At 52.8% G+C, this 46,386-nt stretch carries 42 protein-coding genes (1 of these 42 running past the window's edge); 26 read left to right on the top strand and 16 right to left on the bottom strand.

Annotation, left to right across the window (positions count from 1 at the left end; translation table 11 throughout):
• Positions 1–533 precede the first annotated feature (533 nt).
• Positions 534–1,223, top strand: coding sequence for a FadR/GntR family transcriptional regulator (locus ACFX4U_RS09055; RefSeq protein WP_017458027.1), 690 nt, complete (start codon positions 534–536; stop codon positions 1,221–1,223).
• Between the two features lie 11 nt (positions 1,224–1,234).
• The gene (gene mdtD, locus ACFX4U_RS09050) at positions 1,235–2,638 is read left to right on the top strand and encodes a multidrug transporter subunit MdtD (protein WP_313510333.1); all 1,404 of its coding nucleotides are present in this window, start codon (positions 1,235–1,237) and stop codon (positions 2,636–2,638) included.
• On the opposite strand, the gene rbsR is transcribed toward mdtD, so the two are convergent.
• From rbsR to kup, 7 genes are all read right to left on the bottom strand, one after another.
• The gene (gene rbsR, locus ACFX4U_RS09045) at positions 2,630–3,622 is read right to left on the bottom strand and encodes a ribose operon transcriptional repressor RbsR (protein ID WP_313510330.1); all 993 of its coding nucleotides are present in this window, start codon (positions 3,620–3,622) and stop codon (positions 2,630–2,632) included. The genes mdtD and rbsR overlap by 9 nt on opposite strands.
• Before the next feature lie 3 nt (positions 3,623–3,625).
• Entirely contained in the window at positions 3,626–4,555 is a 930-nt protein-coding gene (gene rbsK / locus ACFX4U_RS09040; protein ID WP_313510328.1) for a ribokinase, read from the bottom strand.
• A 108-nt stretch (positions 4,556–4,663) separates the two neighbouring features.
• On the bottom strand, positions 4,664–5,554 hold the full coding sequence (gene rbsB, locus ACFX4U_RS09035; protein WP_131412971.1) for a ribose ABC transporter substrate-binding protein RbsB: 891 nt from the start codon (positions 5,552–5,554) through the stop codon (positions 4,664–4,666).
• Between the two features lie 26 nt (positions 5,555–5,580).
• Positions 5,581–6,546, bottom strand: coding sequence for a ribose ABC transporter permease (rbsC, locus tag ACFX4U_RS09030; protein ID WP_017458032.1), 966 nt, complete (start codon positions 6,544–6,546; stop codon positions 5,581–5,583).
• A 5-nt stretch (positions 6,547–6,551) separates the two neighbouring features.
• Complete coding sequence (gene rbsA / locus ACFX4U_RS09025) at positions 6,552–8,057, bottom strand: ribose ABC transporter ATP-binding protein RbsA (protein ID WP_313510325.1); 1,506 nt, start codon at positions 8,055–8,057, stop codon at positions 6,552–6,554.
• Between the two features lie 7 nt (positions 8,058–8,064).
• A complete protein-coding gene (rbsD, locus tag ACFX4U_RS09020) occupies positions 8,065–8,484 on the bottom strand; it encodes a D-ribose pyranase (RefSeq protein ID WP_313510322.1) in 420 nt (139 codons plus the stop codon).
• A gap of 204 nt (positions 8,485–8,688) precedes the next feature.
• Entirely contained in the window at positions 8,689–10,557 is a 1,869-nt protein-coding gene (gene kup, locus ACFX4U_RS09015) for a low affinity potassium transporter Kup (RefSeq protein ID WP_200551087.1), read from the bottom strand.
• A gap of 223 nt (positions 10,558–10,780) precedes the next feature.
• On the opposite strand from kup, the gene ravA reads away from it, so the two are divergent.
• Complete coding sequence (gene ravA, locus ACFX4U_RS09010; RefSeq protein ID WP_313510319.1) at positions 10,781–12,280, top strand: ATPase RavA; 1,500 nt, start codon at positions 10,781–10,783, stop codon at positions 12,278–12,280.
• Positions 12,274–13,725: an ATPase RavA stimulator ViaA gene (gene viaA / locus ACFX4U_RS09005; RefSeq protein ID WP_313510316.1), complete on the top strand. Its 1,452-nt coding sequence runs from the start codon at positions 12,274–12,276 to the stop codon at positions 13,723–13,725. Before ravA ends, viaA begins: the two co-directional genes overlap by 7 nt.
• Here the strand turns inward: viaA and asnA are convergent.
• The gene (gene asnA / locus ACFX4U_RS09000) at positions 13,722–14,714 is read right to left on the bottom strand and encodes an aspartate--ammonia ligase (protein WP_313510313.1); all 993 of its coding nucleotides are present in this window, start codon (positions 14,712–14,714) and stop codon (positions 13,722–13,724) included. The genes viaA and asnA overlap by 4 nt on opposite strands.
• Positions 14,715–14,864: 150 nt before the next feature.
• On the opposite strand from asnA, the gene asnC reads away from it, so the two are divergent.
• From asnC to ACFX4U_RS08935, 13 genes are all read left to right on the top strand, one after another.
• Entirely contained in the window at positions 14,865–15,323 is a 459-nt protein-coding gene (gene asnC / locus ACFX4U_RS08995) for a transcriptional regulator AsnC (RefSeq protein WP_007369362.1), read from the top strand.
• Positions 15,324–15,441: 118 nt separating this feature from the next.
• Positions 15,442–15,891 carry an FMN-binding protein MioC gene (gene mioC / locus ACFX4U_RS08990; protein ID WP_305737529.1) on the top strand — a complete coding sequence of 150 codons (450 nt, stop codon included), beginning with the start codon at positions 15,442–15,444 and terminating at the stop codon, positions 15,889–15,891.
• 372 nt (positions 15,892–16,263) lie between these two features.
• Positions 16,264–18,153: a tRNA uridine-5-carboxymethylaminomethyl(34) synthesis enzyme MnmG gene (gene mnmG / locus ACFX4U_RS08985; protein ID WP_313510308.1), complete on the top strand. Its 1,890-nt coding sequence runs from the start codon at positions 16,264–16,266 to the stop codon at positions 18,151–18,153.
• Between the two features lie 54 nt (positions 18,154–18,207).
• Positions 18,208–18,831 (top strand): 16S rRNA (guanine(527)-N(7))-methyltransferase RsmG, encoded by a 624-nt coding sequence (gene rsmG / locus ACFX4U_RS08980; protein ID WP_305737531.1) that lies wholly within the window; start codon positions 18,208–18,210, stop codon positions 18,829–18,831.
• 617 nt (positions 18,832–19,448) lie between these two features.
• Positions 19,449–19,829: a F0F1 ATP synthase subunit I gene (atpI, locus tag ACFX4U_RS08975; protein ID WP_017458042.1), complete on the top strand. Its 381-nt coding sequence runs from the start codon at positions 19,449–19,451 to the stop codon at positions 19,827–19,829.
• Between the two features lie 8 nt (positions 19,830–19,837).
• Positions 19,838–20,656, top strand: coding sequence for a F0F1 ATP synthase subunit A (atpB, locus tag ACFX4U_RS08970; protein ID WP_017458043.1), 819 nt, complete (start codon positions 19,838–19,840; stop codon positions 20,654–20,656).
• A 48-nt stretch (positions 20,657–20,704) separates the two neighbouring features.
• Positions 20,705–20,944 (top strand): F0F1 ATP synthase subunit C, encoded by a 240-nt coding sequence (gene atpE / locus ACFX4U_RS08965; RefSeq protein ID WP_007369368.1) that lies wholly within the window; start codon positions 20,705–20,707, stop codon positions 20,942–20,944.
• Between the two features lie 58 nt (positions 20,945–21,002).
• A complete protein-coding gene (gene atpF, locus ACFX4U_RS08960; protein ID WP_017458044.1) occupies positions 21,003–21,473 on the top strand; it encodes a F0F1 ATP synthase subunit B in 471 nt (156 codons plus the stop codon).
• Positions 21,474–21,486: 13 nt separating this feature from the next.
• Positions 21,487–22,020 carry a F0F1 ATP synthase subunit delta gene (gene atpH / locus ACFX4U_RS08955; protein ID WP_017458045.1) on the top strand — a complete coding sequence of 178 codons (534 nt, stop codon included), beginning with the start codon at positions 21,487–21,489 and terminating at the stop codon, positions 22,018–22,020.
• A gap of 12 nt (positions 22,021–22,032) precedes the next feature.
• Complete coding sequence (gene atpA, locus ACFX4U_RS08950) at positions 22,033–23,574, top strand: F0F1 ATP synthase subunit alpha (RefSeq protein ID WP_131412997.1); 1,542 nt, start codon at positions 22,033–22,035, stop codon at positions 23,572–23,574.
• A 50-nt stretch (positions 23,575–23,624) separates the two neighbouring features.
• Positions 23,625–24,488 (top strand): F0F1 ATP synthase subunit gamma, encoded by an 864-nt coding sequence (atpG, locus tag ACFX4U_RS08945; protein WP_017458047.1) that lies wholly within the window; start codon positions 23,625–23,627, stop codon positions 24,486–24,488.
• A 26-nt stretch (positions 24,489–24,514) separates the two neighbouring features.
• Positions 24,515–25,897, top strand: coding sequence for a F0F1 ATP synthase subunit beta (atpD, locus tag ACFX4U_RS08940; RefSeq protein WP_017458048.1), 1,383 nt, complete (start codon positions 24,515–24,517; stop codon positions 25,895–25,897).
• Between the two features lie 20 nt (positions 25,898–25,917).
• Entirely contained in the window at positions 25,918–26,337 is a 420-nt protein-coding gene (locus tag ACFX4U_RS08935) for a F0F1 ATP synthase subunit epsilon (RefSeq protein ID WP_017458049.1), read from the top strand.
• A gap of 335 nt (positions 26,338–26,672) precedes the next feature.
• Here the strand turns inward: ACFX4U_RS08935 and ACFX4U_RS08930 are convergent, their stop codons facing one another.
• Positions 26,673–28,790, bottom strand: coding sequence for a right-handed parallel beta-helix repeat-containing protein (locus tag ACFX4U_RS08930; RefSeq protein ID WP_313510807.1), 2,118 nt, complete (start codon positions 28,788–28,790; stop codon positions 26,673–26,675).
• Positions 28,791–29,133: 343 nt separating this feature from the next.
• Here ACFX4U_RS08930 and glmU point away from each other — a divergent pair, with 343 nt between their 5' ends.
• From glmU to phoU, 8 genes are all read left to right on the top strand, one after another.
• The gene (gene glmU, locus ACFX4U_RS08925) at positions 29,134–30,504 is read left to right on the top strand and encodes a bifunctional UDP-N-acetylglucosamine diphosphorylase/glucosamine-1-phosphate N-acetyltransferase GlmU (RefSeq protein ID WP_313510805.1); all 1,371 of its coding nucleotides are present in this window, start codon (positions 29,134–29,136) and stop codon (positions 30,502–30,504) included.
• A gap of 207 nt (positions 30,505–30,711) precedes the next feature.
• Positions 30,712–32,541 (top strand): glutamine--fructose-6-phosphate transaminase (isomerizing), encoded by a 1,830-nt coding sequence (gene glmS / locus ACFX4U_RS08920; protein ID WP_305737534.1) that lies wholly within the window; start codon positions 30,712–30,714, stop codon positions 32,539–32,541.
• Between the two features lie 66 nt (positions 32,542–32,607).
• The gene (locus tag ACFX4U_RS08915) at positions 32,608–33,186 is read left to right on the top strand and encodes a hypothetical protein (RefSeq protein WP_305737535.1); all 579 of its coding nucleotides are present in this window, start codon (positions 32,608–32,610) and stop codon (positions 33,184–33,186) included.
• Between the two features lie 272 nt (positions 33,187–33,458).
• The gene (gene pstS, locus ACFX4U_RS08910; RefSeq protein ID WP_305737536.1) at positions 33,459–34,499 is read left to right on the top strand and encodes a phosphate ABC transporter substrate-binding protein PstS; all 1,041 of its coding nucleotides are present in this window, start codon (positions 33,459–33,461) and stop codon (positions 34,497–34,499) included.
• 123 nt (positions 34,500–34,622) lie between these two features.
• The gene (pstC, locus tag ACFX4U_RS08905; RefSeq protein ID WP_017458058.1) at positions 34,623–35,582 is read left to right on the top strand and encodes a phosphate ABC transporter permease PstC; all 960 of its coding nucleotides are present in this window, start codon (positions 34,623–34,625) and stop codon (positions 35,580–35,582) included.
• Entirely contained in the window at positions 35,582–36,472 is an 891-nt protein-coding gene (pstA, locus tag ACFX4U_RS08900; RefSeq protein ID WP_200551099.1) for a phosphate ABC transporter permease PstA, read from the top strand. The genes pstC and pstA overlap by 1 nt, the downstream gene beginning before the upstream one ends.
• Positions 36,473–36,518: 46 nt before the next feature.
• Complete coding sequence (gene pstB, locus ACFX4U_RS08895) at positions 36,519–37,292, top strand: phosphate ABC transporter ATP-binding protein PstB (RefSeq protein WP_017458060.1); 774 nt, start codon at positions 36,519–36,521, stop codon at positions 37,290–37,292.
• Positions 37,293–37,361: 69 nt separating this feature from the next.
• A complete protein-coding gene (gene phoU / locus ACFX4U_RS08890) occupies positions 37,362–38,087 on the top strand; it encodes a phosphate signaling complex protein PhoU (RefSeq protein ID WP_017458061.1) in 726 nt (241 codons plus the stop codon).
• Positions 38,088–38,121: 34 nt separating this feature from the next.
• On the opposite strand, the gene ACFX4U_RS08885 is transcribed toward phoU, so the two are convergent.
• From ACFX4U_RS08885 to yieH, 3 genes are read right to left on the bottom strand one after another with little or no spacing between them, the layout of a single operon-like run.
• Positions 38,122–39,024, bottom strand: coding sequence for an ADP-ribosylglycohydrolase family protein (locus ACFX4U_RS08885; RefSeq protein ID WP_313509747.1), 903 nt, complete (start codon positions 39,022–39,024; stop codon positions 38,122–38,124).
• A 24-nt stretch (positions 39,025–39,048) separates the two neighbouring features.
• Positions 39,049–39,636 carry a PF03691 family colicin E2 tolerance protein CbrC gene (cbrC, locus tag ACFX4U_RS08880; protein ID WP_017458063.1) on the bottom strand — a complete coding sequence of 196 codons (588 nt, stop codon included), beginning with the start codon at positions 39,634–39,636 and terminating at the stop codon, positions 39,049–39,051.
• A gap of 26 nt (positions 39,637–39,662) precedes the next feature.
• Positions 39,663–40,328: a 6-phosphogluconate phosphatase gene (gene yieH, locus ACFX4U_RS08875; RefSeq protein WP_305737538.1), complete on the bottom strand. Its 666-nt coding sequence runs from the start codon at positions 40,326–40,328 to the stop codon at positions 39,663–39,665.
• Positions 40,329–40,497: 169 nt separating this feature from the next.
• On the opposite strand from yieH, the gene ACFX4U_RS08870 reads away from it, so the two are divergent.
• Positions 40,498–41,835: an NCS2 family permease gene (locus tag ACFX4U_RS08870; protein WP_313509741.1), complete on the top strand. Its 1,338-nt coding sequence runs from the start codon at positions 40,498–40,500 to the stop codon at positions 41,833–41,835.
• Between the two features lie 37 nt (positions 41,836–41,872).
• Here ACFX4U_RS08870 and ACFX4U_RS08865 read toward each other — a convergent pair whose 3' ends face one another.
• From ACFX4U_RS08865 to yidC, 4 genes are all read right to left on the bottom strand, one after another.
• A complete protein-coding gene (locus tag ACFX4U_RS08865; protein WP_020455851.1) occupies positions 41,873–42,439 on the bottom strand; it encodes an NADPH-dependent FMN reductase in 567 nt (188 codons plus the stop codon).
• Between the two features lie 19 nt (positions 42,440–42,458).
• Positions 42,459–43,202, bottom strand: a complete 744-nt coding sequence (locus tag ACFX4U_RS08860) for a hypothetical protein (RefSeq protein ID WP_313509736.1) — start codon at positions 43,200–43,202, stop codon at positions 42,459–42,461.
• 197 nt (positions 43,203–43,399) lie between these two features.
• Entirely contained in the window at positions 43,400–44,764 is a 1,365-nt protein-coding gene (gene mnmE / locus ACFX4U_RS08855) for a tRNA uridine-5-carboxymethylaminomethyl(34) synthesis GTPase MnmE (RefSeq protein WP_065369725.1), read from the bottom strand.
• 72 nt (positions 44,765–44,836) lie between these two features.
• Positions 44,837–46,386, bottom strand: the 3' portion of a protein-coding gene (yidC, locus tag ACFX4U_RS08850) for a membrane protein insertase YidC (protein WP_065369724.1). The gene runs 97 nt beyond the window's last position; 1,550 of the gene's 1,647 nt are visible here — the last part of the coding sequence; its start codon lies beyond the right edge, outside the window; it ends in the stop codon at positions 44,837–44,839.

Here is a 46,386-nt window from a genome sequence, read left to right as displayed (position 1 = left end):
GCATGTGTTAGGCCTGCCGCCAGCGTTCAATCTGAGCCATGATCAAACTCTTCAATTTAAAAGTTTGATGCTCAATGTTTCTTTATTTCTAAAGAAAAGAACGTCGTAATGAATTACGTGTTCACTCGTTGAGACTTGGTATTCATTTTTCGTCCGAGGACGTTAAGAATCCAGTCACCCTGAGTGCCCACACAGATTGTCTGATAAATTGTTAAAGAGCAGTGCCGCCTCGCTTTTTGCTGCGGCGCGGGTTGCGTATATTACGTTTTCCCGCCGTGAAGTCAACTGTTTATTTTCAGATTTCTTCACCTGACAGGCCGGTGTGTTTGCCGTTGTGCCGTGTCAGTGGAGGCGCATTATAGGGAGTTAATTCCCGCTGACAACCCCTAATTTCAAAAAACTTTTCAACCGTCTCTTTTTTCAACAAAGCGTGGTAAAAAGCGGCATGAATTGCCGATTTCGCTGTTTTTACCACCACTGAAAGGTATCGAATGGCATACTAGCCAGTGAAATAAAGAAATAAGGAAGTAAAAATGCCGCTAAACGCACAACAACTTGCCGCGCAGAAAAACATCTCCTGGGTTCTGGCTGAGAAACTGGCGCAACAAATCCTGAAAGGTGAATATGCCCCAGGAAGTATTCTGCCGGGGGAGATGGAACTGGGTGAGAAGTTTGGCGTAAGCCGCACCGCTGTCAGAGAAGCGGTAAAGACATTAACCGCAAAAGGGATGGTGCTCCCCCGCCCACGTATCGGTACTCGCGTTATGCCGCGCGGAAACTGGAACTTCCTTGATAAGGAGTTGCTCTCCTGGTGGATGCATGAGGATAATTTCCAGGACGTTGTTCAACACTTTCTCATTATGCGTAGCAGCCTTGAGCCTCAGGCGTGTCTGCTCGCCGCCACGCTGGGTAGCGCGGAACAAAAAGCGTATCTCAATACATTAATGGAAGAGATGGTGTTCCTGAAAAAGAACTTCAACCGCGAACGCTGGGTAGAAGTCGATATGGCATGGCATGAACATATCTATGCGATGAGCGATAACCCGTTTCTTATTTCGTTCTCCACACTGTTTCATTCTATCTATCACACCTACTTTACCTCTATTACACAAAATGAAGTGATCAAGCTCGACCTTCACCAGGCGATTGTGGACGCCATCCAGGAGAGTGATGGCGACAGCGCGCTCCGGGCGTGCCAGCTGTTACTGAATACGCCGAATTAACAGGACAAGGTATGACAGAGAAGAAAGCACGCAGTATGGCCGGCCTGCCGTGGATTGCGGCAATGGCTTTTTTTATGCAGGCACTGGATGCCACGATCCTTAACACCGCACTCCCTGCAATAGCACAAAGCCTTGGTCGTTCCCCTTTAGCGATGCAATCGGCGATTATCAGCTACACACTCACAGTCGCCATGCTTATCCCCATGAGCGGCTGGCTGGCCGATCGCTTCGGTACCCGGCGCGTCTTTATGCTGGCAGTCAGCCTGTTTACTCTTGGTTCGCTGGCCTGCGCGCTTTCTAATTCATTATCGATGCTGGTCGTGTTCCGCGTGATTCAGGGGATCGGTGGCGCAATGATGATGCCGGTCGCACGCCTGGCATTGCTTCGGGCTTATCCGCGTAGCGAATTGCTGCCGGTACTGAACTTCGTCACCATGCCAGGGCTGGTCGGGCCGATTCTGGGGCCGGTAATGGGCGGCGTACTGGTTACCTGGGCGAGCTGGCACTGGATCTTCTTAATTAATATCCCGATTGGCCTCGCCGGTCTGTTTTATGCACGTAAATACATGCCGAACTTCACCACGCCACGGCGCAGTTTCGATATGGGCGGTTTTTTCCTGTTCGGTTTGAGCCTGGTGCTGTTCTCAAGCGGTATGGAGTTATTCGGTGAGAAGCTGGTCGCCAGTTGGATCGCTTTTACTATCATTCTGAGCGGCATTTTGCTGTTACTGGCCTACATCCGCCACGCGCGCCGCCATCCAACGCCGTTGATATCGCTCAACCTGTTTAACACCCGCACCTTCTCCGTTGGCGTTGCCGGGAATATTGCTTCGCGGTTGGGTACCGGCTGTGTGCCCTTTTTAATGCCGCTAATGTTACAGGTTGGGTTCGGTTATCCGGCATTGATCGCCGGTTGCATGATGGCGCCCACCGCGCTGGGTTCTATTCTCGCAAAATCGATGGTAACCCAGATATTGCGCCGGCTTGGCTACCGTAAAACGTTGGTGGGTATCACACTGTTTATTGGTTTGATGATTGCCCAGTTCGCCTTACAAACACCGGCGATGGCAATATGGATGCTGGTATTACCGTTGTTCATCCTCGGGATGGCAATGTCCACGCAGTTCACCGCAATGAACACCATTACGCTTGCAGACTTAACCGACGATAACGCCAGCAGCGGCAATAGTGTGCTGGCAGTAACACAGCAACTGTCGATTAGCCTCGGCGTGGCGGTTAGTGCAGCAGTGCTGCGTTTCTATGAAGGATTTGACGGCACAAACACGGTGGAGCAATTCCACTACACCTTTATAACCATGGGTGCGATCACGCTGGTTTCCGCGTTAGTGTTTATGTTGTTAAAAGCAAAAGATGGCCGCAACCTGATTAAAGAACGGCACAAAAAGTCAGGCTGAGCCGCGTTCCATTAATATTGGCGTGAGCTGCAAACGCTGCTGTTGCAAGCCAGGCTCCGCAATCCGGTGGATAAGCACATCAATCGCCAGCTCACCCAGTTCATCTTTTGGCTGATGAATAGTGGTGAGCGGCGGCGTCATATAACGCGCCAGTTCAATATCGTCATAACCCACTATCGCCATATCCTCCGGGATTTTCAGCCCCGCCTGGTACAGCGCCTGATACGCGCCAACGGCCATCGCATCATTACCAATAAATACCGCCTGCGGGCGTTCGCTCATTGCCAGCAATGCCTGCATCGCGTCGAAACCGCCGCCAAACTCAAAATCGCTCTCGATCTCATCCCCTTCACGGATCACCAACCCGGCGCGAGCCATCGCTTCGCGATACCCTTCCAGGCGCAAACGTGCAGGCGTTTTATCCAGCGGACCCGTAATGCAGGCGATACGCGTATGCCCTTTGCCAATCAGATATTGTGTCGCCATATCGCCGCCGAGCAACGAGTTGTCCTGAATCAGATCGCTGTCGCCGTCGAAGGGTGCCCAGTCCATCATTACTGTGGGAATTGAAGGGTAGCGCTGCATAATCTCTTGCGAAGGCTGGTGCGTTTCGGTACACAGCAACAGCAACCCATCGACGCGTTTTTGCATCAATGTTTCCAGGTTGCGGTTCATCCGCTGCTCGTCACCCTCGGTGTTGCACAACACCAGGCTGTAACCCCGCTCGAAGCAGCTGCGCTCCACGCCGCGTACCAGCTCCGAGTAAAAGGGATTAGTACTGGCGGTGATCAGCATGCCAATCGTACGCGTCTGGTTGATCTTCAGACTGCGCGCAATCGCTGAAGGCGCGTAATTCAGCGTCTTGATCGCCGTTTCCACTTTTTCGCGGATAGCCTCACTGACAAAGCGATCTTTGTTAATCACATGGGAAACGGTTGAAGTGGAAACGCCCGCCAGGCGGGCAACATCCTTCATGGTCGCCAAGCGTCACCCCTGCGAAGAGAGAAAATCGTCAATCTCATTGCGCCACGGCACAGACGGTTGCGCACCCTTACGCGTGACGGCAATCGCCGCCGCCGCATGAGCAAAACGAATCGCCTCATCCAGAGGTTTATCTTCCAGTAACGCGGTCAGCAACGCACCGTTAAACGTGTCACCCGCCGCAATGGTGTCGATGGCTTTCACTTTAAAGCCCGGTACGCGTTTGCCTTCGCCACTAACGCTGGCCCAGACACCACGACTCCCGAGGGTAATAATCACCGTTTTAATACCTTTGGCGTGAAGCGCCTGTGCAGCCTGCGCGGCATCTTCGTCGCTGGATACCTTAATTCCGGTGAGTTTTTCCGCTTCGGTCTCATTTGGCGTGATGATATCCACCAGCGCCAGCAGTTCATCGGAAAGCTCGCGCGCCGGCGCCGGATTCAACGCCACGAGGGTATTGTTCTGACGCGCAATACGTGCCGCAGCCAGTACGCTCTCAACCGGTGATTCCAGTTGCATTAACAGAGCAGAAGCTTGTGCAATCAGGTCATGCTGCGCGTTGACGCGATCAACTGAGAGCGCCGCATTCGCTCCCGCATGAATACCGATAACATTCTCACCTTCAGCGTTGACGAAAATCAGCGCAACACCGGTGGATTCACCCACAACAACGCTCACCGGCGCAACATCAATATTGTCGCTCTCAAGCTGTTTACGCACGCGCGCACCGGTATCGTCATCACCGGTACAGGCGATAAACGCAATATCCGCACCGCTGCGCCCGGCGGCTACCGCCTGGTTTGCCCCTTTACCGCCAAAAGCCACCTGATACTGGCTGCCCGTCACGGTTTCGCCCGGAGCAGGGAAAGATTCAAGGTTAAGAATGTGATCGGCATTGATACTGCCAAGGACAACGAGTTTGCCTGCGGTTTTCATGATGAGCTTGTCCGTAAAATGCGCCACCTTTCGGTGGCGCGTGCCATGCTTTTCTTTTTTGCATTGTCCCTCAGGCGAAAGGTTTTTGCCCTCCACCAGAATGACCAATTACTGCTTGATAACCAGTTTCAGATCAACCGGGTTTTTGGCGTAGACTTTTTCACCTTTCAGCACTTTGTCTGCGGTATCCACGCCTTTCGCGCCGATCTGCTCCGGCAACTGAGCGATAGTCGCCGCCAGTTTACCGTCGTTAACCGCTTTCACGCCGTCTGGCGTACCGTCAAAGCCCACCACCATCACGTCGGATTTACCGGCCGTTTGCAGTGCGCGCAGCGCACCCAGCGCCATTTCATCGTTCTGTGCGAAAACAGCCTGCACATCCGGATGCGCGGTCAGCAGGTTCTGCATCACGTTCAGGCCTTTAGTGCGGTCGAAGTCTGCCGGCTGGCTGGCCAGTACATTGAATTTGTGCGCAGCAACTGCCTGCTGGAAGCCTTCGCCACGTTCACGCGCAGCGGAAGTCCCGGCAATACCCGCCAGTTCGATAACTTTCGCGCCTTCACCCGCTTTTCTGGCAATGTAATCGCCGGCAATTTTGCCGCCGAGCACGTTATCAGAAGCAATATGGCTTACCACTTCACCGCTGGACGCTACGCGGTCGAGGGTGATCACCGGGATTTTCGCCTGGTTTGCCATTTTCACAGCGTTACCTACAGCGTCGGAATCGGTCGGGTTGATCAGCAGCAATTTGGTGCCGCGCACGGTCAGGTCCTGCACGTTCGCCAGCTCTTTCGCCGGGTTGTTTTGCGAGTCCAGCACCACCAGGTCATAACCCAGTTTGTCCGCTTCTTTCTGCGCGCCATCCTTCAGGGAAACGAAGAACGGGTTGTTCAGCGTGGAAATCACCAGAGCAATAGAGTCCTTCGCCATCGCGTTCGCGCTTACGGTGGCGCTCAGTGCAACAGCAGAAACCAGAGTGGCCAGTTTTTTCATGTTCATTTTCATGAGTCCTGTTGTGTAGGTAATTACTGCTTTTTGTTGTCTACCAGCACCGCGAGCAGAATAACCACTGCTTTAACGATCATCTGGTAATAGGAGGAAACGCTCAACAAATTCAATCCATTATTGAGGAAGCCAAGGATCAGCGCGCCGATTAATGTGCCGACAATACGTCCTTTGCCACCTGCGAGACTGGTCCCACCCAAAACAACCGCAGCGATAGCATCCAGCTCATAACCCGCTCCCGCAGTAGGTTGCGCCGAGGAAAGACGCGCCACTTCAATAATGCCCGCCAGCGAAGCCAGAAGGCCGCACAGGGAGTAAACGATAACTTTGACTTTATCAACGCTGATACCGGATAAGCGTGTCGCCGCTTCGTTACCGCCTAATGCATAGATATAGCGGCCCAAACGGGTGTGATGCAACAGATACCACGCCGCGATAAAGACGACGGCCATCAGCCACACCGGCGTCGGAATACCGAACGGACGACCAATACCGAACCAGCCAAACACATCCGCGTTATCAGTAAAACCGGTATTCACCGGGCTACCGTTGGTATAAACCAGCGTCACACCACGCAGCAGCAGCATCATCACCAGCGTAGCGATAAACGCCTGTACGCGGCCTTTCGCGACAATCGTACCGGTCAGCGCGCCAACAGCCGCGCCGAGCGCCAGCGCGCCGACAACCGCCACCAGCGCGTTAACTTCCATGCCCACCAGCGAGGCGGCAACCGCGCCGGTGAGCGCTAACAGAGAACCGACGGACAGATCGATTCCCGACGTTAAAATAACCAGCGTCATACCGACCGCCATAATGGCGTTCACCGAGGTCTGTTGCAGGATATTTAACAAGTTATTGACGGTAAAAAAGTTCGGGCTCATGGTCGAGACAATCGCAATCAGCACCAGCAGGGCAATCAACGATTTTTGTTCCATCAACCATGCTTTGGTGAAATAACGGCGACCAGAAACAGCCTGGGTAGTCATCTTTTTTACTCCTGATTCACACGATTAAGCTTGCCCACAGCGGCAGCCATCAACACTTCCTGAGTGGCCTGCTCGCGCGTGAATTCCCCGCCGAGATGCCCTTCATGCATCACCATTATGCGATCGCTCATGCCCAACACTTCCGGCATTTCGGAGGAGACAAGAATGATGCTCAGGCCATCGGCCTTAAACTGGTTAATTAACTGATAAATCTCTTTCTTCGCCCCAACGTCAACACCACGCGTTGGCTCGTCGAGGATCAACACTTTCGGCCGGGTCATCAAACCGCGGGCAATCGCCACTTTTTGCTGATTCCCGCCGGAGAGCAAACCAATGGCCTGCTCCATAGAAGGCGTTTTCACATTAAACAAACGAATAAAATCACTTACCGCCTGCTGCTCATCTTTGTGTTTCAGCGTACCGCCCGCATGGCTGAAGTAACGCAGCGCGGTCAGCGACATGTTCTCTTTAACCGACATGCCGAGCACCAGCCCGTCGCGCTTGCGGTCTTCCGAAATATAAACAATGCCGTTTGCCAGCCCGTCCTGCGGTGAGCGGGTGATCACTTCATGACCGTCGAGCGTCACATAACCGCTGGTGCGCGGCAGTGCGCCATACAGCACTTTCATCAGCTCGGTGCGCCCGGCGCCCATCAATCCGGCTACGCCAAGAATTTCGCCTTTACGCAGCGTGAAACTGACATTTTCCACGCCCGGCCCGCACAGGTTATCGACGGAAAGGCGAATCTCGCCCGGCGCTTTATCCAACCGCGGATATTGATCTTCCAGTTTGCGGCCCACCATCATTTCAATCAGCGTATCTTCGGTCAGCGTGGCCACTTCGCGCTCGGCAATAAATTGCCCGTCACGGAAGACGGTCACGTCATCGCAAATCTCGAAGATTTCTTTCATGCGGTGAGAAATATAGACGATGCCGCGCCCCTGCGATTTCAACTCGCGAATGACGCGAAACAGCGATTCGGTTTCGGTATCCGTCAGGGCATCGGTTGGCTCATCCATAATGATGACCTGCGATTCGTAGCTCATCACTTTGGCGATTTCGACCATCTGCTGATCGCCAATCGACAGTTCGCCGACCAGCCGCTCGCTTTTAAAGCGCAGATTCAGCTTCGCCAGCAGTTTGTCGGCTTCGGCAAACATCTTTTTCCAGTCGATTTTGCCAAAGCGATTCACAAACTCACGACCGAGGAAGATGTTTTCGGCAATGGTGAGTTGCGGGATCAGGTTCAGTTCCTGGTGGATGATGCCAATACCGGCTTCCTGAGAGGATTTCGGCCCGGTGAAAGTGGTTTCTTTGCCTAACCACAGCAGCGAACCGGCATCTCGGGCGTAGATGCCCGTCAGCACTTTCATCATTGTTGATTTGCCAGCGCCGTTTTCACCCACCAGCGCCATCACGCGGCCAGAATAAACATTTAGCGCCGCGCCGGAGAGGGCTTTTACGCCGGGAAAGGCTTTGTCGATGCCTTTGAGTTGTAGTAACGCGTCCATGATGGCCTCAGAAGGTCACGCCAGCACAGAGAATGATATTCGCAAACGGGGAACACTCCCCGCTGCGAATCACCGCATGACTGTCCGCGGTGTGTTTTTTAAATTGCTCGTGCGTAACGTACCGCACGTCGATGTTATTTCCCTGGTGTTGCTGCAGCTGCTCAATATGGTTGAGCAACGTTTCATGGAGCTGCGGATTATGCTGCTTAATCTCCGAGGCGATAATCGCGGACTCAACCTGCATTTCCGCCGTCACCACTTCCAGTACTTGCATAAAGGAAGGCACGCCCTGCGTTAATGCCATATCAATACGTTGCGTGTTACGCGGCACCGGCAACCCGGCATCACACACCACCAGCGAATCAGTATGACCAAGACGAGAGATGACTGACGAGATGTCAGCGTTCAGCACACGACCTTTTTTCATTTTTTATGCTCCATCAGCGAAACGTTTCGCTGTATGCAGTGTAGTACGAAGAATGTGCAGAAAACTATCTTGCCGTTACAGAAGTGTGATCGATATCGAAACGTTTCGCTTGTCGAATTGATGAAAAAAACAGCTTTCCTGTTTTAAGTAAAATAGCCAGCAATTAATAGCAAAAACCCCTCATGAAGAGGGGTTTTATTAGCATTAAATTTCGACCTGTGTTCCCAGTTCTATCACCCGGTTTGGCGGGATCTCAAACTGGTCTGGCGCGCGCAGCGCGTTGCGCTGCAGCACCAGATAGAGCTTACCGCGCAGACGCAGATACCACGGCCGTTTGCCCAGAATCAACGACTCATGCGACATAAAGAACGAGGTCTCCATCATGCGGCAGTTCAGCCCTTCCAGCCCGCAACGGTGGAACACTTCTTCCACGTTCGGCGTTTCACGCCAGCCGTAGCTCGCCACCACACGCCAGAAAGTCGGCGACAATTGCTCAATTTGCACGCGACGCACATTGTGCACATACGGCGCATCTTCAGTACGCAGCGTCAGCAGGATCACGCGCTCATGCAGCACCTTGTTGTGCTTCAGGTTATGCATCATCGCGAACGGAATAACGTTCAATGCACGCGACATATAAACCGCCGTGCCCGGCACGCGCACCGGCGGTGATTTCTCCAGCGAGGCGATCATCGCCTCCAGAGAGTTACCGTGTTCATGCATACGGCGCAGCAGGCGGAAACGCTCGCTCTTCCAGGTGGTCATCACCATGAACATCACCAGCCCCAGGGTTAATGGCAACCAACCGCCGGAGACGATTTTATCGAGGTTCGCCGAGAACAGCGGCACATCGATAGAGAGGAATAAGAGCAGAAGCAACCCCACCAGCACTTTGTTCCAGTGCCAGTTTTTACGCGCCACCGTGGTAGAAAGAATCGAGGTCAGCACCATGGTGCCCGTTACGGCGATACCGTACGCTGCCGCCAGGTTACTGGAGTGCTCAAAGCTGACAATAACCAGCACCACCGCAAAGTAGAGCAGCCAGTTAATGAACGGGATATAGATCTGCCCGGATTCCATCTCCGAGGTATGGATGATGCGCATCGGTGCCAGATAACCCAGACGCACGGCCTGGCGCGTCAGCGAGAACACGCCGGAAATCACCGCCTGCGAGGCGATAACTGTCGCCAGCGTGGCGATAATCAGCATGGGGATCAGCGCCCATTCTGGCGCGAGCAGGAAGAAGGGGTTTTTAATCGCTTCCGGCGTTTTCAGCAGCAACGCGCCCTGGCCAAAGTAGTTCAGCACCAGCGATGGCAGCACAACGATAAACCACGCCACGCGGATCGGCAGCTTACCGAAGTGGCCCATATCCGCATACAGCGCTTCCACCCCGGTGATAGACAGCACCACCGCGCCCAGCGCCACAAAGGAGATAGCTTTATATTGCAGGAAGAAGTTCACCGCCCACATCGGGTTCAGCGCCTGCAACACCTCAGGATTATCAATAATGCTGCGCGCACCAAGCACCGCGAGAATCAAAAACCACGCCAGCATAATGGGCGCAAACAGCTTCCCCACAAGGCCAGTACCGTGTTTCTGAATCGCGAACAGCAGGGTTAGCACCACAATCGACAGCGGCACAATCCAGGCGTCGAGCGAAGGCGCGATAATTTCCAGCCCCTCTATCGCCGACATCACCGAGATGGCGGGCGTGATGACCACTTCACCATAGAAGAAGCTGCCGCCAATCAGCCCCATGATCACCAGCACTGAGGTCATCCTTGCGGAGGTATTGCGCCCGGCCAGCGACATCAGGGTTAAGATCCCGCCTTCACCGGCGTTATCCGCCCGCATGACGAATGTCAGGTACTTAATGGAGACAACAAAAATCAGCAGCCAGAAGATGAGCGACAAAAAGCCGAACACGGCATCGCGCTCAACGCCAAAACCAAACTGACCAGACAAACATTCACGAAGTGTATAAAGTGGGCTGGTGCCGATATCACCGTAGACAACCCCAATCGCCGCAAGCGTAACCGCAGGTAATGATTGCTTATTCTCAGTGCTCATAGACTAATCTTTTGATTGAATGCCAAAATGTGTGCTTAGTCCCTTGGCCCACAAAAAGCGCACAGTATGCACGATTATTTATGAAATCGTACCCCTAAATGCGGCCACATTAATCTGGCGCAAAGAAAATAAAGCCGTTCTTCAGTCTATTACAAGCCCTTTCAGGAACGTCTATACTCGCTTTTGCAAGCCGGATAACACGGCGAAAGGACGCAAATCTATTATGGCTCACTCACATTTATTAGCAGAAAGAATTTCCCGCTTAAGCAGCGCGCTAGAAAAAGGACTCTTTGAGCGCAGCCACGCCATTCGCCTGTGTTTGCTGGCGGCGCTAAGCGGTGAGAGTGTGTTTCTTCTTGGTCCACCGGGCATCGCCAAAAGCCTGATTGCTCGCCGTCTGAAGTTTGCCTTCAAACATGCCCGCGCCTTCGAATATTTGATGACCCGTTTCTCAACGCCGGAAGAGGTGTTTGGCCCGCTTTCTATCCAGGCACTGAAAGATGAAGGACGCTACGAGCGCTTAACCAGCGGCTATTTACCGGAAGCTGAAATTGTCTTTCTGGATGAGATCTGGAAAGCCGGTCCGGCCATTCTCAACACGCTGCTGACGGCGATTAACGAGCGGCGTTTTCGCAATGGCGCCAGCGAAGAGAAAATCCCCATGCGTCTGCTGGTGGCCGCCTCTAACGAGCTGCCGGAAGCGGATAGCAGCCTTGAAGCGCTGTATGACCGCATGTTGATTCGTCTGTGGCTCGACAAAGTGCAGGAGAAGGGCAATTTCCGCTCGATGCTGATTAGCCAACAGGATGAGAACGACAACCCGGTACCCGCTGAGTTGCAAATCACCGATGAAGAGTACGCAAGCTGGCAACAGGAAATCAGCAAGGTCAAACTGCCGGATAATGTCTTTGAGCTTATTTATACGTTGCGCCAGCAGCTTGATGCGTTGCCGAGCGCGCCGTATGTTTCCGATCGTCGCTGGAAAAAGGCTATCCGCCTGTTACAGGCCAGCGCCTTTTTTAGCGGTCGCGATGCGGTTGCGCCGATTGATTTAATCTTGCTGAAAGATTGCCTGTGGCACGACGCGGAAGGCATGCGTCTGCTGGAGCAGCAACTGGAAGTATTGATGACCGGGCACGCCTGGCAGCAACAATCGATGATTGCGCAGCTCACCACGATTTCGCAGCGCCACTTGCAACTTCAGCAGCAACAAAGCGACAAGACGGCGCTCAAAGTAAGCCGTCAGGGCGGGATGTTCAGCCGTAAGCCGCATTATGAGTTACCCGCCGGTTTAACCGAACCGGTGTTGACACTCCTCCTGCAACAGCCGTTAAAACTGCATGATTTGCAGGTTATTCACGTCACCATTGAACGCGGTGCGCTGGAGCAGTGGCTGGCGAAAGGCGGTGAGATCCGCGGCAAACTCAACGGCATTGGTTTTGCGCAAGTGCTGAATCTGGAAGTGGATACCAGCCTGCATCTGTTGATCCGCGACGTCAGCCTGCAAGGATCGCGTCTTGCTCTGCCCGGCGGCAGTGCCACTGAAAATGTGCCAGAAGAGATCAAGCAACAACTGGAAGCACTGGATAACACCTGGCACCAGCAGCACACCCGTTTTAGCGAGCAGCAAAAATGCCTGTTTATCGCCGCCGACTGGTTAGGTCGTATTGAAGCCAGCCTGCAGGATGTCAGAGCGCAGATCCAACAGGCGCGACAATGCTAACGCTGGAAACACTGAATGTAATGCTCACCATCAGTGAGGAGGCGTTGGTTGAAGAACTTATCGTCCTCCTGCTGGCTTCACCGCAACTGGCGCTATTTTTCGAAAAATTCCCCAAACTCAAACATGCGATCACTGAAGATGTGCCGCGCTGGCGCGAGGCACTGAAAAAGCATCTGAAAGAGGCGGAAGTGCCGCCGGAACTGGCGCAAGAAGTACTGAGCTATCAGCAAAGCCAGCTGCTTTCAACCTCGCAATTTACCATTCAGCTTCCGCAAATCCTGGATTTACTGGATAAGCTGCGATCCCCTTTCGCCACCCAGGCGCGGCAAATGGTTGCCGATAACCCGGTCTTCACGCCCGCGCTGCATACCCTGTTTTTGCAACGCTGGCGGCTGAGTCTGGTGGTGCAAACCACCGCATTCAATCAGCAGTTACTGGAAGAGGAGCGCGAGCAACTGCTCAGCGAAGTGCAGGAACGCATGACGCTCAGCGGCCAGCTGGAGCCGGTCCTGATCGAAAATGAAAATGCCGCAGGCAGGCTATGGGATATGAGCGCCGGGCAGCTCAAACGCGGTGATTATCAACTGATCGTTAAGTACGGTGATTTTCTCAAAGAGCAACCGGAACTCCAGCAACTGGCGGAACAGCTTGGCCGCTCACGGGAAGCCAGGTCGGTGCCGCGTAAAGATGCGCCGATGGAAACTTTCCGCACCATGGTGCGCGAACCGGCAATCGTACCGGAGCAGGTTGACGGGCTGCATCAGAGCGACGATATCCTGCGCTTATTGCCGCCAGAGCTGGCAACGCTGGGTATCACCGAACTGGAGTATGAGTTTTACCGGCGGCTGGTGGAAAAACAGTTGCTGACTTACCGCCTGCATGGCGATGCCTGGCGGGAAAAAGTGACGGAACGCCCGGTCGTTCACCAGGATTTTGACCAGCAGCCGCGCGGCCCTTTCATTGTCTGTGTCGATACCTCCGGTTCTATGGGCGGTTTCAACGAACAGTGCGCTAAAGCGTTCTGCCTGGCACTGATGCGCGTGGCGCTGGCGGACAAACGACGCTGTTTTATTATGCTGTTTTCCAGCGAAGTGGTGCGCTATGAACTTACCAGTGCTCAGGGGCTGGAGCAGGCGATCCGCTTTCTTAGTCAGCGCTTTCGCGGTGGCACCGATCTGGCAAGCTGTTTTCGCGCGATCATAGAACGGATGCAGGGCGGAGAGTGGTATGACGCGGATGCGGTGGTGATTTCTGATTTCATCGCCCAGCGCCTGCCGGACGATGTTGTCAGTAAAGTAAAAGAACTTCAGCACATTCATCAACATCGCTTTCACGCGGTGGCGATGTCGTCGCACGGCAAGCCCGGCATCATGCGTATCTTCGACCATATCTGGCGCTTCGATACCGGGATGCGCAGCCGCCTGTTACGACGCTGGCGGCGTTAAAGCAGGCCGGAAACCTGCTCGCGAACTTGCGCAGGCCATACGCCGCACTGCACTTGCCCGATGTGCGGTAATTGCAGCAGCAGCATGGTAAGGCGCGATTGACCGATACCGCCGCCGATGGTTTGTGGCATCTCACCGCGCAGCAGCGCCTGGTGCCACTCCAGCTGTAAGCGATCTTCATCGCCGGTCAGCTTCAACTGGCGCTTTAAGGCCTCGGCATCGACGCGAATGCCCATCGACGATAGTTCCAGTGCGTCTTCCAGTACCGGGTTCCACACCAGAATATCGCCATTCAGACCGCTGAAACCGGCTTCCACCGCCGTGCTCCAGTCATCATAATCCGGTGCACGCACATCGTGGCGCTTGCCGTCGCTAAGCTTGCCGCCAATGCCCATCAGGAACACTGCGCCCAGCTCTTTCGCGATCGCTCTCTCGCGCCCTTTGGCATCGAGATCCGGGAAACGGCTCAGCAAGGTTTCGCTGTGAACAAAGTGGATCTGTTCTGGCAGGAACGCTGCCAGGCCAAATCGTTCGCTCACGGCGGCTTCGGTCTCTTTGATTCCTGACCAAATCGCCTCAACGGTGCTTTTTAAGGTTGCCAGCTGACGCTGATCGTCGCCCAACACGCGTTCCCAGTCCCACTGATCCACATAAACGGAGTGAATAGAAGAAAGGCGATCTTCATCCGGGCGCAGGGCTTTCATGTGCGTGTAGAGCCCTTCGCCGGCGCTGAAGTCGTGCTGGCCCAGCGTCTGACGTTTCCATTTAGCCAGTGAATGCACCACTTCGAAACGGGCATCCGGCAGCGTTTTCACATTAACCTGGACCGCTTTTTCGCACCCCGACAAGTTATCTTGCGTGCCATCACCAACGCGGCTAAGGATCGGCGCCTGAACTTCAATCAGACCCAGTTTCTCCTCCAGCTGGCGAGAGAAAAAAGATTTCACGAAAGCAATCTGCCGTTGTTTTGCGATGTAAGCGATTTTCATTATGTTACTCCTGTGTCCTGTTGCTGTTCATTAAGCAATAAAACATCACAGCAACTCAATAATCTGCAATTAAAAAGCCGGTAACGCTTTTGATTCGTCAAAACAGCAAGCTAAAATAGAAAGAATCATTATTCTTCATAAGAAAATACTATGGAAAATTATCAGATCGACAATCTGGACCGCGGCATCCTCGACGCGTTAATGGCAAATGCGCGTACTGCATACGCCGAGCTGGCCAAACAGTTCGGCGTCAGCCCCGGTACCATTCACGTTCGCGTAGAGAAAATGAAGCAGGCAGGGATCATTACCGGTGCGCGCATTGACGTAAGTCCGAAACAATTGGGTTATGACGTCTGCTGCTTTATCGGCATCATTTTGAAAAGCGCGAAAGATTACCCCTCCGCGCTGGCGAAGCTGGAAAGTCTGGAGGAGGTGACCGAGGCTTATTACACCACCGGCCACTACAGCATCTTTATTAAGGTGATGTGTCGATCCATCGACGCCTTGCAGCAGGTACTTATCAACAAGATCCAAACAATTGATGAAATTCAGTCCACGGAGACGCTAATCTCCCTGCAAAACCCGATCATGCGTACGATCCGCCCTTAACCGGGCGTTTTCATCCTCAAATAATACCCGCATTGTCCACAGGTAGATCCCAGCCCATTCACAGCGTACAATGCCCCCCTATTTATCGCCGAATGGCGAGTAAAACGGAGCGGGCTTCATGGCAGACATCACTCTTATTAGCGGCAGTACCCTTGGCGGCGCGGAATACGTGGCGGAACATCTGGCAGAAAAGCTGGAAGACGCGGGTTTCAGTACCGAGACGCTGCACGGCCCGCTTTTAGAGGATCTCGCTTTGCAGGGTACCTGGCTGGTGGTCAGTTCCACCCATGGTGCGGGCGATCTGCCCGAGAACCTGCAACCGCTTTTAGACGATTTGAATGAGCAAAAGCCGGATCTGTCCCACGTACGTTTTGGCGCTATCGGTATCGGTAGCCGCGAATATGACACCTTCTGTCAGGCAATCGAAAAACTGGAAGCTTCATTAAAGGCGTGCGGAGCAAAACAGATCGGCGAAACGCTGAAGATCAACATCCTTGATCACGATATTCCGGAAGATCCAGCGGAAGAATGGCTGGGATCCTGGAAAAATTTACTCAATAACGATTAAAGATCGTGCGATCAGATGTGGATAACTATGCTTAAAAGCACTGATCAACCGGTAGTTATCCCATTAACAACTGCAGTTCAGTTTTTGACTTGTGTATAACTAGCCATTCTGATCCCAGCTTATACGGTCCAGGATCACCGATCATTCACAGCTAATGATCCTGCCTAATGAATTGATCTTAAAGTGATGATCCGGGTTATCCACAGCACCTGTCGATCCTAATAAGAGATCACAATAGAACAGATCTCTACATATAAAAGATCTTCTTTTTAATAGCCGGGATCCGATCCTTTCTCACTGGACTAAAGTTGAGTAGAATCCACGGCCCAGGCTTCAATCCAATTTCTAACCGCTCAGGCGAGGCATACCACCATGTTTTATCCGGATCCTTTTGACGTCATTATCATTGGCGGGGGTCATGCAGGCACTGAGGCCGCGATGGCCGCAGCGCGTATGGGTCAGCAGACTCTGCTGTTGACACACAATATCGACACGCTGGGGCAGATGAGCTGCAACCCGGCGATCGGCGGTATTGGGAAAGGACACCTGGTAAAAGAAGTGGATGCGCTCGGCGGGCTGATGGCGAAGGCGATCGATCAGGCGGGCATCCAGTTTAGGATACTAAACGCCAGCAAAGGCCCGGCAGTGCGCGCGACACGTGCGCAGGCCGACCGCGTGCTTTACCGTCAGGCAGTGCGTACGGCGCTTGAAAACCAACCGAACCTGATGATCTTCCAGCAGGCGGTTGAAGATCTGATCGTCGAAAACGATCGTGTTGTTGGCGCAGTGACCCAGATGGGGCTCAAATTCCGTGCTAAAGCGGTGGTGCTGACAGTAGGGACATTCCTCGACGGTAAAATCCATATTGGTCTTGATAACTACAGCGGTGGTCGTGCGGGCGATCCGCCATCGATTCCGCTGTCGCGTCGTCTGCGCGAACTGCCGCTGCGCGTCAGCCGCCTGAAAACCGGTACACCGCCGCGTATTGACGCACGCACCATCGATTTCAGCGTCCTGGCTCAGCAACATGGCGATAACCCGATGCCGGTGTTCTCGTTTATGGGCAACGCAGCGCAGCATCCGCGTCAGGTGCCGTGCTACGTCACGCATACCAATGAAAAAACCCACGATGTGATCCGCAATAACCTCGATCGCAGCCCGATGTACGCCGGTGTTATCGAAGGGATCGGCCCGCGTTACTGCCCGTCGATCGAAGATAAAGTCATGCGCTTTGCCGATCGCAATCAGCATCAGATCTTCCTTGAGCCAGAAGGACTGACCTCAAACGAAATTTACCCGAACGGTATCTCCACCAGCCTGCCGTTTGATGTGCAGATGCAAATTGTTCGCTCTATGCAGGGGATGGAAAACGCGAAGATTGTTCGCCCTGGCTACGCCATTGAGTACGACTTCTTCGATCCGCGCGATCTCAAACCAACGCTTGAAAGCAAATTTATTCAGGGTCTGTTCTTTGCCGGACAGATTAACGGCACAACTGGGTATGAAGAAGCTGCGGCCCAGGGGCTGCTGGCGGGGCTTAACGCTGCGCGCTTCTCTGCCGAGAAAGAGGGTTGGGCCCCGCGTCGTGACCAGGCTTATCTCGGCGTACTGGTGGATGATCTCTGTACCCTGGGGACGAAAGAGCCGTACCGCATGTTTACATCTCGCGCGGAATACCGCCTGATGTTGCGCGAAGACAATGCCGATCTGCGCCTGACGGAAGCGGGTCGTGAACTGGGTCTGGTGGATGACGCGCGTTGGGAGCGTTTCAACGAGAAACTGGAGACTATCGAGCGTGAACGTCAGCGCCTGAAATCTCAGTGGGTATCGCCAGCCTCTGAACATGCGCCAGCGGTCAATGAACATCTGACCGCACCGCTCTCGCGCGAAGCCAGCGGAGAAGATCTGCTGCGTCGTCCGGAGATGACCTACGAGCAACTGGTTCAGTTGGCTCCGTTCGCTCCGGGCCTGGACGATCAACAAGCTGCCGAGCAGGTAGAAATTCAGGTGAAATACGAGGGTTACATCGCGCGTCAGCAGGATGAGATCGAAAAACAGCAGCGAAATGAGAATACGCTGTTGCCCGCAACGCTGGATTACCGCCAGGTTAACGGGCTGTCCAACGAAGTGATCGCCAAACTTAACGATCATAAGCCGTCGTCCATTGGCCAGGCATCACGTATCTCCGGGATCACCCCGGCGGCTATCTCCATTCTGCTGGTGTGGCTGAAAAAACAAGGTATGCTGCGCCGCAGCGCCTAATCTTACTTATCTGCCCGGTTTTTACCGGGTATTTTAATTCCACAGGTAACAACCGTGCTTAACAAACTCTCTCGTCTGCTCGATGAAGCAGGTATTTCGTTGTCCGATCACCAGCAACAGCAACTGGTGGCTTACGTCGAAATGCTGCACAAATGGAACAAAGCGTACAACCTGACTTCCGTACGCGATCCCAACGAGATGTTGATCCGCCATATCCTCGACAGCGTTGTGGTTGCCCCTTATCTGCAAGGCTCACGCTTTATTGACGTCGGGACCGGCCCCGGATTGCCAGGCATTCCGTTGTCTATCGTACGCCCTGAATCGCACTTCACTTTGCTTGATAGCCTTGGTAAACGGGTGCGGTTTTTACGCCAGGTTCAGCATGAGTTAAAACTGAGCAATATCGAACCGGTGCAGAGCCGTGTAGAAGATTTTCCGGCAGAACCTCCATTTGACGGCGTTATTAGCCGCGCTTTTGCTTCGCTGAACGACATGGTGAGCTGGTGCCGACATTTGCCTGGCGCAGAAGGGCGTTTCTATGCGCTTAAAGGTTTAGTGCCGGAAGAGGAAATCGCGCTGTTACCCGCTGATTTGTGTGTAGAAACTATTGTTAAACTGCATGTTCCGCACCTGGATGGCGAGCGTCATTTGGTCGTCGTTAAAGCAAATAAAGTTTAATTTTTATCAAAAAATGTATCATTCGTGCGGTTGCCGCGATGTTAAAAAATGACATTAAAAACGATGATACGTTCGGTTACATTTAACCGTATTTTTACCAGGATTTTTCTGACATTTAACGATGAGAATTTTATTAACGCTTAAAATAATCAACTGTGAAAATATCAGCCCGCTAAAAATCGGCCTCGATAACGAAATATTGATGTTAAATAATTATTAAAAATGTCAATAAATCGTTTTCATAGTAGATGTGAGTGTTTTAAAAAGAGTTGTGATAAATCGGCTTAAATATCAGAAAGATGAAAAGTATCAAATTCCTGCCGCGATAAATGTGGCAGGTGCATAAATGTTTATTTTGTGACCGAGTGCACGCTTTGCCATCAGGAATTTCGCGTTATTTGCACTTTTGTCTGAAGGTTCACAGTTTCTGCAAAAGTTTAAAAATAGCCCTTGGGAAAAATATTTAAACATTTATTCACCTTTTCGCTACTTATTGTTTGAAATCACGAGGCCGCACCGTATAATTTGACCGCTTTTTGATGCTTGACTCCGGGCTCCAAAGAACGTTTTATACGACACGCGGCATACCTCAAAGGGAGCAGGAGTTAAGAAACGCAATGTCTGTGTCGCTCTATAGTCGAAACGTTGCTCGCAGGCTTCTGCTTATTCAGTTTCTGGCAGTAATGGCAAGTGGATTGCTGTTTAGCCTCAAAGACCCCTTCTGGGGCATTTCCGCCGTGTGCGGAGGTATGGCAGTCTTACTGCCGAATATGTTGTTTATGATTTTTGCCTGGCGTCATCAGGCGCATACACCCGCTAAAGGCCGCGTGGCCTGGACCTTCGCCTTCGGTGAAGCGCTCAAGGTGTTGATGACATTCGTGTTACTGGTGGTGGCGCTGGCGGTTTTCAAGGTGGCTTTTTTGCCGCTGATAGTCACGTGGGTTTCGGTGCTGGTAGTTCAGATACTGGCACCTGCTGTAATTAACAACAAAGGGTAAGAGGCATCATGTCTGCAGGAGAATACTCAACACCGCAGGAGTACATCGGTCACCATCTGAATAACCTTCAGATTGACCTGCGTACCTTCTCACTGGTGGATCCGCATAACCCCCCGGCCACTTTCTGGACGCTGAATATCGACTCCATGTTTTTCTCAGTGGTTCTGGGTCTGTTGTTCCTGGTGATGTTCCGTAGCGTAGCGAAAAAAGCCACCAGCGGTGTCCCGGGGAAATTCCAGACGGCGATTGAGCTGGTGATTGGTTTTGTTCATGGTAGCGTCAAAGACATGTACCACGGCAAAAGCAAGCTTATCGCACCACTGGCCCTGACGATTTTCGTCTGGGTATTCCTGATGAACCTGATGGATCTTTTGCCTATCGACTTCCTTCCGTGGATTGGCGAGCACGTCCTGGGTCTGCCTGCACTGCGCGTGGTGCCGTCTGCTGACGTGAACATCACCCTGTCGATGGCGCTGGGCGTATTTATCCTGATTCTGTTCTACAGCATCAAAATGAAGGGTATTGGCGGTTTCGCTAAAGAGCTGACTCTCCAGCCGTTCAACCATCCGGTATTTATTCCGGTAAACCTTATCCTTGAGGGCGTGAGCCTGCTGTCCAAACCGGTTTCACTCGGTCTGCGACTGTTCGGCAACATGTACGCGGGTGAGTTGATTTTCATTCTGATCGCGGGTCTTCTGCCGTGGTGGTCACAGTGGATTCTGAATGTGCCCTGGGCCATTTTCCACATCCTGATTATTACGCTGCAAGCCTTTATCTTCATGGTTCTGACGATTGTCTATCTGTCGATGGCATCCGAAGAGCATTGATTTTTAACAACACTACTACGTTTTAACTGAAACAAACTGGAGACTGTCATGGAAAACCTGAATATGGATCTGCTGTACTTGGCTGCCGCTGTGATGATGGGTCTGGCGGCAATCGGTGCTGCGATCGGTATCGGCATCCTCGGGGGTAAATTTCTGGAAGGCGCAGCGCGTCAGCCGGATCTGATTCCTCTGCTGCGTACTCAGTTCTTTATCGTAATGGGTCTGGTGGATGCTATCCCGATGATCGCTGTGGGTCTGGGTCTGTACGTGATGTTTGCTGTCGCGTAGTAAGGGTTGCTTTTCAAGCAATTGTTTAGAACGTTAACCAGATAAGAGGCATTGTGCTGTGAATCTAAACGCAACAATCCTCGGCCAGGCCATCGCGTTTGTCCTGTTCGTTCTGTTCTGCATGAAGTACGTATGGCCGCCGTTAATGGCTGCCATCGAAAAACGTCAGAAAGAAATTGCTGACGGTCTTGCTTCCGCAGAACGAGCTAAAAAGGACCTTGACCTTGCACAGGCCAATGCGACCGACCAGCTGAAAAAAGCGAAAGCTGAAGCTCAGGTAATCATTGAACAGGCGAACAAACGTCGTTCTCAGATCCTGGACGAAGCAAAAGCAGAAGCCGAGCAGGAACGTACCAAAATCGTGGCGCAGGCGCAGGCGGAAATTGACGCTGAACGCAAACGCGCCCGCGAAGAGCTGCGTAAGCAAGTGGCTCTGCTGGCAGTAGCCGGCGCCGAGAAAATCATCGAGCGTTCCGTGGATGAAGCTGCTAACAGCGACATCGTGAATAAACTGGTCGCTGAACTGTAAGGAGGAGGGGCTGATGTCTGAATTTGTAACGGTAGCTCGCCCCTACGCCAAAGCAGCTTTTGACTTTGCCGTCGAAACTCAGAGCGTTGACCGCTGGCAGGACATGCTGGCGTTCGCCGCCGAGGTGACGAAAAATGAAGACATGGCAGAGCTTATTTCCGGCGCGTTAGCACCGGAAACGCTCGCTAAGTCGTTTATCGCAGTTTGTGGGGAGCAACTTGACGACAAAGGTCAGAACCTGATCCGGGTGATGGCTGAAAATGGTCGAATCAAAGTGCTTCCTGATGTTCTTGAGCAGTTTATTCAGTTACGCGCAGCCAGCGAGGCTATCGCAGAAGTCGAAGTGACTTCCGCGTCCGCACTGAGTGAAGAACAGCTTTCGAAGATCCGCGCCGCGATGGAAAAACGTCTGTCACGCAAAGTGAAGCTGAATTGCAATATCGATAAGTCTGTAATGGCAGGCGTAATCATCCGTGCGGGTGATATGGTCATTGATGGCAGCGTACGCGGCCGTCTTGAACGCCTTGCAGACGTCTTGCAGTCTTAAGGGGACTGGAGCATGCAACTGAATTCCACCGAAATCAGCGAACTGATCAAGCAGCGCATTGCTCAGTTCAGTGTTGTGAGCGAGGCTCACAACGAAGGTACTATTGTTTCTGTAAGCGACGGTGTTATCCGCATCCACGGCCTGGCCGACTGTATGCAGGGCGAGATGATTTCTCTGCCGGGTAACCGTTACGCTATCGCACTGAACCTCGAGCGCGACTCCGTAGGTGCGGTTGTGATGGGTCCGTACGCTGACCTCGCCGAAGGCATGAAGGTTAAGTGTACTGGCCGTATTCTGGAAGTTCCGGTTGGCCGTGGCCTGCTTGGCCGTGTGGTCAACACCCTGGGCGCGCCGATCGACGGTAAAGGTCCGGTTGATAACGATGGCTTCTCGCCAATCGAAGTTATCGCCCCGGGCGTTATCGATCGTCAGTCCGTCGATCAGCCGGTACAGACGGGTTATAAATCCGTTGACGCCATGATCCCAATCGGCCGTGGTCAGCGTGAATTGATCATCGGTGACCGTCAGACCGGTAAAACCGCGATGGCAATCGATGCGATCATCAACCAGCGCGATTCCGGCATCAAATGCGTATACGTCGCTATCGGCCAGAAAGCCTCTACCATTTCTAACGTGGTACGTAAGCTGGAAGAGCACGGCGCACTGTCCAACACTATCGTTGTTGTGGCAACCGCTTCTGAATCTGCTGCACTGCAATACCTGGCGCCGTATGCCGGTTGCGCAATGGGCGAATACTTCCGCGACCGCGGTGAAGATGCGCTGATCGTATACGATGACCTGTCTAAACAGGCAGTCGCTTACCGTCAGGTTTCCCTGCTGCTCCGTCGTCCGCCAGGACGTGAAGCATTCCCGGGCGACGTATTCTATCTCCACTCTCGTCTGCTGGAGCGCGCATCCCGCGTTAATGCTGAATACGTTGAAAACTTCACCAAAGGTGAAGTGAAAGGTAAAACCGGTTCTCTGACCGCGCTGCCGATCATCGAAACCCAGGCGGGTGACGTTTCTGCGTTCGTTCCGACCAACGTAATTTCTATTACCGATGGTCAGATCTTCCTGGAAACCAACCTGTTTAACTCCGGTATTCGTCCGGCGGTTAACCCGGGTATCTCCGTATCTCGTGTGGGTGGTGCAGCTCAGACCAAGATCATCAAGAAACTGTCCGGTGGTATTCGTACCGCACTGGCGCAGTATCGTGAACTGGCGGCGTTCTCTCAGTTCGCTTCCGATCTGGATGAAGCGACCCGTAAACAGCTGAGCCACGGTCAGAAAGTGACTGAGCTGCTGAAACAGAAACAGTATGCCCCTATGTCTGTTGCACAGCAGGGCCTGGTGCTGTTCGCGGCTGAGCGCGGTTACCTCGAAGATGTGGAACTGGCGAAAATCGGTAGCTTCGAAGCCGCTCTGTTGGCTTTCGCTGACCGTGATCACGCTCCGCTGATGCAAGAGATCAACCAGTCCGGTGGCTATAACGACGAAATCGAAGGCAAGCTGAAAGGCCTCCTCGATTCCTTCAAAGCAACCCAATCCTGGTAACGTCTGGCGGCTTGTCTTAGGGCAGGCCGCAAGGCATTGAGGAGAAGCTCATGGCCGGCGCAAAAGAGATACGTAGTAAGATCGCAAGCGTCCAGAACACGCAGAAGATCACTAAAGCGATGGAGATGGTCGCCGCTTCCAAAATGCGTAAATCGCAGGATCGCATGGCGTCCAGCCGTCCTTATGCAGATACCATGCGCAAAGTGATTGGTCACCTTGCAAACGGTAATCTGGAATATAAGCACCCATACCTGGAAGAACGCGACGTTAAACGCGTGGGCTACCTGGTGGTGTCGACCGACCGTGGTCTGTGCGGTGGTTTGAACATTAACCTGTTCAAAAAACTGCTGGCGGATATGAAAGCATGGTCCGATAAAGGCGTTCAGAGCGAACTCGCGATGATCGGCTCTAAAGGCGTCTCTTTCTTTAATTCCGTAGGTGGCAACGTTGTCGCTCAGGTGACAGGTATGGGTGATAACCCGTCCTTGTCAGAACTGATCGGCCCGGTAAAAGTGATGTTGCAAGCCTACGACGAAGGTCGTCTCGACAAGCTTTATATTGTTAGCAACAAATTTATCAACACTATGTCTCAGGTTCCGACCATCACTCAACTGCTGCCGTTACCGGCTGCAGAAGATGAAGAGTTGAAGCGTAAATCCTGGGATTATCTGTATGAACCTGATCCAAAAGCGCTGCTGGATACTCTCCTGCGTCGTTATGTTGAATCTCAGGTTTACCAGGGTGTTGTGGAAAACCTGGCCAGCGAGCAGGCCGCACGTATGGTGGCGATGAAAGCCGCGACCGACAATGGCGGCAGCCTGATTAAAGAGCTGCAGTTGGTATACAACAAAGCTCGTCAGGCCAGCATTACTCAGGAACTCACCGAAATCGTCGGTGGTGCATCCGCGGTATAACCAGGTTAATTCGTAGAGGATTCATGATGGCTACTGGAAAAATTGTCCAGGTAATCGGCGCCGTAGTTGACGTCGAATTCCCTCAGGATGCCGTACCGCGCGTGTACGATGCTCTTGAGGTTAAAAATGGTAACGAGACGCTGGTGCTGGAAGTTCAGCAGCAGCTCGGCGGCGGTATCGTACGTACCATCGCCATGGGTTCTTCCGACGGTCTGCGTCGTGGTCTGGAAGTTAATGACCTTGCGCACCCGATCGAAGTCCCGGTAGGTAAAGCAACACTGGGTCGTATCATGAACGTGCTCGGTCAGCCGATCGACATGAAAGGCGACATCGGTGAAGAAGAGCGTTGGGCGATTCACCGCGCGGCACCTTCCTATGAAGAGCTCTCCAGCTCTCAGGAACTGCTGGAAACCGGCATCAAAGTTATCGACCTGATGTGTCCGTTCGCTAAGGGCGGTAAAGTCGGTCTGTTCGGTGGTGCGGGCGTAGGTAAAACCGTAAACATGATGGAGCTGATCCGTAACATCGCGATCGAGCACTCCGGTTACTCTGTGTTTGCTGGCGTGGGTGAACGTACTCGTGAGGGTAACGACTTCTACCACGAAATGACCGACTCCAACGTTCTGGATAAAGTATCGCTGGTTTACGGCCAGATGAACGAGCCGCCGGGAAACCGTCTGCGCGTTGCGCTGACCGGCCTGACCATGGCTGAGAAGTTCCGTGACGAAGGTCGTGATGTTCTGTTGTTCGTCGACAACATCTACCGTTATACCCTCGCCGGTACTGAAGTATCCGCACTGCTGGGCCGTATGCCTTCAGCGGTAGGTTACCAGCCGACGCTGGCGGAAGAGATGGGCGTTCTGCAGGAACGTATCACCTCCACCAAAACCGGTTCTATCACCTCCGTTCAGGCGGTATACGTACCTGCGGATGACTTGACTGACCCGTCACCAGCCACCACCTTTGCGCACCTTGACGCAACCGTGGTACTGAGCCGTCAGATCGCGTCTCTGGGTATCTACCCGGCCGTTGACCCGCTGGATTCCACCAGCCGTCAGTTGGATCCGCTGGTTGTTGGTCAGGAACACTACGACACCGCGCGTGGCGTACAGTCTCTGCTGCAACGTTATCAGGAACTGAAAGACATCATCGCCATCCTGGGTATGGATGAGCTGTCTGAAGAAGACAAACTGGTGGTAGCTCGCGCACGTAAGATCCAGCGCTTCCTGTCCCAGCCGTTCTTCGTAGCGGAAGTATTTACCGGTTCTCCGGGCAAATACGTTTCCCTGAAAGACACCATCCGTGGCTTTAAAGGCATTATGGAAGGCGAATACGATCACCTGCCGGAGCAGGCGTTCTACATGGTTGGTTCCATCGAAGAAGCAGTGGAAAAAGCCAAAAAACTTTAACGCCTTAATCGGAGGGTGATATGGCAATGACTTACCACCTGGACGTCGTCAGCGCAGAGCAACAAATGTTCTCTGGTCTGGTCGAAAAAATCCAGGTAACGGGTAGTGAAGGTGAACTGGGTATTTTCCCGGGTCACGCACCGCTGCTCACCGCCATTAAGCCTGGTATGATCCGCATCGTAAAACAGTTCGGTCATGAAGAGTTTATCTATCTGTCCGGCGGCATTCTTGAAGTGCAACCGAGCAGCGTGACCGTTCTGGCTGATACCGCTATTCGTGGCCAGGATCTCGACGAAGCGCGAGCCCTGGAATCGAAGCGTAAAGCAGAAGAGCACATTAATAGCTCTCACGGTGACGTGGATTACGCTCAGGCGTCTGCGGAGCTGGCGAAAGCCATCGCGAAACTGCGTGTTATCGAGTTGACCAAAAAAGCGATGTAACACCGGCTTGAACGTTAAAAAGCCAGTCTGGTTTCCAGGCTGGCTTTTTTTATGGCTGCGTTCCAGTAAATATGAAACTGAAAGTGTGTTTTATTATTTTGTGATGTAAGTCACAAAATGTTGATCGGTTAAAAAATGAGGCGTAGACTCTTTTTTGTGAAGTTCATCACATAAAATAACCTTCAGTCAAAGCAGGAAACCATTATGAAACTGATCAACAAAATCATCGCTCTCTTCAGCAACATGAACATCTCTTTCGGTACGTTCAATCATTAATTGCTGATATGCCGAGTGGCGCCACGCTTACCGTTGTGTGATAAGCGAGCGCCATCTGGCTACATCTTCAGTTCCGCCAGCACTGCCCCGCTATCCAGCACTTTTCCTTCGTTGTTCACGCTCTGCCCTTTCTCAATAAAATAATTCGTTTCATCAATATTTCCGACTACCGCATCGTCATAGCGACCCGGCGCACTGCGCACGGATCTGTTGTTGGTGAACTTCCCTTGAGCAGACGCATCACCGTAGGGGCTTGGGCGGAAAATAAAGTTAAACCGTTGATTATCCGCAGCGATATTGTTCTCTACCACCAGCGCGCCAGGGTTAAAGTTGTCGGTGAAACCGTCCAGATGGTTAGCAATCGCTTTACTGTTCCGCACCTGATGTGCGACTGGCTGCCCTTCTCCCCCCAGTTTGAAACCGTTGCTGGTATTGTTGCTGGCAATAGAATTCTCGATCACCACAACACCGTTCCCGCCGTCCTCAATCTTGTTAAACAAATCAAAACCGTCATCGATATTGTCATGTGAGTAGCATCTCTCCAGGCGGTTCCCGTCACCGACGCGCATCTTCACCGCGAAACCGTCAGCGTTAATTTTGCCTGGATCTTCATTCCCCCATGACTCAGCATCGATCACGCGGTTATGGCTCGCCCACAACGCGCGACCAATGTTTTCCGGTGAGGAGATTTGAATGCCGGTATCATCATTACGCCAGGCGACCACTTTTTCGATCACGTTATGACTACCCTGCACGCGCAGGCTCTTGTCGGTAACTTCAATGCTTTTGATATGCCAGTAGCTGGCATCAACCAGTAAACCGTGGATCACCGCTTTGCCATCGGCTTGCAGCGTTTTTGGTTTATCACGTAAGCCGCTGGCAGTGAGTGGGATTTCTGCCCGGGCATAATCTCCGGCTTTCAGGTTAATTGTCCCGCCTGGCGGCAGCAGAGAGATTGCTGTCGGCAAATCCAGAGGCGATGCAGCGGTGCCTTCACCATCCGCTTTACCATCGGCTGCGGCATACAGAGTAGAAGCCATCGTTCCGGCAACCCTTTCGACAGTGAATGTCTGCGAGATGGGAGTGGTGTCTTTGCCGCTTGTCGGCGTAAAGGTCAGTGCAAAGGTGTTCTCTGTCGACAGGCGGGTTGGCAGAGTATACATTTCACCCGCTTTCACCGGTTTTTCATTGCCGATCACCACTTCGTTCTGCCGAACGCTAAACAAGCCATCATAATTAGCGCGTGCCTGCACCGTGTAGGCTTCGCCAATGCTTTGTGTGGGCGAGGCCATTTGTACGACAACCGGCAACGGCTTAGCCTGCCAGGGCTTCGAGTCGATGGTCTGGGCTTTGCTGGTGGTCAATGTGGCATCGCTGACCACGATTTTGGCGTTACGTGAGGCAAAAAAACCCACGTAATAGTGATCCTTATTCTGCACCGAAATCAAATTGGCGCGCGGCACGCTGCGGCTGACCCATTGATCACTGCCCTGCGGTGCCCATGCGCTGATAAAACCGTCATTGGTACGTTCTAATTTCAGGCGGAAGGTTGGCGTCTGGCGAAGATCAACCTCTTCCTGATAACTCTGTTTCGAGATCGTGGCGCCGGCGTTCCCCCACGGTTGGCTGATCCCCTCGCGGGTAATCACTTGCATCTTCACGCGGAAATTATCTTTTTTATCCTGCGTCATAATGGCGTTCATCACCATATTCGATGCCGCCGGAAACTCTTCATAACCCTCTTTCAGCGGCTGCTGGCGCGGAGCACCTATCACGTCTCGTACCAGCAAACCTGCACCTTCCTGCGCGGCGGGTTTTGCGCCGTTTTCCGGACCGAACTGTTCGACAGTAATGGTCGCCTGTAAGACAAAATTTTCGTTACTGGGAAGCTGTGTATAAAAAAACGTCAGCCCGTCGTGGGAATTGGCAATTTTGCCGCCACGGCTTTCAAGAGTGATCGGATTGGTTAACGTTGCCTCATCCGCGACAGAGAGCTTTTTACCGGCGATGGTGACATCATTGACACCTATTTTTTCCGGTAACACATTCGATGAGAAATTCACGTCGGTAGATTGCCCGAAAGCAATAGCTTTCCAGACAGGGGCTGTTGCAGCCAACGCAGGAACGGAAATAAGTGAACTGCAAACTGTTAGGGCCAGAGGTATTTTATAATTCATTCTATTCTCCTGATTGATAATTACCCGCCATTATCATCAAGATGAAACGCTGTTTCTTTTTTGTTCGTCACACTCTTTGATGATTAAAACACTGTTTTGTTTTTGTGCGATCTTTATTCAGGATGAAAATAATGGCTAACCCATTGTATGAATTAGCACCATCAGGATAGGGCGCTATTTTTCAGCGGCAAACTGATTTACTCTGCGCACCAAATAGCCTTTAAATGGCCTATAACAGCGGAACTTGAGCGTTTCGTCGGCAACCCATTTCATGCTACAAAATATGTAGAATTTTCAACGCGAAAGAGGTTTACTTCTTTCCCAAAATAGAGTCAGGACGCATATGTTGAACACAAAAATGAGTGTGGTGATCCTTGCTGCGGGCAAAGGCACACGCATGTATTCCGATCTTCCCAAAGTGCTGCATACGCTTGCAGGGAAAGCGATGGTTCAGCATGTCATTGATACTGCAACTTTTCTTGGCGCGAACCACGTTCATCTGGTGTATGGCCACGGCGGCGATCTGCTCAAAAAACGCCTTTCTGACGATAAACTCAATTGGGTTTTACAAGCTGAACAGCTGGGGACTGGCCATGCGATGCAGCAGGCTGCACCGTTCTTTGCGGATGACGAAGATATTCTTATGCTCTACGGTGATGTGCCGCTAATTTCGGTGGAAACACTGGAACGTCTGCGTGCTGCAAAACCGCAAGGCGGGATCGGTTTGTTAACTGTGGTTCTGGATGACCCTTCTGGATATGGCCGCATCACGCGCGAAAACGGCGTCGTGACGGGTATTGTTGAGCAGAAAGATGCCAGTCAAGAGCAGCGTAAGATTAATGAAATCAACACCGGTATTTTGATCGCTAATGGTGGCGATATGAAACGCTGGCTTAGTAAGCTCACCACCAACAATGCCCAGGGTGAATACTACATCACCGATATCATTGCGCTGGCTTATCAGGAAGGGCGTGAAATCGTCGCAGTGCACCCGCAGCGCCTGAGCGAAGTGGAAGGCGTTAATAATCGTCTTCAGTTGTCACGCCTGGAACGCGCTTACCAGTCTGAACAAGCCGAAAAATTGCTGCTGGCAGGTGTTATGCTGCGCGATCCTGCGCGTTTCGACCTGCGCGGTACGCTGGAGCACGGGCGGGATGTTGAGATCGATGCTAACGTCATCATTGAAGGTCACGTTAAGCTTGGTGATCGCGTGAAGATCGGTGCCGGTTGCATTCTGAAAAACAGCGAAATTGGCGACGATTGCGAAATCAGCCCGTATAGCGTTGTGGAAGATGCTCGTCTGGAAGCGGAATGTACCATCGGGCCTTTTGCGCGTTTGCGCCCGGGTGCTGAATTGCTGGTTGGCGCGCATGTCGGCAACTTTGTGGAAATGAAAAAAGCGCGTCTGGGAAAAGGCTCGAAAGCCGGGCATCTGAGCTATCTGGGCGATGCGGAGATTGGCGACAACGTGAACGTCGGCGCAGGCGTTATCACCTGTAACTATGACGGCGCGAACAAGCATAAAACCACCATTGGTGACGATGTGTTTGTTGGTTCTGATACGCAGTTGGTGGCACCTGTCACGGTCGGTAAAGGTGCGACGATTGCCGCCGGTACGACGGTAACGCGCAACGTTAACGAAAATGAACTGGTTTTAAGCCGCGTGCCGCAGGTGCAAAAACAGGGCTGGCAGCGTCCGGTGAAGAAGAAGTAACGATTTCAGGGACGAGGGGAAAGATTATTCCCCCGCCCAAATGCAGTACCTATAAAAATAACCCCACTCTCTACAAGGCTCGGGGAGTCCGGTAATCGGACACTTACACTCAATAATTCGCGTTGTACAAAGGCAGCGTCGAAGAATGACGTGTAAACAGGTTGACCGACAACAAAAGGCATAATGCCAAAATCGGAATCAAAAAATATGTGTGGAATTGTTGGCGCAGTCGCGCAACGTGATGTAGCTGAAATCCTTCTCGAAGGCCTTCGTCGTCTGGAATACCGTGGTTATGACTCTGCTGGTCTGGCAGTGGTTGATGCACAAGGTCACATGACCCGTCTGCGTCGTCTCGGTAAAGTGCAGATGCTCTCTCAGGCAGCGGAAGAACATCCTCTGCACGGTGGAACCGGTATTGCGCACACCCGCTGGGCAACACACGGTGAACCGTCGGAAGGGAATGCGCATCCGCATGTTTCTGACCATATTGTTGTGGTGCATAACGGCATCATCGAAAACCATGAACCGCTGCGTGAAGAGTTAAAAGCACGCGGTTATGTGTTTGTTTCTGAAACGGATACCGAAGTTATCGCGCATCTGGTGCATTGGGAACTGGAGCAGGGCGGCACGCTGCGTGAAGCTGTGCTGCGCACGATCCCGCAGTTACGCGGTGCATATGGCACGGTTATTATGGATACCCGCGATCCTAACACGCTGCTGGCAGCGCGCTCTGGCAGCCCGTTGGTTATCGGTCTGGGCATGAGCGAAAACTTTATTGCATCCGATCAACTGGCGTTGCTGCCAGTTACCCGCCGCTTTATCTTCCTCGAAGAGGGCGATATCGCTGAAATTACTCGTCGTAGCGTGACTGTTTTCGATAAATCTGGCGCGCAGGTTAAACGTCCTGATATCGAATCTAATCTGCAATACGACGCTGGCGATAAAGGCATTTACCGCCATTACATGCAGAAAGAGATCTACGAGCAGCCGAACGCCATCAAAAACACCCTGACCGGCCGTATCAGCCATGGCGAAGTGGATTTGAGCGAACTGGGGCCGAATGCCAACGAATTGCTGGCGAAAGTTGAGCATATTCAGATTGTTGCCTGCGGTACGTCTTACAACTCCGGTATGGTTTCCCGTTACTGGTTTGAAGCGCTGGCAGGTGTTCCGTGCGATGTCGAAATCGCTTCTGAGTTCCGCTATCGCAAATCTGCGGTACGTCGCAATAGCCTGATGATCACGCTGTCGCAGTCTGGTGAAACGGCGGATACGCTGGCGGCACTACGCTTGTCGAAAGAGCTGGGTTATCTGGGGTCGCTGGCAATTTGTAACGTTCCGGGTTCCTCACTGGTGCGCGAATCCGACCTGGCGATGATGACCAAAGCCGGTACGGAAATCGGCGTTGCATCAACCAAAGCGTTCACCACTCAGCTCACCGTGTTGCTGATGCTGGTGGCGAAACTGAGCCGCCTGAAAGGGCTGGATGCGGCCATTGAGCACGATATCGTTCATGGTTTACAGGCGCTGCCGAACCGCATTGAGCAGATGTTGTCGCAGGATAAACGCATTGAAGCGCTGGCAGAAGATTTCTCCGACAAGCACCATGCGCTGTTCCTTGGCCGTGGCGATCAGTATCCGATCGCGCTGGAAGGCGCGCTGAAGCTGAAAGAGATCTCCTATATTCACGCTGAAGCCTATGCCGCAGGTGAACTGAAACATGGCCCACTGGCGTTGATTGATGCCGATATGCCGGTAATTGTCGTTGCGCCAAACAATGAACTGCTGGAAAAACTGAAATCCAACATCGAAGAAGTTCGCGCCCGTGGCGGCGTGCTGTATGTCTTTGCCGATCAGGATGCCGGTTTCACCAGCAACGACAATATGCACATTATCGATATGCCGCATGTAGAAGAGGTGATTGCGCCAATCTTCTATACCGTGCCGCTGCAATTGCTGGCTTACCACGTTGCGCTGATCAAGGGCACCGACGTGGATCAGCCGCGTAACCTGGCGAAATCGGTTACCGTGGAATAAGGTCTTAAGCTTGTCATAGTGTAGAAAGAGGTTGCCTGATGGCAGCCTCTTTTTTTAAGGATATACATGGGATTGTTGGAAAAAATGGCGGGTGCGAGATTGTATGCACTTATCTATTATTGCCGGGGCGTTGATGCGGGAATCGCGGGTCGCAAGCTGGCGCAATTGAAGCTGGCTGCAGAGGCATTTAAAGAGATGCCAAAGGCCTATCCGGCAGGCAGAGGCGGGATGACATTTTATGGCAGCGTAACGGTCGTGTTTTATGCCTTGTTACTGAGCTATGTCTGCCTTGCGCTGACGGTGAAAACCGCCATTGGCGGCCTGGGTTTCATCGTCGGTGTCGCGGTATTTTTTATCCTGGTCGTGGCGCTTATCGGCATAGAAAAAGGGCGCACGCTCTCCTTAAAATTATTTCTGGCTGTCTGGTTGTTGTTATGTGTTTGCAACGTGCCAGTGGCAGGATGGCTTCTCATTGTTCCGTTTTCCACACTGTCTCTGGTTTTTTGGGGGATTGGTATTGTTCTGTTATGGCTTACACGAAAAGTGATGAACGGGCCGGAACTCACGAAATTAGTGCAGTGGCGTATATCGCTTAAAATCGCTCAATTCCGGCGTCAGGCGTTGACGCAATCGAAGCGTAAATAAAGTGATAAACGGTGGCTTTTTCTCGCGTTTTGTTAGGACTTCTTGTCAGATTCAGCTACGTTTTTAATGTCATAAAACTAAAATTTTTCTGACATCTTATCGTCATCAGCTTTTTTATCTCGCTGATAAATCATCCTACATTCATTAAATCTGACCGTAATTCGTTGCTGTCATCAAACAGTAACAATCATTGCATATAACTGTCATCAAAGTGTCCTATTTTGCTCATCGTAGCCACTAAACAACGATTTACGATTCTTGCAGGAGACATTATGAACGTTATGCGTACCACTGTCGCAACTGTTGTCGCCGCGACCTTTTCTCTGAGTGCATTTGCTGTAAACGCAGCTGCCAGCCTGACAGGCGCGGGCGCAACTTTCCCGGCGCCGGTGTATGCCAAATGGGCTGATACCTACCAGAAGGAAACAGGTAACAAGATTAACTACCAGGGTATTGGTTCTTCTGGTGGCGTTAAACAAATTACTGCTAAAACTGTTGATTTCGGTGCGTCCGATGCCCCGCTGGCTGATGACAAACTGGCTCAGGAAGGCCTGTTCCAGTTCCCGACCGTGATCGGCGGTATCGTACTGGCAATCAACGTCCCGGGTGTTAAATCCGGTGAGCTGGTGCTGGACGGCAAAACCCTGGGTGATATCTACCTGGGTAATATCAAAAAATGGGATGACGCGGCTATCGCCAAACTCAACCCAGGCCTGAAACTGCCTTCACAGAACATCGCTGTGGTTCGCCGCGCTGATGGCTCCGGCACCTCCTTCGTTTTCACCAGCTACCTGGCGAAAGTGAACGAAGAGTGGAAATCTAAAGTCGGTTCTGGTTCTACCGTTAACTGGCCGACCGGCCTGGGCGGTAAAGGTAACGACGGTATCGCCGCGTTCGTTCAGCGTCTGCCGGGCTCTATCGGTTACGTTGAATATGCTTACGCTAAACAGAACAACCTGACCTACACCAAGCTGCTCTCTGCTGATGGTAAAGCGGTTAGCCCGACGGAAACCAGCTTCTCCAACGCGGCTAAAGATATCGACTGGAGCAAGTCTTTCGCGCAGGATCTGACTAACCAGAAAGGTGCGGATGTGTGGCCAATCACCTCCACCACGTTCATTCTGGTGCATAAAGAGCAGGCTAAACCTGAACAAGGCGCTGAAGTGCTGAAGTTCTTTGACTGGGCTTACAAAAAAGGCGGCAAACAAGCTAACGACCTTGACTACGCAACTCTGCCGGATGGCGTTGTTGAACAAGTTCGTGCTGCCTGGAAAGCCAACGTGAAAGACAGCAGCGGTAAAGCACTGTACTAAGCACACGTTTTTGAAGAACATGGCGGATGGCGCTTACACCATCCGCCTTACAGATCTTCTGTAGGCCGGCAAGCGCAAGCGCCTGCGGGCAAATTCGTAAGACGTTAAACTGAAGAGTAATTTATGGCTGCAACCAAGCCGGCATTTAATCCCCCGGGTAAAAAAGGCGACATGTTATTCAGCGCACTGGTAAGACTGGCTGCGCTGATTGTGTTATTGCTGCTCAGCGGCATTATCGTGTCCCTGATTTTTTCCTCATGGCCAAGCATTCAGAAGTTTGGTTTTTCTTTCCTGTGGACCAAAGAGTGGGATGCACCGAATGACGTCTATGGGGCGCTGGTACCGATTTATGGCACCATTGTTACCTCGGTCATTGCATTGCTTATCGCGGTTCCGGTGAGTTTTGGTATTGCACTGTTTCTGACGGAGCTGTCGCCAAACTGGCTGAAACGTCCGCTGGGTATTGCTATTGAGCTGCTGGCGGCAATCCCGAGTATCGTTTACGGCATGTGGGGGCTGTTTATTTTTGCTCCGCTGTTCGCGACTTACTTCCAGGAACCGGTGGGCAATGTCCTTTCCAACATTCCTTTTGTCGGCGCGCTGTTTTCCGGCCCCGCATTTGGTATCGGCATTTTGGCCGCCGGGGTGATCCTCGCCATTATGATTATTCCGTACATTGCGGCGGTCATGCGCGATGTATTCGAACAAACACCCGTGATGATGAAAGAGTCGGCCTACGGCATTGGCTGCACCACCTGGGAGGTTATCTGGCGTATCGTGCTGCCATTTACCAAAAACGGGGTGATTGGCGGCGTGATGCTGGGGCTGGGGCGCGCACTGGGTGAAACCATGGCGGTGACCTTTATCATCGGTAACACCTATCAGCTCGACAGTGCTTCACTGTTTATGCCTGGCAACAGTATTACTTCCGCGCTGGCGAACGAGTTCGCCGAAGCCGAATCGGGCTTGCATGTCGCGGCATTGATGGAACTGGGGCTTATCCTGTTCGTGATCACCTTTATCGTATTGGCCATTTCTAAATTTATGATCATGCGCCTGGCGAAAAACGAGGGGGCACGCTAATGGCTACGCTTGAAATGCAAAGCACCGCACAGCTGGCTGAATCGCGCCGTAAAATGCAGGCGCGCCGCCGTCTGAAAAACCGTATTGCCCTGACATTGTCGATGGCGACCATGGCCTTTGGTCTGTTCTGGTTGATCTGGATCCTGCTGTCGACGGTTACGCGCGGTTTTGACGGGATGTCAGTGGCGATGTTTACCGAAATGACGCCGCCGCCAAATACGGCAGGCGGTGGCCTGGCTAACGCCCTGGCGGGCAGCGGCCTGTTAATTCTCTGGGCGACGGTTGTCGGTACGCCGCTGGGTATCATGGCTGGGATTTATCTGGCGGAGTATGGTCGTAAATCCTGGCTTGCTGAAATTATTCGTTTTATCAACGACATTCTGCTTTCAGCACCTTCGATCGTGGTCGGCCTGTTCGTTTACACCATTGTCGTCGCGCAGATGCAGCACTTCTCTGGCTGGGCTGGTGTGATTGCGCTGGCGCTGTTGCAAGTGCCGATTGTCATCCGTACCACGGAAAACATGCTGAAACTGGTGCCGGACAGCTTGCGTGAAGCGGCTTATGCGCTGGGAACACCGAAGTGGAAGATGATTTCCGCGATTACCCTGAAAGCCTCGGTTTCCGGGATTATGACCGGTGTTCTGCTGGCCGTCGCGCGCATTGCGGGTGAAACGGCGCCGCTGCTGTTTACTGCGCTCTCCAACCAGTTCTGGAGCACAGATATGATGCAGCCTATCGCTAACTTGCCGGTGACGATTTTTAAATTCGCGATGAGCCCGTTTGCCGAGTGGCAGCAACTGGCCTGGGCCGGGGTGCTGATCATCACTCTTTGCGTACTGTTGTTAAATATTCTGGCGCGCGTCATTTTCGCGAAGAGTAAACACGGTTAATTTTTGCGACGCGGCGAAAGCGGCGTCGAGTTGAGGAAAGAGATAAATGAGTATGGTTGAAACGACGCCGGGCAAGATTCAGGTTCGCGATTTGAACTTCTATTACGGCAAATTCCATGCATTGAAAAACATCAGCCTGGATATTGCCAAAAATCAGGTGACGGCATTTATCGGGCCGTCGGGCTGCGGTAAGTCCACGCTGCTGCGTACGTTTAACAAAATGTTTGAGCTTTATCCTGAGCAGCGCGCGGAAGGCGAGATCCTGCTGGATGGCGACAACATTCTGACTAACACGCAGGATATTGCGCTGCTGCGCGCGAAAGTGGGGATGGTGTTTCAAAAGCCAACGCCGTTCCCGATGTCGATTTACGACAATATCGCGTTCGGTGTGCGCCTGTTTGAGAAGCTTTCACGCCCGGATATGGACGAGCGTGTGCAGTGGGCTTTGACTAAGGCCGCATTATGGAACGAAACCAAGGATAAACTGCACCAGAGCGGGTACTCTCTTTCTGGTGGTCAGCAGCAACGTCTGTGCATCGCCCGCGGCATCGCGATCCGCCCGGAAGTACTGTTGCTTGATGAACCCTGTTCCGCGCTCGACCCGATCTCAACCGGTCGTATTGAAGAGCTGATTACGGAACTGAAACAGGATTACACCGTTGTTATCGTAACGCACAACATGCAGCAGGCGGCGCGCTGTTCCGATCACACGGCATTTATGTACCTCGGTGAGTTGATTGAGTTCAGCAATACAGATGATCTGTTCACGAAGCCGAAGAAGAAGCAAACGGAAGACTACATTACCGGGCGCTATGGTTGATTTGCCGAGTCGTAAAGGTCTCAGCAACCCTGTTACAACGTGAAATCTGTCGGGCATTTGGAGTGCACCATGGACAATCTCAACCTTAACAAACACATTTCCGGGCAGTTCAACGCTGAGCTGGAAAGCATTCGCACTCAGGTAATGACCATGGGTGGAATGGTGGAGCAGCAGCTTTCTGATGCGATCACCGCCATGCACAACCAGGACAGCGAGCTGGCAAAGCGCGTTGTTGAGGGCGATAAACAGGTCAATATGATGGAAGTCGCCATTGATGAAGCCTGTGTGCGTATCATCGCTAAGCGTCAGCCGACGGCGAGCGATTTACGTCTGGTGATGGCAATTATCAAAACCATCGCTGAGCTGGAACGTATTGGCGACGTGGCGGATAAAATCTGCCGTACCGCGCTGGAAAAATTCTCCCAGCAACATCAGCCGCTGCTGGTAAGCCTTGAATCGCTGGGCCGTCACACCGTGCAGATGCTGCATGACGTGTTGGACGCTTTCGCCCGTATGGATCTGGACGAAGCGGTGCGTATCTACCGCGAAGATAAAAAAGTGGATCAGGAATATGAAGGCATTGTGCGTCAGTTAATGACCTACATGATGGAAGATTCCCGCACCATTCCGAGCGTACTGACCGCGCTGTTCTGCGCCCGTTCCATCGAGCGTATCGGCGACCGTTGCCAGAATATCTGTGAATACATCTTCTACTTCGTGAAGGGGCAGGATTTCCGTCACGTTGGTGGAGACGAACTGGATAAGCTGCTGGCGGGAAAAGACCCCAAAGAGTGATGTGAAAACCCCCTCAGCGACGAGGGGGGTTTTTTCAGGCCGATTTTGCCAGCAGTTTTCTTGCCAGCGTATCAATATCCTCGTACTGCCAGAGTTTGTCGCGCCACGTTTGTGGAATGCCGCTTATCCCGTAAAACGCGCCAGCAAGTTGCCCGGCAATGGCGGCAGTCGTATCCGCATCATCGCCCAGATTGGTTGCCAGCAGGATGGTTTCTTCAAAATCGTTACCTTTGGCGAAACACCACAGCGCAGCTTCCAGGCTCTGCACGCAGTAACCGGTACCAAAAATCTCCGCCCGCGTTTTTTGCAGATAGCGACCTTCAGCGATATGGCGCAGGTTTTCTTGCTCCGGCAACTGCGCGATGTCCGTCAGCGTTTCCCGCTTACTTTTGCCCTGTAAGGCATTCATAAGCTGTTGCGCGAACAGACGGCAGCTGGCGAGTGCTTCCGGCGCGGCGTGCGTAGTGCGTGAAGAGGCTTGTGCATATTCCAGCACTTGCGCTTGATCCGGAAAGAACCACAGCACCACAGGCGCCAGACGCATCAGCGAGCCGTTGCCGGCCGTTCGCGGGTTGCTGGAACCGGCAAACGGTTCGCCATCATTGGCGAACTTCTGCAGCGCGCTGGCAACGGTCATGCCGATATCAAAACAGTGACCCGTAGAGCTTAAATAGCCCCACTTCCACCAGTTCAGATAACGGTTCATCTGATCCTTTGCGTCAAACCCGTTACAGGTGACCAGACTTTCCGCAAGGCACAGCGCCATTGACGTATCGTCAGTCCACTGCCCGGCCTGTAAATGAAACGGGCCGCCACCTTCCATCCCGGTCACGGGTGGAAAGGAGTCCTTCGCGCTGAACTCCACTGTGGTACCAACCGCATCTCCTGCGGCCAGCCCAAGCAGGCTACCCTGATAACGTGCAAGTAATTCAGACATCTGTTGTGCTCCTGTCGCTCTCCATCAGGAGAAATCGGCCCACAGCCGCAGTTTCCCACAATGCAGACAGCGGAAGAGATAACCCTGGCAATCACCGCCGTCGAGCAGGTATTCGGGTAGCTTCTCGTAATCAATGCCAAACGCATCGCAGTCGGCCTGCAGATCGGCAAATTGGTCCAGCTTGTCGGCAATCTCTTTCCAGCCAACGTAACCCTCGAAGGCGCAAAAATCATTACAGTGCGCCAGCCAGAACTCCTGCTGCCAGCCACAATATCCCGGCGTTCTTTCGGTTAATTCAATCACGCTGGCTTCCGGCCAGGGATTTTTAAAGCCGGTAAATTCGCCTTCGTCGTCGAACTCGCTTTCTATACCCTCCAGAGAGGATTCATCCTGAAAGCTGCCGCCAAATTTCTCTGCGGCTGCACCATCTGCAATACACCATGGGCAGAGATAGTCGACATCTTGCTGGGTATAGAACGGATTAGTGTAGTAGACATTGGTCGGCTGCTGACAGCAGGCGCAGGTGACCGTTTTGTCTTCAGAGAACACTCCGGTTTCCAGAGGCTGCGGGTGATACTTAAATACCGGTAGAGGGCGATGTGTCTGGGCCATAAAAACATCCTGTTTAGTGGTTTAGATTAACGCGTAACATGCCACCCGCGAGCGCGCCACAGCTCTGGCAACTGCGCCAAATCAGTGAACGTAGTCACTTTTGGGTGGTCGATGGGTTTGTTATGCGGATCGGCGCAGAAGTAAAATACTTCCATCCCTGCCGCGATACCAGATTGCGCCCCGGCGGTGGAATCATCCACCAGAATACAGTTTGCCGGATCGACATTAAGCGCTTTAGCTGCATGGTACATTATCGCCGGATCGGGCTTCCAGCGTTGGATGTCATAGCCGCTAAACAGTTTTTCAGGAAAGTGATGTAGCATTCCAAGTTTGCCCAAAGAGTGTTGCATTTTGCTGACTGGGCCATTAGAAACGACGCACATAGGAATATCCACCGCGTCCAGCAATGCATTCGCGCCGGCAATCACTTCCAGCTCGCTGTCAAACAGACGCGCCACTTCTGCGCGATACACCGGCTCCAGCGCGCTTTTATCCAGCGGTTTACCGTACTCCTCGCCGATAACATCGATGATTTCATACAGTTTCATGCCCTTAAATCGTTTAAAAACTTCGTCCAGATCGAGCGAAATACCAAACGCTTCAAACATATGCACGTACGCGCGGGAACAAATTACTTCACTGTCGACCAGGGTGCCGTCACAGTCGAAAAATACCGCTTCAATGTGGGACATGCCGTTTCCTGTTTTATTGCAAGTTTAACGTTTACTTAACGCAGATTACGGGACGCAATCGTTGCCGTATAAGCAAATTCAATGAAAAAAAGTGTGTGATAACCGTCAACATTGTCTCATTTTGGTATAGGATAGCGACGAATTTTCCCTCCTATTCCGGAAATTGATAATGAGCCAACAACACACTACCCAGGCTTCAGGCCAGGGGTTGCTTGACCGCGTGTTTAAACTGCGCGAGCACGGTACTTCGGCACGCACCGAAGTGATCGCCGGTTTCACGACGTTTTTGACGATGGTGTATATCGTTTTTGTTAACCCCCAGATTCTGGGCGTCGCCGGAATGGATACCAGCGCAGTATTTGTGACAACTTGCCTGATTGCCGCTTTTGGCAGCATTTTGATGGGGCTGGTGGCGAATTTGCCGGTCGCACTGGCTCCGGCCATGGGTCTGAATGCTTTCTTTGCGTTCGTGGTGGTTGGCGCGATGGGCCTCTCCTGGCAAATTGGCATGGGGGCGATTTTCTGGGGGGCGGTCGGTCTGCTGTTGTTGACCATTTTCCGCGTCCGTTACTGGATGATTGCCAATATCCCGGTGAGCCTGCGTGTTGGTATTACCAGCGGTATTGGTTTGTTTATTGGCATGATGGGGCTGAAAAACGCCGGTGTTATCGTCGCCAACAAAGACACGCTGGTGAGCATTGGCAACCTGACGTCTCACAGTGTCCTGCTGGGTGTGCTCGGTTTCTTTATCATCGCGATCCTGGCGTCGCGCAACATTCACGCCGCAGTGCTGATTTCTATTGTTGTGACAACGCTGCTGGGCTGGCTGATGGGTGATGTGCAGTACCACGGCATCGTTTCCGCACCGCCGAGCATTGCGTCTGTTGTCGGCAACGTTGACCTGGCCGGTTCGTTTAACATCGGTCTGGCTGGCGTGATCTTCTCGTTTATGCTGGTAAACCTCTTCGACTCTTCCGGTACGCTGATTGGCGTGACGGATAAAGCCGGGCTGGTGGATGAGAGCGGCAAATTTCCGCGCATGAAGCAGGCGCTGTATGTAGACAGCATATCTTCGGTTGCCGGTTCGTTTATCGGCACCTCTTCCGTGACGGCATATATCGAATCATCTTCTGGCGTGTCTGTCGGTGGGCGTACCGGCCTGACCGCGGTGGTGGTTGGCCTGCTGTTCTTGCTGGTTATCTTCCTGTCGCCGCTGGCGGGCATGGTTCCGGCGTATGCCGCTGCAGGTGCGCTGATTTATGTTGGTGTGCTGATGACATCCAGCCTCGCGCGCGTGAAGTGGGAAGATATGACAGAAGCCGTACCCGCGTTTATCACTGCGGTGATGATGCCGTTTAGCTTCTCGATTACCGAAGGTATCGCGCTCGGCTTTATCTCTTACTGTGTGATGAAGATTGGCACCGGTCGTTTGCGCGATCTGAGCCCGTGTGTGCTGGTGGTTGCGGTGCTGTTCCTGCTGAAAATCATCTTTATTGACGCGCATTAATCTTTCTCCCTCTCCCGCAAGGGAGAGGGAGTTACCACTACCGCTTAACGCGCTGAATATAATCACCAAAAGCCGTTAGCTGCCCGGTCAAATGGTCGAGCGTACTTTGATCAACCACTTCTCCCGTTTGCTGATCCACCTTGTTCTGGATCACGCCGCCCATAAACTCCGGCTTGTTCATCACCATCGCATCGAGGAACACCAGGATCTGACGCAAATGATACTGGCAGCGTGCGCCGCCAATCGCACCCATTGAACTGGTCTGAATCAAAACGGGTTTTCCGGCCAGCGGTTGCTCAGGCAGACGCGATAGCCAGTCGATGGCGTTCTTCAGGCCACCAGGCACGGAGTAGTTATACTCTGGAGTCACAATGACCACGCCATCCGCTGCGCGGATTTGTGCCGCGATCGCTTCCACGCTTTGCGGGAAACCCTCTTCTTGCTGGATATCCGCGTCATACAGTGGGATATCAGCAATGGAAGGCAACGGCGTCACTTCCATTCCTGCCGGAGCAAGTTTCGGTAATGTGCGTGCAACCATGGCATTAAATGAGCCTTTGCGCAGGCTCCCTAGAAGTGTCACAACCTTGAGTTCAGCAGACATGATGACTCCTGTGTAGGGATCAATTAAGGATCAGGGCTTTTTCTGCCGGCAGGCTGGTGAAGCGCATTAAGCGGGATGCGGGATCGTTAGCGCGTGTTTGCACATCTGAAAGGTAACGCCACCCTTTTTGACTGTCGAATTCCCAGATCTTCAGGCTTTCGATTGCCGGACTCACCGCGACCGACCAAATCAGCACATCTTCCGCGTCACACATCACTTCCACCTGCGACAGCTGCGCGGCGCGAAGACGCCCGGATCCTGGCAATAACTGTAGCTGGCCCGGTTCATCCTGCATCTGGTGCAGCAATTTCATTACGCTCTGGCGTATGGTCAAAAGCTGGGTTTGCGCTTCGTTAGCATCGTTTTGGTTGTTGATCCACAACTGTTCATTATTGGTGAACGTGTGTTTATGCCCATGCGGGCTATGGAAACTGCGCGTTGCGCGCTGTAGCTCCATATCCAGCCCGCATTCGCCTTCGGTAGTGATCGCCACACCGACCATGTTCCCGGCATACGCCAGTGAGAAGTGCGGCAGGCTGTTGTCGACAAACCTCGGTCTTCCGCTTGGCTCAACTTCTATTTCCGGCAGTTCACTCGCGCCGTAAAGCATAAACAGCATCTCGGCGAGTAACGCGCGGGAAGCGAGAAAGCGTGAGCGGCGATGTTCTGGAAGCTGGCGCGCCGTATCGTGGCAGGTTAGTGGTAACCGGGTAGAGATGAGATGCCCTTCTGACAGGATCCCTCTTGCAAAGTGCGTCGCCATTTTTCTCTCCGTGATAATGGTCTGAGTTGATCGAATCGATAATCAATATTATCGCCCATACTGCATAGGTTTTAATGCGGAAATTCGCATCTGAAAAGTCCTAATGGGGATATTTACACTTTCTTTCGCTGATCCGAAACACTTTAGGAAAATCCACCGTAATAACACAAACGGCCGTTAAAACGGCCGCCATGTCATTACTTACCAATACAGAAACTTGAGAAAATTCGCCCCAGCAAATCGTCTGAGGTAAATTCGCCAGTGATTTCACTTAAGTTTTGTTGTGCCAGGCGTAACTCTTCGGCAAGCAGTTCACCCGCCCACGCACCTAACAGCTGCGCTTTGCCCTGCTGCAGATGCTCTGCAGCCGTTTCCAGCGCTTGTAAATGACGACGACGCGCGAGGAAGCCGCCCTCCATGCTGGTATCAAAACCCATACTCTGTTTAAGATGCTGACGTAACACATCCACACCTTCACCGGTTCGTGCCGACAGACGAACAAGTGAGTGATTATTCACTTCACTAAGACCCAGCGGTTCGCCAGTCACGTCGGCTTTATTGCGCACCACGGTAATCGGTAGTTTCGCTGGTAAACGGGCAATAAAATCAGGCCAGATCGCCGCCGGGTCAACGGCATCGGTAGTGGTGCCATCCACCATAAACAGCACACGGTCGGCTTGCTCGATCTCCTGCCAGGCGCGTTCGATACCAATGCGCTCCACTTCGTCGCTGGCTTCGCGCAGCCCGGCGGTATCAATGATATGCAGCGGCATACCATCAATATGAATATGTTCGCGCAGCACGTCGCGAGTGGTACCGGCGATATCGGTGACGATTGCCGCTTCGCGCCCGGCCAGTGCGTTCAGCAGGCTCGATTTCCCGGCATTTGGGCGTCCGGCAATGACGACCTTCATCCCTTCGCGCAGCAGGCTACCCTGACGCGCTTCGGCGCGTACGGCGTCCAGATCGGCGATAACGTTATTCAGTTGCGCTTCAATTTTGCCATCGGAGAGGAAATCGATCTCCTCATCCGGAAAGTCAATTGCCGCTTCGACGTAGATGCGCAGGTGAGTGAGTGCTTCCACCAGATGATTCACGCGCGCGGAAAACGCACCCTGTAATGAGTTAACCGCCGAACGCGCCGCCTGTTCAGAACTGGCGTCAATCAGGTCGGCAATCGCCTCGGCCTGCGCCAGGTCGAGCTTGTCATTAAGGAATGCGCGCTCAGAGAACTCGCCAGGATTGGCGATACGCAGCCCTGGCAGCGTCAGGATGCGTTTTAACAGCAGATCGAGGATCACCGGGCCGCCGTGGCCTTGCAGCTCCAGCACGTCTTCACCAGTGAAAGAATTCGGGCCGGGGAACCACAGTGCAATGCCCTGGTCCAGCGCGGTGCCGTCGACATCCATAAACGGCAGATAGTCGGCATAACGTGGTTTCGGGAGCTTGCCCAGCACCGCTTGCGCTACATCGCGTGCCTTGCTGCCTGAAATACGCAAGATGCCCACGCCACCGCGTCCCGGTGGGGTTGCCTGGGCGACAATCGTGTCGTTGTGGTTCATGGTTTATTTTCCGAAATCTCAAAATAAGAAAGGCGGTCAGTTGACCGCCTTCCGTAGAGCTATGACTTACTGTCAGGAGCTTTTCTTCTCGCGGCTATGCAAACCACGTTTCTCCAGACCACGGTAAATCAGCTGCTGCTGAATGATGGTCACCAGGTTGCTGACGATATAGTACAGCACCAGACCTGACGGGAACCACAGGAAGAACACCGTGAAGATGACCGGCATAAAGGTCATGATCTTCTGCTGCATCGGGTCGGTCACGGTGGTCGGCGACATCTTCTGAATGAAGAACATCGTTACGCCCATCAGGATCGGCAGGATGTAGTACGGGTCTTGCGCGGACAAGTCGTGGATCCACAGGGCGAACGGCGCGTGGCGCAGCTCAACGGAACCCATCAGCATATAGTACAGCGCGAGGAAGATTGGCATCTGAATCAGCAGCGGGAAACAGCCACCCAGCGGGTTCACTTTCTCCGCTTTGTACATCGCCATCATTTCCTGGCTCATACGCTGTTTGTCATCGCCTAAACGCTCACGCATCGCCTGAATTTTCGGCTGCAGCATGCGCATTTTCGCCATGGAGGTGTACTGCGCTTTAGTCAGCGGGTACATGATGCCACGTACGATAAAGGTGATGGCGATGATGGCGAAGCCCCAGTTGCCGAGGAAGCTATGGATCCATTTCAGCAGCTTGAACAGCGGCTGAGAGATGAACCACAACCAACCGTAATCCACGGTCAGATCCAGATGCGGTGCCGCAGCAGCCATTTTGTCCTGAATCTCTGGACCTACCCACAGGGTGCTGTTTAGCGCGGTAGTTTGACCCGGCTGAACAATCACCGGCTGGGATTTGTAGCCGATAGCGGCCACGCCATTACCCAGATTGCTGGTGTAGAAGTTATTGGCACTGTTGCTGTTCGGGATCCACGCGGTAGCGAAATATTGTTGCAGCATTGCAACCCAGCCGCCATTGGAGCTGACGTTCAGGTTTTCGTTATCGGCGATGGTGTCGAATTTGTATTTCTCATACTTCGCGTCTGGCGTGGAGTACGCCGCGCCACGGAAAGTATGCAACGCAAAGTTGCTGCTGCCGGTATCACGATGAGTCGGCAAATTGATGGATTGCTTCAGCTGACCGAAGGCTGCCACTTCCAGCGGTTTTTCGCTGGCGTTCTGCACGTTATAGCCGACGTTCACCGTGTATTCACCGCGTTTCAGGGTGAAGACTTTGGTGAAGGTATTGCCAGCCGCATCGGTGTAGGTCAGCGGGATAGCCAGCTCGTTCTGACCATCAGCCAGCACAAACGCATCTTTTTCCACGTTATACAGCGGACGTGGGCCATTCGCCGGATTATCCGGGCCATCACGACCTGTCAGGCCGCTCTGCGCCTGATAGATAAACTGCGGGGTGGTTTCCAACAGCTGGAACGGCTCGCTGGAACCCAGCTCTTTTGGGTAAGCCGGAAGCAGTGCCTGCTCAACATCACCACCACGGGTGTTGATGGTCAGCTCGAGCACATCGGTTTTAACCGTAATCAGTTTCCCCTGGCCACTGGCCGGAACGCCCTGGTCGGCTGCGTTACCCGCTGCGGTGGTCGTAGTCTGCGTGGTCTGCTGCT

Source organism: Kosakonia sp. YIM B13588 (assembly GCF_042788165.1).
Taxonomy (GTDB): domain Bacteria; phylum Pseudomonadota; class Gammaproteobacteria; order Enterobacterales; family Enterobacteriaceae; genus Kosakonia; species Kosakonia sacchari.
Note: the sequence above shows the minus strand (reverse complement) of the source record. Positions and strands in the feature narration are given on the sequence as shown.

Bases quoted from the DNA above. Each gene is read 5' to 3' on its own strand.
- ACFX4U_RS09055 (WP_017458027.1), top strand. From the start codon at position 534: ATGCCGCTAAACGCACAACAACTTGCCGCGCAGAAAAACATCTCCTGG.
- mdtD (WP_313510333.1), top strand. From the start codon at position 1,235: ATGACAGAGAAGAAAGCACGCAGTATGGCCGGCCTGCCGTGGATTGCG.
- rbsK (WP_313510328.1), bottom strand. From the start codon at position 4,555: ATGAAAACCGCAGGCAAACTCGTTGTCCTTGGCAGTATCAATGCCGAT.
- rbsB (WP_131412971.1), bottom strand. From the start codon at position 5,554: ATGAACATGAAAAAACTGGCCACTCTGGTTTCTGCTGTTGCACTGAGC.
- rbsC (WP_017458032.1), bottom strand. From the start codon at position 6,546: ATGACTACCCAGGCTGTTTCTGGTCGCCGTTATTTCACCAAAGCATGG.
- rbsA (WP_313510325.1), bottom strand. From the start codon at position 8,057: ATGGACGCGTTACTACAACTCAAAGGCATCGACAAAGCCTTTCCCGGC.
- rbsD (WP_313510322.1), bottom strand. From the start codon at position 8,484: ATGAAAAAAGGTCGTGTGCTGAACGCTGACATCTCGTCAGTCATCTCT.
- kup (WP_200551087.1), bottom strand. From the start codon at position 10,557: ATGAGCACTGAGAATAAGCAATCATTACCTGCGGTTACGCTTGCGGCG.
- ravA (WP_313510319.1), top strand. From the start codon at position 10,781: ATGGCTCACTCACATTTATTAGCAGAAAGAATTTCCCGCTTAAGCAGC.
- viaA (WP_313510316.1), top strand. From the start codon at position 12,274: ATGCTAACGCTGGAAACACTGAATGTAATGCTCACCATCAGTGAGGAG.
- asnA (WP_313510313.1), bottom strand. From the start codon at position 14,714: ATGAAAATCGCTTACATCGCAAAACAACGGCAGATTGCTTTCGTGAAA.
- asnC (WP_007369362.1), top strand. From the start codon at position 14,865: ATGGAAAATTATCAGATCGACAATCTGGACCGCGGCATCCTCGACGCG.
- mioC (WP_305737529.1), top strand. From the start codon at position 15,442: ATGGCAGACATCACTCTTATTAGCGGCAGTACCCTTGGCGGCGCGGAA.
- mnmG (WP_313510308.1), top strand. From the start codon at position 16,264: ATGTTTTATCCGGATCCTTTTGACGTCATTATCATTGGCGGGGGTCAT.
- atpI (WP_017458042.1), top strand. From the start codon at position 19,449: ATGTCTGTGTCGCTCTATAGTCGAAACGTTGCTCGCAGGCTTCTGCTT.
- atpB (WP_017458043.1), top strand. From the start codon at position 19,838: ATGTCTGCAGGAGAATACTCAACACCGCAGGAGTACATCGGTCACCAT.
- atpE (WP_007369368.1), top strand. From the start codon at position 20,705: ATGGAAAACCTGAATATGGATCTGCTGTACTTGGCTGCCGCTGTGATG.
- atpH (WP_017458045.1), top strand. From the start codon at position 21,487: ATGTCTGAATTTGTAACGGTAGCTCGCCCCTACGCCAAAGCAGCTTTT.
- atpA (WP_131412997.1), top strand. From the start codon at position 22,033: ATGCAACTGAATTCCACCGAAATCAGCGAACTGATCAAGCAGCGCATT.
- atpG (WP_017458047.1), top strand. From the start codon at position 23,625: ATGGCCGGCGCAAAAGAGATACGTAGTAAGATCGCAAGCGTCCAGAAC.
- atpD (WP_017458048.1), top strand. From the start codon at position 24,515: ATGGCTACTGGAAAAATTGTCCAGGTAATCGGCGCCGTAGTTGACGTC.
- ACFX4U_RS08935 (WP_017458049.1), top strand. From the start codon at position 25,918: ATGGCAATGACTTACCACCTGGACGTCGTCAGCGCAGAGCAACAAATG.
- ACFX4U_RS08930 (WP_313510807.1), bottom strand. From the start codon at position 28,790: ATGAATTATAAAATACCTCTGGCCCTAACAGTTTGCAGTTCACTTATT.
- glmU (WP_313510805.1), top strand. From the start codon at position 29,134: ATGTTGAACACAAAAATGAGTGTGGTGATCCTTGCTGCGGGCAAAGGC.
- glmS (WP_305737534.1), top strand. From the start codon at position 30,712: ATGTGTGGAATTGTTGGCGCAGTCGCGCAACGTGATGTAGCTGAAATC.
- ACFX4U_RS08915 (WP_305737535.1), top strand. From the start codon at position 32,608: ATGGGATTGTTGGAAAAAATGGCGGGTGCGAGATTGTATGCACTTATC.
- pstS (WP_305737536.1), top strand. From the start codon at position 33,459: ATGAACGTTATGCGTACCACTGTCGCAACTGTTGTCGCCGCGACCTTT.
- pstC (WP_017458058.1), top strand. From the start codon at position 34,623: ATGGCTGCAACCAAGCCGGCATTTAATCCCCCGGGTAAAAAAGGCGAC.
- pstA (WP_200551099.1), top strand. From the start codon at position 35,582: ATGGCTACGCTTGAAATGCAAAGCACCGCACAGCTGGCTGAATCGCGC.
- pstB (WP_017458060.1), top strand. From the start codon at position 36,519: ATGAGTATGGTTGAAACGACGCCGGGCAAGATTCAGGTTCGCGATTTG.
- phoU (WP_017458061.1), top strand. From the start codon at position 37,362: ATGGACAATCTCAACCTTAACAAACACATTTCCGGGCAGTTCAACGCT.
- ACFX4U_RS08885 (WP_313509747.1), bottom strand. From the start codon at position 39,024: ATGTCTGAATTACTTGCACGTTATCAGGGTAGCCTGCTTGGGCTGGCC.
- cbrC (WP_017458063.1), bottom strand. From the start codon at position 39,636: ATGGCCCAGACACATCGCCCTCTACCGGTATTTAAGTATCACCCGCAG.
- yieH (WP_305737538.1), bottom strand. From the start codon at position 40,328: ATGTCCCACATTGAAGCGGTATTTTTCGACTGTGACGGCACCCTGGTC.
- ACFX4U_RS08870 (WP_313509741.1), top strand. From the start codon at position 40,498: ATGAGCCAACAACACACTACCCAGGCTTCAGGCCAGGGGTTGCTTGAC.
- ACFX4U_RS08865 (WP_020455851.1), bottom strand. From the start codon at position 42,439: ATGTCTGCTGAACTCAAGGTTGTGACACTTCTAGGGAGCCTGCGCAAA.
- ACFX4U_RS08860 (WP_313509736.1), bottom strand. From the start codon at position 43,202: ATGGCGACGCACTTTGCAAGAGGGATCCTGTCAGAAGGGCATCTCATC.
- mnmE (WP_065369725.1), bottom strand. From the start codon at position 44,764: ATGAACCACAACGACACGATTGTCGCCCAGGCAACCCCACCGGGACGC.